The 52,649-nt window shown below is 40.6% G+C and carries 46 protein-coding genes and 1 tRNA gene (1 of these 47 only partly in view); 19 read left to right on the top strand and 28 right to left on the bottom strand.

What is annotated here, in order from left to right:
• Nucleotides 1–521: 521 nt before the first annotated feature.
• The gene (gene perR, locus CFS60_RS10980; RefSeq protein WP_088810928.1) at nt 522–965 is read right to left on the bottom strand and encodes a peroxide-responsive transcriptional repressor PerR; all 444 of its coding nucleotides are present in this window, start codon (nt 963–965) and stop codon (nt 522–524) included.
• Between the two features lie 71 nt (nt 966–1,036).
• Nucleotides 1,037–1,981 (bottom strand): NAD(P)-dependent oxidoreductase, encoded by a 945-nt coding sequence (locus CFS60_RS10975; protein WP_088810927.1) that lies wholly within the window; start codon nt 1,979–1,981, stop codon nt 1,037–1,039.
• Nucleotides 1,982–2,129: 148 nt separating this feature from the next.
• Here CFS60_RS10975 and CFS60_RS10970 point away from each other — a divergent pair, with 148 nt between their 5' ends.
• Together CFS60_RS10970 and CFS60_RS10965 are read left to right on the top strand one after the other, a co-directional pair.
• On the top strand, nt 2,130–3,428 hold the full coding sequence (locus CFS60_RS10970; RefSeq protein WP_088810926.1) for a glutamate-1-semialdehyde 2,1-aminomutase: 1,299 nt from the start codon (nt 2,130–2,132) through the stop codon (nt 3,426–3,428).
• 83 nt (nt 3,429–3,511) lie between these two features.
• Nucleotides 3,512–4,591: an aromatic acid exporter family protein gene (locus CFS60_RS10965; RefSeq protein WP_088839246.1), complete on the top strand. Its 1,080-nt coding sequence runs from the start codon at nt 3,512–3,514 to the stop codon at nt 4,589–4,591.
• A 194-nt stretch (nt 4,592–4,785) separates the two neighbouring features.
• On the opposite strand, the gene CFS60_RS10960 is transcribed toward CFS60_RS10965, so the two are convergent.
• The 3 genes from CFS60_RS10960 to mutY form a co-directional block, all read right to left on the bottom strand.
• Nucleotides 4,786–5,313, bottom strand: a complete 528-nt coding sequence (locus CFS60_RS10960; RefSeq protein ID WP_088810924.1) for a DUF402 domain-containing protein — start codon at nt 5,311–5,313, stop codon at nt 4,786–4,788.
• Between the two features lie 171 nt (nt 5,314–5,484).
• Nucleotides 5,485–6,231: an enoyl-[acyl-carrier-protein] reductase FabL gene (gene fabL, locus CFS60_RS10955; RefSeq protein ID WP_088810923.1), complete on the bottom strand. Its 747-nt coding sequence runs from the start codon at nt 6,229–6,231 to the stop codon at nt 5,485–5,487.
• On the bottom strand, nt 6,228–7,316 hold the full coding sequence (gene mutY, locus CFS60_RS10950; protein WP_088810937.1) for an A/G-specific adenine glycosylase: 1,089 nt from the start codon (nt 7,314–7,316) through the stop codon (nt 6,228–6,230). Before mutY ends, fabL begins: the two co-directional genes overlap by 4 nt.
• Before the next feature lie 249 nt (nt 7,317–7,565).
• On the opposite strand from mutY, the gene CFS60_RS10945 reads away from it, so the two are divergent.
• Nucleotides 7,566–8,546, top strand: a complete 981-nt coding sequence (locus CFS60_RS10945; RefSeq protein ID WP_088810922.1) for a metal-dependent hydrolase — start codon at nt 7,566–7,568, stop codon at nt 8,544–8,546.
• Between the two features lie 60 nt (nt 8,547–8,606).
• Here the strand turns inward: CFS60_RS10945 and CFS60_RS10940 are convergent, their stop codons facing one another.
• The 3 genes from CFS60_RS10940 to recX are packed head-to-tail and all read right to left on the bottom strand — an operon-like array spanning nt 8,607 to nt 10,117.
• Nucleotides 8,607–9,068, bottom strand: coding sequence for a dUTPase (locus tag CFS60_RS10940; RefSeq protein WP_088810921.1), 462 nt, complete (start codon nt 9,066–9,068; stop codon nt 8,607–8,609).
• A gap of 12 nt (nt 9,069–9,080) precedes the next feature.
• The gene (locus tag CFS60_RS10935; RefSeq protein WP_088810920.1) at nt 9,081–9,305 is read right to left on the bottom strand and encodes a YfhJ family protein; all 225 of its coding nucleotides are present in this window, start codon (nt 9,303–9,305) and stop codon (nt 9,081–9,083) included.
• On the bottom strand, nt 9,302–10,117 hold the full coding sequence (recX, locus tag CFS60_RS10930; protein WP_088810919.1) for a recombination regulator RecX: 816 nt from the start codon (nt 10,115–10,117) through the stop codon (nt 9,302–9,304). The genes CFS60_RS10935 and recX overlap by 4 nt, the downstream gene beginning before the upstream one ends.
• 81 nt (nt 10,118–10,198) lie before the next feature.
• Between recX and CFS60_RS10925 the strand changes: the two genes are divergently transcribed.
• Nucleotides 10,199–11,113 (top strand): TIGR01777 family oxidoreductase, encoded by a 915-nt coding sequence (locus tag CFS60_RS10925; protein WP_088810918.1) that lies wholly within the window; start codon nt 10,199–10,201, stop codon nt 11,111–11,113.
• A 20-nt stretch (nt 11,114–11,133) separates the two neighbouring features.
• On the opposite strand, the gene mprF is transcribed toward CFS60_RS10925, so the two are convergent.
• Complete coding sequence (gene mprF / locus CFS60_RS10920) at nt 11,134–13,716, bottom strand: bifunctional lysylphosphatidylglycerol flippase/synthetase MprF (protein WP_088810917.1); 2,583 nt, start codon at nt 13,714–13,716, stop codon at nt 11,134–11,136.
• Between the two features lie 27 nt (nt 13,717–13,743).
• Nucleotides 13,744–14,421, bottom strand: a complete 678-nt coding sequence (locus tag CFS60_RS10915; protein ID WP_088810916.1) for a VanZ family protein — start codon at nt 14,419–14,421, stop codon at nt 13,744–13,746.
• Nucleotides 14,422–14,603: 182 nt separating this feature from the next.
• Between CFS60_RS10915 and CFS60_RS10910 the strand changes: the two genes are divergently transcribed.
• The 3 genes from CFS60_RS10910 (at nt 14,604) to CFS60_RS10900 (ending at nt 17,207) form a co-directional block, all read left to right on the top strand.
• Nucleotides 14,604–15,347, top strand: coding sequence for a MerR family transcriptional regulator (locus CFS60_RS10910; protein WP_088810915.1), 744 nt, complete (start codon nt 14,604–14,606; stop codon nt 15,345–15,347).
• 220 nt (nt 15,348–15,567) lie between these two features.
• Nucleotides 15,568–15,759, top strand: coding sequence for a DUF3311 domain-containing protein (locus tag CFS60_RS10905; protein ID WP_088810914.1), 192 nt, complete (start codon nt 15,568–15,570; stop codon nt 15,757–15,759).
• Nucleotides 15,756–17,207, top strand: coding sequence for a sodium:solute symporter (locus CFS60_RS10900; RefSeq protein WP_088810913.1), 1,452 nt, complete (start codon nt 15,756–15,758; stop codon nt 17,205–17,207). Before CFS60_RS10905 ends, CFS60_RS10900 begins: the two co-directional genes overlap by 4 nt.
• A gap of 16 nt (nt 17,208–17,223) precedes the next feature.
• Here the strand turns inward: CFS60_RS10900 and CFS60_RS10895 are convergent, their stop codons facing one another.
• Both CFS60_RS10895 and rlmD read right to left on the bottom strand, forming a co-directional pair.
• A complete protein-coding gene (locus CFS60_RS10895; RefSeq protein ID WP_088810912.1) occupies nt 17,224–17,541 on the bottom strand; it encodes a phage repressor protein in 318 nt (105 codons plus the stop codon).
• An 80-nt stretch (nt 17,542–17,621) separates the two neighbouring features.
• The gene (rlmD, locus tag CFS60_RS10890) at nt 17,622–19,022 is read right to left on the bottom strand and encodes a 23S rRNA (uracil(1939)-C(5))-methyltransferase RlmD (protein WP_088816238.1); all 1,401 of its coding nucleotides are present in this window, start codon (nt 19,020–19,022) and stop codon (nt 17,622–17,624) included.
• A gap of 133 nt (nt 19,023–19,155) precedes the next feature.
• Here rlmD and CFS60_RS10885 point away from each other — a divergent pair, with 133 nt between their 5' ends.
• Nucleotides 19,156–19,800: a deoxynucleoside kinase gene (locus CFS60_RS10885; RefSeq protein ID WP_088825873.1), complete on the top strand. Its 645-nt coding sequence runs from the start codon at nt 19,156–19,158 to the stop codon at nt 19,798–19,800.
• A gap of 33 nt (nt 19,801–19,833) precedes the next feature.
• Here the strand turns inward: CFS60_RS10885 and CFS60_RS10880 are convergent, their stop codons facing one another.
• Entirely contained in the window at nt 19,834–20,691 is an 858-nt protein-coding gene (locus tag CFS60_RS10880; RefSeq protein WP_088810910.1) for a YihY/virulence factor BrkB family protein, read from the bottom strand.
• Between the two features lie 106 nt (nt 20,692–20,797).
• Between CFS60_RS10880 and CFS60_RS10875 the strand changes: the two genes are divergently transcribed.
• Nucleotides 20,798–21,019: a DUF1128 family protein gene (locus tag CFS60_RS10875; RefSeq protein WP_088810909.1), complete on the top strand. Its 222-nt coding sequence runs from the start codon at nt 20,798–20,800 to the stop codon at nt 21,017–21,019.
• Here CFS60_RS10875 and CFS60_RS10870 read toward each other — a convergent pair.
• Both CFS60_RS10870 and map read right to left on the bottom strand, forming a co-directional pair.
• Nucleotides 20,999–21,808 (bottom strand): aminoglycoside N(3)-acetyltransferase, encoded by an 810-nt coding sequence (locus CFS60_RS10870; RefSeq protein WP_088839245.1) that lies wholly within the window; start codon nt 21,806–21,808, stop codon nt 20,999–21,001. The two genes, CFS60_RS10875 and CFS60_RS10870, sit on opposite strands and share 21 nt — an antisense overlap.
• A gap of 53 nt (nt 21,809–21,861) precedes the next feature.
• Nucleotides 21,862–22,620, bottom strand: a complete 759-nt coding sequence (gene map, locus CFS60_RS10865; RefSeq protein ID WP_088810935.1) for a type I methionyl aminopeptidase — start codon at nt 22,618–22,620, stop codon at nt 21,862–21,864.
• A gap of 203 nt (nt 22,621–22,823) precedes the next feature.
• Here map and CFS60_RS10860 point away from each other — a divergent pair, with 203 nt between their 5' ends.
• A complete protein-coding gene (locus tag CFS60_RS10860) occupies nt 22,824–23,270 on the top strand; it encodes a flavodoxin (RefSeq protein WP_088810907.1) in 447 nt (148 codons plus the stop codon).
• Between the two features lie 61 nt (nt 23,271–23,331).
• Here the strand turns inward: CFS60_RS10860 and CFS60_RS10855 are convergent, their stop codons facing one another.
• Nucleotides 23,332–23,694: a hypothetical protein gene (locus CFS60_RS10855; RefSeq protein WP_088816225.1), complete on the bottom strand. Its 363-nt coding sequence runs from the start codon at nt 23,692–23,694 to the stop codon at nt 23,332–23,334.
• Nucleotides 23,695–23,848: 154 nt separating this feature from the next.
• Here CFS60_RS10855 and CFS60_RS10850 point away from each other — a divergent pair, with 154 nt between their 5' ends.
• The 5 genes from CFS60_RS10850 (at nt 23,849) to CFS60_RS10830 (ending at nt 28,179) form a co-directional block, all read left to right on the top strand.
• Nucleotides 23,849–24,088 (top strand): lipopolysaccharide assembly LapA domain-containing protein, encoded by a 240-nt coding sequence (locus CFS60_RS10850; protein WP_088810905.1) that lies wholly within the window; start codon nt 23,849–23,851, stop codon nt 24,086–24,088.
• 112 nt (nt 24,089–24,200) lie between these two features.
• The gene (locus CFS60_RS10845; RefSeq protein ID WP_088810904.1) at nt 24,201–25,433 is read left to right on the top strand and encodes an aminopeptidase; all 1,233 of its coding nucleotides are present in this window, start codon (nt 24,201–24,203) and stop codon (nt 25,431–25,433) included.
• Between the two features lie 97 nt (nt 25,434–25,530).
• The gene (locus CFS60_RS10840; protein ID WP_088810903.1) at nt 25,531–26,784 is read left to right on the top strand and encodes an MFS transporter; all 1,254 of its coding nucleotides are present in this window, start codon (nt 25,531–25,533) and stop codon (nt 26,782–26,784) included.
• A 217-nt stretch (nt 26,785–27,001) separates the two neighbouring features.
• Nucleotides 27,002–28,009: a rod-share determining protein MreBH gene (gene mreBH / locus CFS60_RS10835; RefSeq protein ID WP_088810902.1), complete on the top strand. Its 1,008-nt coding sequence runs from the start codon at nt 27,002–27,004 to the stop codon at nt 28,007–28,009.
• A gap of 96 nt (nt 28,010–28,105) precedes the next feature.
• Nucleotides 28,106–28,179, top strand: a tRNA-Arg gene (locus CFS60_RS10830).
• 173 nt (nt 28,180–28,352) lie between these two features.
• Here the strand turns inward: CFS60_RS10830 and CFS60_RS10825 are convergent.
• The 8 genes from CFS60_RS10825 to CFS60_RS10790 form a co-directional block, all read right to left on the bottom strand.
• On the bottom strand, nt 28,353–29,435 hold the full coding sequence (locus CFS60_RS10825) for a DUF871 domain-containing protein (protein WP_088816224.1): 1,083 nt from the start codon (nt 29,433–29,435) through the stop codon (nt 28,353–28,355).
• Nucleotides 29,436–29,456: 21 nt separating this feature from the next.
• On the bottom strand, nt 29,457–29,759 hold the full coding sequence (locus tag CFS60_RS10820) for a PTS lactose/cellobiose transporter subunit IIA (RefSeq protein WP_088810898.1): 303 nt from the start codon (nt 29,757–29,759) through the stop codon (nt 29,457–29,459).
• A gap of 19 nt (nt 29,760–29,778) precedes the next feature.
• On the bottom strand, nt 29,779–30,093 hold the full coding sequence (locus tag CFS60_RS10815; RefSeq protein WP_088816223.1) for a PTS sugar transporter subunit IIB: 315 nt from the start codon (nt 30,091–30,093) through the stop codon (nt 29,779–29,781).
• Nucleotides 30,094–30,242: 149 nt separating this feature from the next.
• Entirely contained in the window at nt 30,243–32,921 is a 2,679-nt protein-coding gene (locus CFS60_RS10810; protein WP_088810896.1) for a sigma 54-interacting transcriptional regulator, read from the bottom strand.
• 80 nt (nt 32,922–33,001) lie between these two features.
• On the bottom strand, nt 33,002–34,117 hold the full coding sequence (locus tag CFS60_RS10805) for a DEAD/DEAH box helicase (RefSeq protein WP_088810895.1): 1,116 nt from the start codon (nt 34,115–34,117) through the stop codon (nt 33,002–33,004).
• A gap of 138 nt (nt 34,118–34,255) precedes the next feature.
• Nucleotides 34,256–35,215, bottom strand: coding sequence for a LacI family DNA-binding transcriptional regulator (locus tag CFS60_RS10800; RefSeq protein WP_088810894.1), 960 nt, complete (start codon nt 35,213–35,215; stop codon nt 34,256–34,258).
• Nucleotides 35,216–35,261: 46 nt separating this feature from the next.
• Entirely contained in the window at nt 35,262–38,468 is a 3,207-nt protein-coding gene (locus CFS60_RS10795) for a GH36-type glycosyl hydrolase domain-containing protein (RefSeq protein ID WP_179946608.1), read from the bottom strand.
• Nucleotides 38,465–40,621: a glycoside hydrolase family 3 N-terminal domain-containing protein gene (locus CFS60_RS10790; RefSeq protein ID WP_088839244.1), complete on the bottom strand. Its 2,157-nt coding sequence runs from the start codon at nt 40,619–40,621 to the stop codon at nt 38,465–38,467. The genes CFS60_RS10795 and CFS60_RS10790 overlap by 4 nt, the downstream gene beginning before the upstream one ends.
• A 342-nt stretch (nt 40,622–40,963) precedes the next feature.
• Between CFS60_RS10790 and CFS60_RS10785 the strand changes: the two genes are divergently transcribed.
• The 3 genes from CFS60_RS10785 to CFS60_RS10775 are packed head-to-tail and all read left to right on the top strand — an operon-like array spanning nt 40,964 to nt 43,996.
• On the top strand, nt 40,964–42,211 hold the full coding sequence (locus tag CFS60_RS10785; RefSeq protein WP_088839243.1) for a sugar ABC transporter substrate-binding protein: 1,248 nt from the start codon (nt 40,964–40,966) through the stop codon (nt 42,209–42,211).
• 49 nt (nt 42,212–42,260) lie between these two features.
• Complete coding sequence (locus tag CFS60_RS10780) at nt 42,261–43,148, top strand: carbohydrate ABC transporter permease (protein WP_088810891.1); 888 nt, start codon at nt 42,261–42,263, stop codon at nt 43,146–43,148.
• A gap of 17 nt (nt 43,149–43,165) precedes the next feature.
• Entirely contained in the window at nt 43,166–43,996 is an 831-nt protein-coding gene (locus CFS60_RS10775) for a carbohydrate ABC transporter permease (protein WP_088810890.1), read from the top strand.
• 437 nt (nt 43,997–44,433) lie between these two features.
• On the opposite strand, the gene CFS60_RS10770 is transcribed toward CFS60_RS10775, so the two are convergent.
• From CFS60_RS10770 to CFS60_RS10755, 4 genes are all read right to left on the bottom strand, one after another.
• Nucleotides 44,434–45,564: a glycerate kinase gene (locus CFS60_RS10770; RefSeq protein ID WP_088816221.1), complete on the bottom strand. Its 1,131-nt coding sequence runs from the start codon at nt 45,562–45,564 to the stop codon at nt 44,434–44,436.
• Nucleotides 45,561–47,249, bottom strand: a complete 1,689-nt coding sequence (locus CFS60_RS10765; protein ID WP_369823194.1) for a sugar phosphorylase — start codon at nt 47,247–47,249, stop codon at nt 45,561–45,563. Before CFS60_RS10765 ends, CFS60_RS10770 begins: the two co-directional genes overlap by 4 nt.
• A complete protein-coding gene (locus CFS60_RS10760) occupies nt 47,242–49,839 on the bottom strand; it encodes a glycoside hydrolase family 38 C-terminal domain-containing protein (RefSeq protein ID WP_088839242.1) in 2,598 nt (865 codons plus the stop codon). Before CFS60_RS10760 ends, CFS60_RS10765 begins: the two co-directional genes overlap by 8 nt.
• Before the next feature lie 75 nt (nt 49,840–49,914).
• A complete protein-coding gene (locus CFS60_RS10755) occupies nt 49,915–51,900 on the bottom strand; it encodes a fructose-specific PTS transporter subunit EIIC (RefSeq protein WP_088810887.1) in 1,986 nt (661 codons plus the stop codon).
• A gap of 132 nt (nt 51,901–52,032) precedes the next feature.
• On the opposite strand from CFS60_RS10755, the gene CFS60_RS10750 reads away from it, so the two are divergent.
• On the top strand, nt 52,033–52,649 hold the 5' portion of the coding sequence (locus tag CFS60_RS10750; RefSeq protein ID WP_088810886.1) for a MurR/RpiR family transcriptional regulator. The gene runs 136 nt beyond the window's last position; only the first 617 of its 753 coding nucleotides appear in the window; it begins with the start codon at nt 52,033–52,035; its stop codon lies beyond the right edge, outside the window.

Below are 52,649 nucleotides of genomic sequence, written 5' to 3'. Positions count from 1 at the left end.
CAGCGTTCGTCCTGAGCCAGGATCAAACTCTCTTTAAAATAAATCGAATTTGAATACTTATTCAACACCGTGAATAAGTTTCCTTAGCGTCACAAATTGACTTTGCTAGCTTGTTTCTTACTTTTTTTGGAAACATCTTTTTGTTTCCTGTCCTATGAATTGATTGGTGAAACATCTGTTTCATCGCTTTTTCATCTTCGTTTTGTTCAGTTTTCAAAGGTCATAATTTGCCGCATTTTTGAAAAGCAACTGGCTTTTTGCGACTTTTAAATCATATCATCTAAACGCTTGCCTGTCAACATTTTTTTGAATTAATTTAATTTCAAAAACAATTGATTAGTAGCGCCGAAAACTAATATATCAATTTTAAATGAAGATGTCAACAAGTTTATGCATAAAAATGCGAGAAAATATTTTTTTCACCATTTCTAAGGCAAACTAGGCTTTAAAATCCCCTTTTCCGCATAAAAATTAATCATTTTATGCAAAACAAAAATCACCTATTTTTAAAATAGGTGATTTTATTTTTTATTTTTCGCTTTACATTCAGGACATAACCCATAAACTTCTAAACGATGTTTGTTAATTTCATACCCTGTAACATGGGAGGCAAAATGCTCGACTTCATCTAGACCTGGATAATGGAAATCAACAATCTTTCCACATTCATCGCATATAGCATGATAATGGTTAGAAGTAGAAAAATCAAATCGGCTTGAAGCGTCGCCATATGATAATTCCTTAATTAATCCTGCATCTCTAAATACGCGTAAGTTATTGTAGACTGTTGCAACACTCATATTTGGAAAATCACCTTCAAGTGCCTTGTATATTTCGTCGGCAGTTGGATGAATATGTGAATTAATTAAGAACTCAAGTATAGCATGACGTTGAGGAGTAATTCGTACTCCTGACTGTTTTAGAATATCTATTGACTCTTTTAAATGAGTGTTAGACACCGTCATGCACTCCTTCCTTTAAATGATAACTTTCTTATATTTTAACGGAAATGTTCATAAGCTGTCAATACAACGATTTAATATCCTCTATTTAAGTTGATTTCATTCTGCACGGTTTTGCCTGCTTTAAACTTCTCTAGACTATCAAGCCAGATTTCCATGCTGCGATTAATATATTGATCGGTATGTCCAGATACGTGTGGGGTCATTGTGACATTTGTAGCTGTCCAAATCGGGCTTTCAGTCGCCAGCGGTTCCTCGGGGTAGACGTCGAGATAGAAATGGCGAATGGTTTTTTCAGCGATGACTTTTTCTAAAATGGCGCTTTCTATAGCGTTTCCACGACCGATGTTGATGAATACGGCGCTCTTCGGCAAAATATGGAAGAAGTCTTCATCATAGACGCCTGTCGTTTCTTTTGTTTTTGGTAGCACAGAAACGAAATAGTCAGCGGCGCGAATTACTTGTTTTAAGTCACGCATGGCGAAAGTTTTGTCAAAACCTTCTACTGGGTGGCCGGTTGTATTTAGTCCTACCGTTTGCATGCCAAACATTTTGGCGAATTTTGCGATTTGTGAGCCGATTGCTCCTGCGCCAGCAACGACGATTTTCTTATTGCCGAGCTCAACGACAGGGTGGGAAAACGCCCACTCTTTCTTTTTTTGAGCTTCATAAAAGTGTTGTAATTGCTTCACGTCATGCAACAAATAGCTCAGCACAAATTCTGCCATCGGGACAGCGTGAATGCCGCGAACATTTGACACTAAAATATTTTTTTCTAGAATAGCTTGCTTAGGTAAGCCGTCAACGCCCGCAGAAAAGACCATAATCCACTTTAGTGCGCTAGCTGCTTCAATAATTTCTGCTGTGATGTCACCGCCATATGTCACGATGCAGTCCACTTCATTAAGTTCCTTAAAGTTCTTTATTTCTTTTTCGTAATAAAATATATCGTTTGGATATGCTTCTTGCTGTTTTACTTGCCAATCTTCCGGTATCGTTAGCGTATATAAGATTTTCAAACAGCCCAGCCCCCTTTCTACTCTTTTAGTTTATGCTTTTTTTGAAAAAACGGCAATTAAGTTGTTCTTTCATGTTGCTGTTTTAAATTATTTCGCATAAAATGGACTAGATAAGCGGGATTCCGCGAAATTCAAAGGAGATGTCTAGATGGATCATTCAAAATCAGATGCTATACATAAGGAAGCAAAAAAACATATTGTTGGCGGCGTTAATAGTCCAAGTCGTTCGTACAAGGGCGTTGGTGGCGGTGTGCCGATTACGATGGAGCGAGCAGAAGGGGCTTATTTTTATGATGTGGACGGGAATAAATATATTGATTACTTAGCGGCTTTTGGCCCCATTATTACCGGCCATGCACACCCACACATTACAAAGGCGATTACAAAGGCTGCAGAAACTGGGGTTTTATATGGTACGCCAACTGTGCATGAAATTACATTTGCGAAAATGTTAAAAGAAGCGATTCCTTCTATGGAAAAGGTGCGCTTTACCAATTCTGGTACGGAAGCTGTCATGACAACGGTTCGTGTTGCTCGCGCCTATACTGGCCGAGATAAGATTATTAAATTCGGCGGGTCTTATCACGGACACTTCGATCTCGTTTTGGTGGAAGCGGGTTCTGGACCTTCAACACTAGGCACGCCTGATTCTGCTGGTGTGACAGAAGCGACAGCCAAAGAAGTCATTACCGTTCCTTTTAACAACGTCGAAGCTTTTAAAGAAGCTCTTGATGTTTGGGGCGATCAGGTGGCAGCGGTGCTTGTGGAGCCGATTGTCGGGAATTTCGGGATTGTCGGGCCAGAACCAGGATTTTTGAAAAAAGTAAATGAGCTGACTCATGCGGCGGGTGCGCTCGTGATTTATGATGAAGTGATTACGGCATTTCGCTTTATGTACGGCGGGGCGCAAGATTTGCTCCAAGTGAAACCGGATTTGACAGCGCTTGGAAAAATTATTGGCGGCGGCTTGCCGATTGGGGCGTATGGCGGGCGCTTGGATATTATGGAAACTGTAGCACCGCTTGGTCCGGCTTATCAAGCTGGCACACACGCTGGAAATCCCGCTTCCATTCTATCTGGCATTGCCTGCCTAGAAGTTTTACAAGAAGAAGGACTTTATGATCGTTTTGAAAAATACGGATCTAAATTGAAAAATGGTATTTTAAATGCTGCTGCAAAACACGGCATTACAATTACGATTAACCAAATTGTTGGGGCGCTGACGGTATTTTTCACCGATAAAACTGTGCGGAACTATGCAGATGCTGAACAAACTGACGGCGAACAATTTAGTCGTTTCTTTAAACTTATGCGTGAGGAAGGTATCTTACTGGCGGCATCGAAATACGAGGCTTGGTTTATTACAACGGCCCATACTGAAGCAGATATCGACGACACAATTGCGGCAACAGAGCGTGTATTTGCCATTATGGCCTCCGAAAAATGATTTTTATGTTACAAAATGAAAAATATGGTTATAATAAAGGTATTAAAAGATAAAAATCGCCCATTAGAAAGGAATTACCTACCATGAAATTTGGAGCTAGAATATTAAAAACTGGTATTGCTATAAGTTTAGCTTTATTTATTGCCGAACTTTTCCAGTCCCCCTCTCCTTCGCTGGCAGGAATTTCCGCCATATTTGCGATTCAACCGTCCATTTACCGCTCGTACCGAACTATTTTAGAGCGCGCGCAAGGAAATGTGATTGGTGCCATCATTGCCATTGTTTTTGGTCTATACATTGGAAATGACTTCATTTTGATTGGCGTAGCTTCCGTTATTTGTGTGGCGCTACTTCTGCAATTAAAACTAGAAAATACGATTGGCCTTGCTCTTGTAACACTTGTTATTGTCATGGATTCACCCGGAAATGACTTCCTTGAAATCGCCTTAATTCGTTTTGGTACAATCATGCTAGGGCTTGTTGCAGCATTTATCGTCAACTTAATTTTCATTCCACCAAAATATGAAGTGGCTTTGTATCAGCAAATTTACAATACGAACAATGAGATTATTAAATGGATCCGCTTAAATTTACGCCATGCCGCTGATTTTCCTTTACTAAAAAAAGATATGAACTGGATGCAGAAACAAATTGGGCAAATTCGTAATCAATATGAGCTTTATAAAGAAGAAAGAACTTTTTTAAAGCGAAATTCTGTTTCTAAAGGGCGTAAAATTGCTATCTACCGGCAAATGATTCTCTGCTCACAAAAAGGCTATGAACTTTTAAAAATTCAAAATCGCTACGAAAATGATTATTTACAACTTAATCCTGAAAAACAAGAGGTCATCAGACAGCAAATTGACTTTTTAGTAGATAAACATGAACAACTTCTACTCACATACATTGACCGCGTTGCCGTTGATACAGATTACTTGGAAGACCATTTGGCGCAAGATCCGAAAGAATTAATGGATTTATTTTTAAATGAAATGAAATCGGATGACCTGGAAAACAACACAGATGAGTATCACTTAATGCGCATTATCGCTTGCGTTTTTGCCTATCAGGAAGCAATCGACTATTTAGAAAAACTCATTCATAGTTTTAAAATCCGCCATACGGATGAGAATAAAATTGATATTAGTGTGACGGAAGAGTAATGGATAAAAAGCATAAATCTAGTAACACTACCATTTAGGTAATGGACTTTACTAGATTTATGCTTATTTTTATCCGCTTTATTTTACTTGAAATCACATACTTATTAGCCATGTAAAGCGAACAAAAAGACGCCAAAAAAAAGACGTTGCCCAAACCTTATTAAACAAACAGGTTTAGGCAAATGCGTCTTTTTTCAACGGTATTCTTTGTACTTTTCATACCAAATATCAATATAGTCCTTCGAAAAAGGTCCTTTTTTATCCAAAATCCAGTGACTCAAAATATCTACGTTATTGCGTAAAATTCGGTCGATGGCATCAGGATATTTCATTTGGCGACGATGCTGCTCGTATTCACCTTCATCAAGTAAATGGAAACGTCCGTCAGGAAAAACTTTAATATCTAAGTCATAATCAATATACTTTAACGCTTCCTCATCGACCGCAAAAGGCGTTCCTAGATTACAATAATGGTACAGGCCATCTTCCCGTATCATTGAAATCACATTAAACCAATAATCGCTATGAAAATAGCAAATTGATGGCTCTCTCGTTACCCATTTTCGCCCGTCAGATTCCACGACAAGTGTATGATCATTTCCCCCGATAATAACATTTTCCGTTGCTTTTAGCACAACTGTTTTTTTCCAAGTACGATGAAGTTTACCGTTGTGTTTGTAGCTCTTAATCTGGATAATTTCTTTCTCTTTTGGCAAGTACATACACACTTTCCTACTTTCTTCATGTACTAGAAGCTGTTATTCACAAATCATTATAACATAACAAAACAACGCAAAAAACAATAAACTACGGAAAATCATCTTTTTTGATTAAAAAAGTAAAATCCGTGCAGAAAGTTCCATTTAAAGTGGGAAAATCATTTTTATTTGAGCTTATACGAGTAATGTCCGTCCACCATCAACCACAATCGTCTGCCCGCGAATCATATCTGCATGGCTGCTCGCAAGAAACATGACTGTGCTGACTAAATCTTGAAGCTCCACCATGCGCCCCGCCGGAGTCCTACTAATCGCATCTTCGATTAACTCCGCTTTATTCGGAAAATGTTCCAGCGCGTCCGTTTCAATCAAGCCACCTGAAACCGTGTTAACTGCTATTCCGTAAGGCGCAAGCTCAACCGCCAAGTAACGCGTGAGCGATTCAACCGCCGCCTTAGAAACGCCAACAGTCGTATAATTATCCAAATAACGAATCGAACCAATTGAGCTTAACCCAATGATTTTCCCGCCGCCAGTTTCCTGCATCATCTTAGCCGCTTCTTGACTAGCGAACAAAAAGGCACGCGCATTAATATTCATCGTCCAGTCCCAGTGCGTTTGTTCAAGCTCCATCAGCGGTTTCAAGACGCCGCTAGCCGCATTGCTCACAAAAAGATCAAGTCGTCCAAACGTCGCTTTAATTTCAGCAAACATCGCGCGCGTTTTTTCAACATCGCCAATATTCGCACGGAAAAGCTCACATTTTCTGCCAAGTTTTTCAATTTCCGCCTGCACCTCTTCGGCTTTTTTACGACTCCGCGCAAAATTTACCGCCACATCATATCCTTCTTTTGCAAGCTGAATCGCGATTTCACGACCAAGCCCGCGACTACTTCCAGTCACTAAAGCTACTTTATTCATTCCAAATCCCCTTTTCTCTCAATAAAACTTTGCCACATTTTTTGGTATGGCACAGGAAACGCAAGCCGCTGCATCTCCTCTTCTGAAACAAATTTCACCTTGTCTTCTGGCTTACCGCCAGTAAGTTTAGCCGTCAAAACGTCCACTTCCCACACCAAATGCGAAAAAATATGCTTCACATGCGGTAGCGATTCTTGAAGTTCAACTTCTAAACCATATTTTTTTAGGAAAGCAAGTTTTACCATTTCACTATTGGCATTTGCTTTTACTTCCACAGTTGGAAACTGCCATAAATTGGCTAGCAGTCCTTCTGACGGGCGCTGTTCAACTAAAATGCGGTCATTTTGCCGGACAACAATTGCCAGCAGATGAATTTTTTTCGACTTCACTTTTTTTATTTTAACTGGATAGTCCAGTTCCTTCCCATTTTTGTGCGCTGAACAAAACGGTTGCAGTGGGCAAAGTAGGCACATTGGCTTTTTCGGTGTGCAAACTAACGCGCCAATTTCCATTAAGCCTTGGTTGAAAGACGCAGGATCAATTGGGTCAATTAAATCATACAGCACCGTTTCAAAAATCTTTCGCGTACTTGGTTTCATAATGTCCGCATCAATTTCGCATACGCGCGACATGACACGCATAACATTCCCATCAATTGCGGGTTCCGCTTTCTGATAGGCGATACTTAAAATTGCGCCGGCAGTATATGGGCCAACCCCTTTTAGACTTAAAATGTCCTTTAACGTGTCTGGCACTATTCCCTCATGTTCTTCAACAACTTGACGCATCGCCGCCTGCAAATTGCGGACACGTGAATAATAACCGAGCCCCTCCCAAATTTTAAGAATCGCATTTTCATCTGCATAAGCAAAGTCTTCCATCGTTTCAAATTGCGTCATAAATCGCGTGAAATAAGGGATAACCGTGTCCACCCGCGTTTGTTGTAGCATGATTTCTGACACCCAAATCCGGTACGGGTCAGTGTTCTCACGCCAGGGAAGTATCCGTTTATTGGCTAAGTACCAATCGATTAGCGCTTGTCTGAAAGCTTCAGTTTGTTTTTTATCAAAGTATGTATTTGTCATTCGTTCACCTAAATTTCTCATAAAATTCTAATGCTCCGCACTTTCGATGTGTAGTATAATGAAAACATGGGAATAGATTAATGGTTAAGCTTTTTCTATTATACAGAAGCTAGCTTTTTTTGAACAGCACTCTGCTTGTAAAGGCTTAGCTGACAGAGTAGTAATTACTCACCCACACACTTTAGTCGCAGGAAGATGCCGCTTGGTTTGTTAAGTGACTCTTTCTAACTTCTTGGAGGAGGAAAGCATTTGGACACAGGCACACATGTTGTTATGGGGATTGCACTTGGGGCTCTCGCAACAATTGACCCTGTAGTTGCAAGTAGTACTCATGCTACAATGGGTATCATGGCAGCAACAATTATTGGTTCTCAAATTCCTGATATTGACACTGTATTAAAACTTAAAAACAATGCGGATTATATTCGTAATCACCGGGGGATTACACATTCCCTTCCGATGCTCGCGATTTGGCCGCTCTTAATTTCAACTGTACTTTACTTTATTTTTCCGGCAGCAACATTTTTACACTTGCTCTTATGGAGCTTTATAGCAGTCGGGTTACACATTTTCGTCGATATTTTTAATGCATACGGGACGCAAGCGGTTCGACCATTTAAAGACACTTGGGTCGCATTTGGTTTTATCAACACATTTGATTGGTTTATTTTTGGATCACATGTCGTTGCGATTATCATCTGGCTACTCGGTGCTCCTGCTGGTCCAACATTCTTTACGCTTTACGGAATCCTCGCGCTTTATTATGTCGCACGCGCAGTTACACAGCACATGATTAAACATGCCGTCAAGAATTTAATTCCTGATGCCGAAGAAATCATCATCGCTTCAACGATTCATTTCTTCCAGTGGCGTGTCGCTGTGACAACGAAAGAACATTATTATGTGGGACGTGCTTTCAAACGAAACATTTCAGTTTATGAAAAGTTTGATCGCTTACCCGTTCCAAATAATGAAATCATTCGTTCTGCGAAACAAGATAAAAACTTGGCCGCTTTTGTCTCCTTTTCAAAAGTGTATAACTGGAGAATTGAAGAAAAGTTAGATGCCACGTATGTCACGTTTACGGATTTGAGATACCGTAGCAACGGGCACTATCCGTTTGTTGCCGTTGTTCGTCTAGACGATGATATGAATATCTTATCATCTTACACGGGCTGGATTTTCTCTGATGAAAAACTTCAGAAGAAACTCACCCCAGTAGCTGTGTAACTTTAACCTCATAAACAAACCCCAGCTGTTACAATAACAGCTGGGATTTTTATTTAAAATTTATTTACCAGTACTCCCAACACCACCAGCGCGTGACTCATTTGTCACATCGTCCACGTCAGCAACGAGATATTTTGTGAAAATACCTTGGGCAATTCGCTCGCCTTGTTCAATTTTAACACTAGCTTCGCCAATGTTTCGCATCGCAATTCCAATGTTTCCGTCATTCGAAGGATTCCCGTAATAAGATGCATCAATGATTCCTGTGTTATTTGATAAATTAAGTCCGCGTTTAATTCCAATCGAGGAACGCACGTAAACACTTAACACCTCATCAGCTTGCATGTAGGTCTTCACGTCTGTCCAGAAAACGTGCTGGCTCCCCGGGTGTAGTGTCACTTCTTCATTGGAGAAAAAGTCATACCCAGCTGACCCTTTATCTGAGCGAACGGGCAGTGTAATCGTTTGATTCAAAAATACTCGATTAGCATCCTTTACAACTTCAAAACCTCTTATTTTCATTTAAACTCTCCTTTATTTTCTCGAACTCACATGATGAAGCACAGCTCCGTGGCGTTCAATTTGTTGTTTGACATATTCATAAGCATATTCAGGTCCGCGGTACGGATAACCTGCTTTCGCATAAGAACTTTCAAAATCCGACCAAAGCATTTCCACCCAAAAGAGCGCTTTTTCTTTGTCTAAACTCGGATTTTTCGCTTGAAGCAATTGTACGAGTTCTTCTACATATTCATTCAATCTTGCTCCACCTCTTCAAAATCAATTTCATTTTCGGCTAGATAAGTTTGTATTGTATCATATTGAAAGCCTTTTTGCATGAGTGACTGAATGGTTTTTTGTTTCGCCTTCTTCGGACCAAGTCGTTTATTTTTCCGCATCAGCTTTTCAAGCTCTGCACCGAGAATTGCTTCGTCACTATTTTCATCTAAATCCGCTGTTGCGATGGCTGCCGCTTCTTTTGCAAGCTCGACGGTATAGCCTTTTTGCATTAAATCGGTCACAATTTTTTGTGTTAAAATTTTACGTGATGTCCGCTTGCCGCGGCGCGCAATTTTTGCTGCTTCTTTATTTGCGTTTTCTAATTGCATATCACTTGTATAAAACGGAAGTGTTTCGGCAATGAGTTCGCGCGTGATGCCTTTTTCAATGAGTTCGCGTTCAATTTTACCTTTTCCTTTTGTTGTCGTTTTCATTTGCGTTCTAATATACAGTTTCGCGAACTCGGCGTCATCTAAATAGTTCATTTCCACCAATTTTTGAATGACACTCGAAATATGTGCTTCTGAAATTTCCTGTTTTTTCAAATAGTCACGCACTTCTTTTTCTGACCGAACGCGGTGCGCTAAAAATTGAATGGCTTTATTTAAGCCTTTACGGACTTCATCTTCCTCGACGATTTTATCTATTAATTCATTGGTTAGCGGCATTTCTTTTTTTAGTTGAAATTTCACTAATACGGCTTCGTCTACACTGAATAAATAGTTTTCATCTACAAAAATGTTGTAACGTTCTTTGTTTTTTTGTTGGGCTTGAATCGCAGTTATTTTCATCAAAAAACCTCCTCTTCCATTGTATCACAGTTTTTATTTGAAGAAAGTGGGAATAGAACTAAGTAAAGAGGTGAGCCGATTATGAAAATTTTAATTGCCGGCGGAACTGGTTTCGTCGGGCGCCATTTAACGCATGACTTTGAAAAGACGATGGATGATATTTATATTTTGACGCGCGGCAACCAAGCCGATTATGCGAATGTCCATTTTATTAACTGGCTAACAGATGAAACCCCGCTTCCTGATTTAAAAGAACACGTTTTTGATGCGGTTATCAATTTAGCTGGTGTTAGTTTAGCCGACGGGCGCTACACGGAAGAACGAAAACGCGCCATTGTTTCGAGTCGCGTGGAAGCAACAGCCGCACTCCTAGCAATTGTTCGCAAAATGAATGTCCGACCAAAAGTATGGATTAATGCGAGCGCAATTGGCGTCTATCCTTCTTCTAAAACTGCCATTTATAGCGATTCCGAAGAAACACCTATGAGCCGTACCTTTTTAGCACGCACTGTTCACGAGTGGGAAGAAACGGCGATAAAAGCCGAACAATACGGCATTCGTGTTGCATTCGCCCGCTTTGGCCTCATTTTAGGAACAGACGGCGGTGCGTTTCCGATTTTCGAAAAAGCCTTCCGAAATTTCTTCGGTGGACGCTTCGGCAGCGGAAAACAATGGTATTCTTGGATCCACATTGACGACGTTATCTCTGCTATCCGCTTCATCATTCAAAAGGAAGAACTAGATGGCGCCATCAATTTGGTCGCTCCGCACCCCGTCCAAGAGAAAAAATTCGCCGAGCTACTTGGGAAGAAATTACATCGTCCGTACAAAACTCCCGTTCCTAAAAGAGCCATTAGACTCGCACTTGCGGATAAAGCTGCGATGATTTTAGATAGTCAACGCGTGTATCCAGATAAACTACTCGCCCATCATTTCGAGTTCACATTTAACACGCTAGAAGAAGCTTTGGACGATTTAATAAATGAAGAGGCGTAGCGCTTTGCTACGCCTCTTTATTATTCTTCGAACTCAGAAAGCGGGACTTCTAAAATTATTTGATTGTGGGATAATTGGCGTTTTTTCCCTACTAGAAGCATGAGTTGTAACATTGTAAAGGCAATGGAACTCCGTTTTCGGTAGGCGACAAATTTTTGCACCCAGACGTTGACGTATTTTGCCTTGTAGTTTCTAAGCCCTTTAAATCCGTAGAAACCTTGACTGTAGCGGTAAACAAGTCCCGCCATACGTTCGCCGAGAAACGCGTATTTGGATTCGCCGACATTGGCGAGTGGCGCCATCCCCATATTGAAAACTTGATAGCCATTTTCTTTCGCATCTTCAAACAAATTGATGAAGAGGAAATCCATAATACCTGATGGTGCTTCTTTGCCGTAGCGCATTAAATCAATCGAGGAAAGTTCATCGTTATAAGCAGGCATCATGGACGCAAAGGCGATGATTTTTCCAGCTTCATTTCTAGCAACCGCAACCCCCGCTTGTTCTAAATAATAGGTGTCGAAAAAGCCTAGAGAAAAACCTTTTTCCGTACGACCGTCTAGCCATTCATTGGATATTTTACGCAGCGTATTCCAAACATCAGAGCTAAACGGCGCTTCGAGAATCTCAAATTGATAGCCTTCGCGTTCAAATTTGTTCATTAAAGCGCGCTCCCCCTTTTTCTTTTTCCCAGAAAGAGAGAAGTTGGTGACATCAACGTAACCTTCCTCGCCTAGTTTAATAAAGTCAAAACCAATTTCGTGTAAGTATGGCAACATGTCCCCGCGGACTTCATAAAATACGGGGCGATAGCCGAACAAATCCGCTTTCTCAAGCAGTTCTAAAATGGCCGCATCACGCCGATTTGGATCCCCCGTAGGTTCGCCCATAATCACCATTTTATCGGCGATAATTCGGAAGCCAAAAAGGACGTCGCCATCTTGTGCCCAAAATAGCAATTTGTCGCGCAGAAACATGGTGTGGCTTACTTCATTGCCGCCCCACTTCTCTAAATGGGCGCGCACTTTTTCGGCTTCAAAAGGGCTGCCAAATTTTTCCTCGGATTGCGAGAAATAAATGTAGATGGCTACTAGGCAGATGACCGCGATGAGCATGCCGATGAAGCCGGTTACCCACACGTGTTCAGACGCAATTTCCAAGTATTCCGGAATTTGCTTTTTATGTTGGATGTTCGGCGAATTGTAAATACCGATGATAACATATCCGGCTAGGCAGGCAATAAAGATGACCGCATCCATGATGATTTTACTCCACGTGTACACAAATTTTTCACGGTAAAATTCTTTTCTCGCTAAATACACGCACAGTAAAATGATGCCAAGGAAAATCGCTTGTTTGATGGAAAATACACGCGCCAAGGTGTTGAAAATCGCGCAGCCTAGTATGATAATCGTTGTGATGTAGGCTTTTTTCGTTTTGCTTTCAATAGCTCGACCTAGGCCAAGCAGCAGAAAACCAAACGCGACGTTTGTAACCTGGGAGATGAACAGAAAACCAAAAGGCATGAGTTTATACAAAAATGGGACGTGGTAGATCGCAAATGGTGCAACAGAAGAAATAACGAGCAGTAAACCGCTGAAATAAACGAAAATAATAAGGAAACGATGCGCTAGTTTTTGTAAAAATAGAAAGGGTAAATTTTCTAAATAATCGTTAAATCGTTTGCCGGCTTTTTGTACGAAGAAAAATAAGCCTGCGATAAATGGGACAATGTAGTAAAAGATTCGGTAAAACAACAACCACACGAGTGCCAGTTCTTCTGAAACGCCTAGCTGCCCGAGGCCGTAAAGCATGACTAAATCAAATGTGCCGACACCGCCTGGAACCATTGAAATAATCCCAATAACAGAAGCGATGACGAAAAGTGGAAATACTTTCATCAAATCGACTGGTTCATTCATTAAAAAGCCAATGATGACAAAACAACCAAATGCAAAGCCCCATTCTAAAAGCGATGCAGAAATTAATGTCAACTCACGTTTTAGCGGCAAGTCTTCAAACAGCGACTTGCTTTTCCATTTGGTGACTGTAAATAAAATCGGAAAATAAAGTCCGCCGCCAAGAAGCCACGGCCAGTAGCTGATAAAATGATTCGCAAAATTTGGAATGGCCAGTGTTGTAAGGCCAATTAAACAGTAAATGGATAGTCCAGAAACTAAAAATAATGCTATTTTTGAAATCGCAAGTAAAATTTCTTTGTGTGATGCATTTTTCCCGTAAAAACTAGCGCGTAAAGAAGCGCCCAAAACGCCGCCAAAACCACCAATATTGGTGAATGTATTTGTAATCCAGCCTGAGGAGACAACGTGCATCGCTGAAAATTTCCCCGGTAAAAGTTTGACGATGACAAAATCATAAATAAGCATCGGCGTTACGGCAACTAGCCCGACAATGACCATAATAAAAATACTCTCCGGGCTTTGTGAAGTTAAATTTTGCTTGAGTGAGCTATAATCGACGGTCGTTAAAATGTTGATGACCTCGTAAATGACGAATAACATAATAAGAGAAACAAAGACGATTTTGACAATCTTACTATTTCTCTGGAAAAAATCATAGGCTTGTAGTAATTTTTCTTTCATTTCCATTCTCCTTCGCTTGTCAAAGAATTAACGCTTTCTTTTCCCAATTCGTTTTCGAAGCGTTGGTACGCTATACATCACAATAACGCCCAAACAACCACTTAAGGTGTTTAAAATCACATCGTCTATATCCGTTGAACGACCAGTTGGTAGCATAATACCATCAAAACCGGTAATCAGTGTTGTTTGTGCAAATTGAACGAGCTCAACCGTACAAGATGTAAGAAATACAACTAAAATGGCCATGCTTGCCCTTTTACAAATTTTAAAATAAAGTAAAAAGAAAGAAAGTGGTGCAAGAAGCAAAGCATTTCCTACAATTTGAATGATTGTCGGCATTGTCGGTAAAGTTTGTCTAACCGTATTTTCGATTGTTGTAAAAGGCTTGAGGTTAATCATATCCGTTTGAATGTAAAAATTCCCTATGTAAGTACTGCTAACAAAATCCCCCAAAGCAATGTACATAACAAGATGGTGTAATACAAACACGTATAAAATAAAAACAATAAACCAAACAAAATCAATACTCGTCTTTAAAACAGCTTTTTTTGTTAAAATAAAAGTAATGATAAGTAAAAACAATCCATTTGCGGCTGAATTAATGAGCTCGGGTCTGCTCCCAAATTGGAGCGCTAGTGTAATCCCGTACCCGAGATATAAAATCGGAAGGCAAAGGACAAGATATTTTAAATTTCGTGCTTGCATTAAAAAGGTTCACGCCTTCCAAATTTTTTCTATACGTCTAGTGTAGCAGATAGGTCCCTTCTTGAAAAGCGTTCCCACGTATATTCTAGCTTACATTTTTGCAAGCCTAAAATTAATTAAAAAATCTAGTTGACCTTGACGTAACGTTAAGGTTTACAATATGAATACGGAGGTGGTTGGAATTGGAATACACAATTCAAAAGGTGGCGAAACTAGCTGGTGTAAGTGCACGTACACTACGCTATTATGACGAGATTGGGCTTTTAAAACCGGCAAGGCTCTCGACAAGTGGCTACCGAATATACGGGCAACGGGAGCTTGATTTGCTACAACAAATTTTGTTCTATCGTGAGATGGATCTGGCTCTTCCTGAAATTAAAGCGCTCGTCACGGACCCTACTTTTCAGCCAAAAGAGGCTCTAAAAAGTCACCGGCAGGAACTCCTTCGTAAAAAAGAACGACTTGATGCGTTGATTCGAAATGTCGAGAAAACGCTTGAAAACATGGAAGGAATGGTGAACATGTCTGACAAAGAAAAATTTGAAGGATTTAAGAAAGATTTAATTGAAAAAAATGAAGCAAAGTACGGCGATGAAATTCGTGAAAAATACGGCGACGAAACGGTCGATGCGAGCAATGCGAAAATGATGAACCTTTCGGAAGATGATTTTGCGAAGATGGAGGCGTTAAATGACAAGCTATTTGACTTGTTGGAACGCGTAAAAACGGATGCGACCTTGCAGGAAGACATCTATTTGGCTCATAAAGAATGGCTCTCCTTCTCTTGGCCAGATTATTCGGAAGAAGCACACATTGGTCTTGTGAACATGTATGTGGACGACGATCGCTTTAAAGCTTACTATGACAACCGCGGCGGAGCTGGAACTGCCGAACGACTTCGCGATGCTGTCATGGCTTCACTTTAGGAAAAAATCCCACTTTCAGTTTGAAAGTGGGATTTTTGGTGTCTTAACGCTTTTTATGGTATCTTTTGTATAGTAAACTTTATGGAGGATTTTATATGGCAAAAAAATCAACGGATAAAAAACTGCTCATTAAAATTTCGGTGGCAGTTGTGCTCGGACTTTTAGCTTTTGATGCGATTATTATTTGGGCATTAATGCAGTAAATTTTAGGAGGAAAAATATGAAAAAGTGGTTGCTTATTATCCCCTTTTTATTTATTTTAGGTGGGATTCCATTTGCAAATCGAATTTACCCACTTATCTTTGGAATTCCATTTGTTTTAGCTTATATTGCGGCGGGTGTTATTCTGTCCTCTATCATTTTGTTTCTTTTGTATAAATGGGAACAAAACGGGGAGGATAATTTATCATGACGGCGCTTTTTATTATTTCGGCCTTTTTTATTTTAACGATTATTTTAGCAATTCGCGCGAAGCAAAAACAAAAAATGACACTTGAAAATTGGGCGGTCGGGAACCGAAGCTTTAATACTGTATTTGTCTTTCTTTTAACGGCGGGTGAAGTGTATACGACGTTCTCGTTTTTAGGTGGGAGCGGCTGGACGTATTCGAAGGGGATTTCAGCGGTTTATGTGATGGTTTACATTGCGCTTTCTTATGTTTCGTCTTATTTCTTACTTCCGCTTATTTGGTCTTATGCGCATGAGCATCGCCTTGTTTCACAGTCTGACTTTTTTGCTAAAAAATATGATAGCAAATGGCTTGGCGTTATCGTGGCTATCGTGGGCGTTATCGCGATTATTCCCATTATCGTCATTCAGCTAAAAGGGCTTGGCATCATAGTTTCGCTCACATCATATGGAAAAATCCCAATGAATGCTGCGATAATAATTGGAACGCTCGGCATCATTTTATATTCCGTTCTTTCAGGAATTCGCGGCGTTGCTTGGATTTCCGTTTTAAAAGATTTTATGATTTTATTTGTCATTGTGTTTATGGGAATTTATTTGCCACTTCACTATTTTGGCAGTTACGGCGAACTTTTCACACAAGTAGCTGCAATTAAGCCAGAACTGCTAACATTTCCAGAAACCACTTACACGGTAACTTGGTTTATTAGTACTGTTCTCTTTTATGTGCTCGGTTTTTATATGTGGCCGCAAGTTTTCGCGTCTACGTTTACCGCAAAAAACGCAAATACTTTCCGTAAAAATGCGATAATCAGCCCAATTTACACGCTCATGCTATTATTTGTCATTTTCATCGGATTTACAGCCGTCATTAAAGTGCCCGGCTTGCAAGGTGACGAAAGCGATCTTGCACTCATTCAGCTCGCCATTCAAAGCTTTAACCCGTTTTTCGTGGGTATCATTGGGGCGGCGGGCATGCTCACCGCACTTGTGCCGGGTTCGATGCTCTTAATGACAGCGAGTACCTTATTTTCTAAAAACATTGTCTTTGGGTTAAAAGGAAGCTACAACGAGGCGCGTGTCGCAAGGTTGTCCAAACTTTTCGTGCCGCTTCTTGGCGCCCTTTCTTGCGTGTTCGTTTTCCAAGGTGGCAATGCGCTTGCAGCGATTCTTCAAGTGGGCTACAGTCTCATTGTGCAGCTTTGTCCGGCGCTCTTTGCAAGTTTGATGAAGCGTAATCCAGTGACAACGGCCGGCGCCATTTCAGGAATTGCAACGGGGATTTTAATTACCATTTTTGTCAGCAATTACAGCATGACGCTTGCAACGATTTTCCCTGACTTGCCGCGCACAATTAGCGATATTAACATTGGCTTCCTGCCACTACTGGCAAATATTCTCGTCACTTTTATAGTTAGCGCATTCACGAAAAAGGAGAATTTTCGGCATTAAAAAAAACTTGGCATGATTACCAAATTTTGACTACTTTTCCAAAAATATTTCTACGTTTGACCCAACCATTTACAAAGCCATGGTTATTCGAAATTTGAAATTCCATTTCATTATTGCGCGAACGCACGGCAGAAATCAGGTGCGTATAGTAGTTCCCTTTTACTTTACAAAAAACGATTGTTTTCGGTTCTAATAAAGTGTGTTCATTCACGGGTTCTAAACTAACTGGCTGATTTGACTTAATGATGGGCAACATAGAATTACCCGCTTCTTTGTACTTCTCGATGAACTGGCCATTTTGAAGTAAGGAAGCGATGTAGCTTGCCTTGGACATAAATTCTCCCTCCTTTTCATGTCTAAATGTAACATATAGCCTACAGTTTGTAAACAAAAAAAAGCTGATTCCGCGGGGGATCAGCTTTTTACTTTTTTCTTTTGATTTGATTTTAGCGACAGCTTCACGACACACTCCACGTGGCTTGTCATCGGGAACATGTCGACCGGTTGCAAATACCGAATACGATAGCGTTTTTCGAATAAAGCTAAGTCGCGGGCTAACGTAGAAGGATTGCATGACACATAGACAAGTTGCTTCGGACGAGCGCTTAAAATGGCTTGCGTTAAACTTGCATCAAGTCCAGTTCGCGGCGGGTCAACAATGATTGCGTCAGGCGCGTAGCCTTCACTTCGCCAATTTTGGAAGACTTCTTCTGCCGTTCCAGTCACATAATGTGCGTTTGTAATTCCGTTTTTCACCGCATTGTTTTGCGCATCTAAAACGGCTTCACGGACCACGTCCATGCCGCGCACTTCTTGTACTTTTTTAGCGAGCGAAAGCCCAATTGTGCCCACGCCGCAATACGCATCGACAATTTTTTCATCGCCAGTTAGCGTAAGCGCTTCTGAAACTTCCTCGTATAAACGATTCGTTTGCTTCGGATTGAGCTGGAAAAAGGCACGTGCCGATAAATCAAAATGAAGCTCTTTAAGCGCCTCTTCAATGCTTGCCTTTCCATCTAAAAGAAGCGTCTTATCTCCAAAAATTAGAGACGTCTTATCAGAATTGATGTTTTGCATGATTGATACAATTTCTGGGTGGCGCGCCTTAATTTCTGTTAGGATTTCTTGTTTTTTCGCAAATTTTTCGCTTGTCGTCACAAAAACAAGTTGCACCTCATCCGTTTCAACGCCCACGCGGACAACAATTGTGCGGATGAATCCTCGGCCGGTTGCTTCATCATACGCGGATATCCCGTATTTCGTAAGTAAATCGCGCACCGAATTCGTGATTTCAACCGTCCGCTCATCTTGTACGAGACAATCACTTGTTGGCACAAGTTCGTGTGAATCCGCACCAAAAAGACCTGTCACGATAGCGCCGTCTTGATTAGTTCGCGCTTGAAATTGGCTTTTATTGCGGTACCGGAACGGGTCTTCCATACCAATTGTATCGCGAATTTTCATTTTGTCGGTATTGAACGTTGTATGTTTCTTCAGCGCTTGAATTAAAATATCTTTTTTAAACTGTAGTTGCGCCGAATAGGATACGTGTTGCAACTGACAGCCCCCACATGCTTCGTATACGGGACAAGGCGCGACAACCCGATTGGTTGATGGTTTTCTGATTTTACGCACCACGGCTTCACTGTATTTTGGCGCTGTTTTAGTCACTTTTACGACGACCTCTTCATCCGTCAGTGCGCCTTTAACAAAAATAATAGTTCTTTTAAAATATCCGATTCCTTCGCCGTTAATTCCCATTTTTTTGATGGTGAGTGGGAATTCTTGTCCGACCTTGATTTGCGCTTCGCTCAACATGCTCTCCTCCATTCATTCTTTCTTATACTACCAAAAATTGCGAGTTTTGTCATGGCTGTTTTTAGCTAAAATTTGGTACAATAGCCATATCAGCCTTGGTTTTACTGAACGAAGGAGGCTTTTTGAAAGGATGGAAAAAAACGTGATTGTACTTGCTGGAATGATTGGCGCTGGTAAAAGCAGCTATACGGAGCTGATTGCAAAGGAACTTGGTTCAAAGGCATTTTATGAGAGTATTCAAGATAATCGCATTCTTGAAATGTTTTATAGCGACCCGAAACGCTGGGCTTTTGCGCTACAAATTTATTTTTTAAATACGCGTTTTCGTAGCATTAAACGCGCCCTTTTAGATCAAAATAATGTTTTAGATCGCAGCATTTATGAGGATGCGCTTTTCACGAAAATTAATTTTGAGGACGGGAATATTTCGGAGCCGGAAATGGATACGTATTTGGATTTACTGGACAACATGATGGAAGAGATTAGTACGCTTCCGAAAAAGTCGCCTGATCTGCTCATTTATTTGCGCGGAAGTTTAGAAACGGTTTTAAAACGCATTAAACTGCGCGGACGTCCTTATGAGCAAATTGAGCTTAATCCCGCCTTGCTGGACTATTACACCACCTTGAATGCGCGTTATGATGACTGGTTTGACGCTTACGATCATAGTGACACGCTTGTTGTCAACATTGACGAAATTGATATCCACAATGAAGCGGATGCGGTTTATTTTATGGACTTAATTCGCGCTAAGCTAAATGAAATTCGGTCATAAAAAAAGGACTGGCGATAAAATCGCCAGTCCTTTTTAATTGATTTCGCCGACTGCTCTTCTCTGTTTTAAAATGAGAAGTGTCGCATTGATTTCGCCGCCAATCATTAAAATAATGCCTGTCAGATAAAACCATAACATTAAAATAATGATGACACCGATACTGCCGTATGTCGCTGAATAGTTGCCAAAATTATTGACGTAAAATGCAAAACCCATTGATGTAAGCGACCATCCGACTGTTGAAAAAAGCGCACCTGGTAAGATTTTAAACAAATGATTGCGCTTCGCTGGTGCAACCCAATATAAAAATGTAAAAACAACAAAAATAACAATGACTGTTACTAACCAGCGAATATTATTCCAGAAATCTATGACCTCAGGTGAAACATGCAGATGGTCAAAAACGAATAAGCCAATTTGTTGACCGAATACAAGTAAAATTAACGTGATTGCAACCGTTGCTAACATCGCGAGTGTAAAAACCATCGATACAAAACGCTTGATGAAATAATTACGTCTGTCGCTTACACTGTATGCTTTGTTAAGTGCTTTTGTGACAGCATTCATACCATTTGAAGCTGACCAAAGTGTCCCAATAATCCCAATCGATAGCAACCCACCATTTCGGTTTGAGAGCAACGAATCTAAATTGCTTTCTAAAAAGTTAATAATTTCTTTTGGAGCGAACTCTTGAATTAAATTAAAAACAGCATCTTTATCTATATTTAAATAGGCGAGTAATGTCGCCGCAATTAAAAGCATCGGAAAGATTGAAAAAAGCATATAATAGGCTAGCTGTGCGGCACTTCCAGAAACATCATTCTTTCCAAAACGCTCGATAATAATGCGGATAAAACGATATAGCGGGTGCCTCGTTAGCATTTTTAGCATAAAAAATTCCTCCTTCCAACCATTTTTTCTAGTCCTTTAAAATTCGCGCACCATGTTATTTTATGATAAAATGCTTTTTATTACGAATAAAAAGGGGCCAAACCGTATGAATTTAGAAAATCCCTCTCAAGAAAATGTGGATTTTATGTTAAAAGAGATTACTTCCAAACTAAAAATGGTAAACAGCGGTGTATTTGAAAATTTAAAACTCGAAAACATTCATTATGATAGATTGCTCGATTTATATACGTTAATTCACCGCAAAAAATTGATTAGCCCTAGGGAAATGCAATTATTTGCTGAAGAATTAAGCTTCATTCGTATTTAAGTAGTTTTCCGCAAAATCAACAAATTCTTTTAAATCGAATATTTTAGACGGGGCGAGCGCAATTTCTTTTTTGTGGCTCCCCTTTTCTTTTTCAAAAACTTCGCCGATTTTTAAGAACGCTTCGCTGTTGTAATTCTTTTCTTCAAACATTTGGATAACCCGCGCATTGTTTTTAAGCAGTGTCGCTCTATTCATTTTATTTGCGACTTTGTTTGAGCGTTCTTCTGCCAAATGAAGCGATGTGTTTGAATCATTATCAACACCGAACAAAACGATTTTACTACCTGTTATTTGATACAGCTTCCCTAAAGGAGAATTTTCCCCAAAACCATGTTCTAAAGAGTGATTTTCGAGGATTTCTGCCGCGTGTTTCCCCCAAGCTGTGAAGGAATAAAAGGGGTGATTGCTCCTTGACACTTCTGGAAGTGCTCGGAAAGTTTCTGCGATAACACCCATTTTATAGCTCGGTGTTCGGTTTGGATCAAAGACTGGCATTGTTTCTCTGATTTCTTCCCACCATTCTTTTGGTACTGGAGGGTTTTCCCAATTTTCCGGGTCGGACAAGCCTCCTGTTTGAGCAGGCATGACAATCGTTCCACTTTTCGTTATAACCGTTTGCAGTGCATCAATAAGTGTAATAGCACCGCCACAAATCCAGCCAGCTTGTGACATGGAGGCGTGAAAAATAATCGTGTCCCCTTCTTTTAAGCCGGCTTCTCTAAATTCAGTGAGCAAACGTTCTTTAGTGAATGGGACTTTTGTTCTTTGTATTGTAAGCTTCTCCCCCATTTTATCCCTTCTTTCTTAAAAAACTGCAACATGTGTATGTTGCAGTTTTGTCTTTAGTCGTTTTCACCTTGATAAGTCAAAATTTCTGGACCATTTTTTGTAATCGCAATCGTATGTTCATATTGCGCAGAAAGTGAGCCATCAACAGTTCGAGCTGTCCAGCCATTATCGTCCATTTTAGCACGCCAATCACCAATATTTACCATTGGTTCAATTGTAATTACCATGCCTTCTTTTAAGCGAGGTCCTTTACCGGGTTGTCCGTAATGTGGGACTTCTGGTTTTTCATGTAATGTTGGGCCAACACCGTGACCGATGAAATCACGTACGACACTTAACTTTTCGTTTTCGACATACGTTTGAATGGCATGACCGATGTCGCCAATTCGATTTCCGACTTGAGCTTGTTCAATTCCAAGATAAAGTGATTTGCGCGTTACTTCCATTAAATGCTTCACTTCGTCGCTCACTTCACCGACAGCATAAGTCCAAGCTGAATCTGCAAGCGCTCCGTGATAATTCACGACCATATCAACCGTCACTATATCGCCTTCTTTTAAAGGGGTTTTGCGCGGAAAACCATGGCAAATTTCATCATTAATGCTTGCACATGTCGCATACTCATATCCTTCAAAGCCTTTTTGTTCCGGAGTAGCTCCTTGGCTTTTTAAAAACTTTTCTGTAAACACTTCAATATCCCAAGTTGTAATGCCTGGTTGAATTAATTTTGCGATTTCTTGGTGTGTTGCAACTAAAATATCGCCAGCACGTTTCATTTCGTCAATTTCGCGGCGTGATTTAAGTGTGATCATTTCGTTTTTCATCCTCCCTAAAAAATTCCACTATTCTTTATTATAACCTTCTACTAGCATAAAATAAAGTATTCTATAAAAAAGGTTGCACAATTTTTTCGAACATTTATAATAGAGTTATTGGTGAAGACTTTATCAAGCTATCCATTTTTTTACATTATGAATAGCTGTTCACAAAATTCTTAGAAAATGGTGGTTAGAAGATGGCAAAAGTGATGATTGTTTATGCAAGTATGACTGGAAACACTCAAGAAATTGCGGACATCTTAGGTGAAGAATTAGAGAAATACGATATTGAAGTTGAAATCGAAGAGTGTATCAATGTTGAACCGGAAGATTTACTTGACTACGACGGAGCGCTTATCGGTGGTTACACGTATGACGACGGTCAACTTCCAGATGAATTTGTTGATTTTTATGAGGATATGGCTGATGTAGACTTTTCTGGAAAAGTTTGTGCATCGTTCGGGTCGGGCGATACATTTTATGATGAGTTCTGCTTAACAGTAGACCTTGTTGAAACCCGCTTAAAAGAACAAGGTGCGACAGTCCCTGTTGCTGGGCTAAAAGTAGATTTAGACCCTGACGAAGAGGACGTTGAGCGTGCAGAAGCTTATGCTAAAACATATGTGGACGTGCTTTTAGGCTAAGAAAATTATAGTTTTCTACAAAATAAAAGAACTAAGCCAGTGACTGGCTTAGTTCTTTTATTTAATCTTGATTTTGATTTTTAAATGATGGAATGAATACGAATAATGCTAAAATGATGCATAGCGCGCATGTAATGGGACGGATAAATAAAATCGACTGATAACCTGGTTCAATAAAGAAACCAACTAATGCAAGCATTCCCCAAGTAGCCACAGCGGTTAAGCTTAAATAACGGTTATTTTTCCCCACTAAGTATAAAATACTTGCCGTAACCATTAGGCTTGAACATATGTAACCAAATCGTCCCATTTCTTCTGCAGAAACACTAAAAATATTGACCAACACAACGTTTTGAGTATTTATCTGAAAAATAAAACCCGTAACAGCAACTGTAAATGACAATAACGCAATAAAAATTCTCATAAATTCCCCATCTTCTTTTTTTTAAATACATTATATCAATTTTTATGCAAAAAAAAATACGTTTTATAAAAAGTTCGAAATATTGTCAAATTTATTCTTATCGTTTGTTTTTTCTCCGATTATTCCTTATGATAATTGAAAAGGAGGAATCGAGATGGCCAATGATCAAGCAACACCTAAAAAAAACAGTACGAAGAAACCAGTTCCTGTTAAACTAATCGTTAGTGCAATTTTAGTTGTTTTTATTATTATTTTTGCAGCTGTGAATGCCGAAAAGGTTCGTGTAAACTTCATTTTCATGCATGTTGAAATGCCTTTAGTTCTCGTGATTTTATTTTCCACATTAATTGGTGCTTTAATCATGTTTGGTTTTAGTTATTTTAGAAAAAAATAATGAATTGACCTGTACAATATAAAAATGTGCAGGTTTTTTCTTGCTCAATCGTTGCTTTCCCAGTAATTTTAAGCTACTATTATCTTATCGAAAAAGATAGGTGTGATATATTGTGACAAAATTTAATGAAAAGTTAAACAAATACGCTGAACTAATCGTTAAAGTTGGTGTGAATGTTCAGCCAAATCAAAAAGTTGTGATTGCTTCTAGCATCGAATCGGCGCCTCTTACGCGTTTAATTACCAAGTATGCATTTGAAGCAGGTGCTTTAGATGTGATTGTAAATTGGAATGATGAAGCGGTAACACTTGAGCGCTATCACAGCGCCCCGCTGTCCGTTTTTGAAACAGCTCCTGAACATCGCGTGAAAGAACGAACTGAACTCGCTAAAGAAGGTGCTTGTTTTATTTCCATCGTATCAGAAAATCCTGATTTACTTAAAGACGTAGCAAGTGAAAAAATTTCTGCTAACCAAAAAACTATGGGAGAAGCACTTAGTGAATTCCGTGAACTCTCAATGGCGAATGTTGTAAGCTGGACTGTTGTGGCAGCTGCTTCTGCTGGCTGGGCAGAGAAAGTATTTCCTGACTTACCACTCGAAAAACAAGTTCCAACACTTTGGGAAACCATTTTTGAAACAACGCGCGTCAATACGGATAATCCCGTTGAAACTTGGAAAAACCACGATACTACTTTAAATGCTAAAGCAAATGAATTAAACGAAAAACAATTTAAAACATTACATTACACAGCTCCGGGAACTGACCTTTATATTGGTTTACCGGAAGATCACGTTTGGGTGGGTGCTGGTAGTTATAATGCAAAAGGGCATGAATTTATGGCAAATATGCCGACGGAAGAAGTTTTCTGTTGCGCGGAAAAAACGAGCGTGAAAGGTTACGTTTCTAGTACAAAACCGTTAAGTTACTCTGGAAACGTTATCGATAACTTTAAACTTACTTTTGAAGATGGTCGTATTGTAGGCGTTGAAGCTGAAAAAGGACAGGATATTTTACAAGATTTAGTGAATACAGATGAAGGCTCTCACTATTTAGGCGAAGTGGCGCTCGTTCCAGATCCGTCCCCGATTTCACAAAGCGGTATTTTATTCTACAACACGCTATTTGATGAAAATGCTTCAAACCATTTAGCAATCGGAAGCGCTTATGCGTTTAACATTAAAAACGGTGAAAACATGAGTCGTGAGGAACTTGACGCGCGCGGTGTTAACACGAGTTTAACGCATGTTGACTTTATGATTGGTTCAGATAAGATGAACATTGATGGCATCACGAAATCAGGTGAAACGATTCCTGTATTCCGTAATGGCGACTGGGCATTTTAAAATCCTTTGCGTTTAACATATACCGCGTGAAAGCTCCCTCCTGCTTGCAATTTCGGGAGGGGCTTCTTTTATTTTAAACAGAGAAAGAAGGTATATGATGAGATTTTCTACATGGGATATTAATTTAAAAGTGCGCCTTTTTGGGGAGGCACTGCTTGATATTTCTTTTTGGACGGTGTTCCCTTTTTTGACTTTATATTTTTCAGAAGCGATTGGGCGGCAAACAACGAGCTTGCTCCTGATTGTTTCGCAACTTTTGGCCGTTATTACTGCGTTACTCGGTGGCTATTTCGCTGATGTTTACGGACGAAAACGGATGATGAGCATTTCCGTTGTTGGTGAAGGAATTGGTTTTTTAATCTTTGCCATTGGGGCGCTTTCGTTTGTTGACTCACCGTACCTGAGCTTTTTTGGATTCACGATTGCGAGTATTTTTATGGCGTTTTATCAGCCGGCGAGCCAGGCGATGATTGCTGACGTTGTGAAGCCAGAACATCGTAGCCATGTTTATTCGGTTTTCTACATGATGATTAACATCGCCGTTGTGATTGGCCCAATTATTGGGGCGGTCGTCTTTAACAGCTTCACCGTTCAGACGCTACTCGCGATTACATTTTTTGATATTGTTCTTCTTTTTCTTTTGCAAAAATTTGGTCATGAAACGGCGCCGCTCGCGCTAAACCCAGTCTTAAGAAAGGAACAAGCGAGCAAAAATATTTTAACCGTTTTAATGGAGCAAATTAAAAATTACCAATTAATTTTCAAAGATAAAATATTTTTCCTCTACATTTTAGCTGGCGTCATTATTTCGCAATCTTTCATGCAACTTGACCTTCTATTCCCGCTTTATATTAAAGAAGTCATTGGCGCATCAAGCTTGTTTGGTATCCCGCTTAGCGGCGAAAAACTATTTGGCGTCGTCGTTTCCATCAACGGCTTTTGTGTTGCGTTACTCACTGTGTTTATGACACGCTGGATGACACGTTACAAGGAAAAATTTGTCTTTATGAATTCCTCGTTCTTATACGGCATCGCTATTATGTGTTTTGCCATTTCAACAGGCGCACTTGGTGCCATTTTCGCTATCATTTTATTTAGTTTTGCTGAACTGATGACTGTAGGTATACAGCAAAATTTCGTTTCCAAACTAGCACCGGAAGATAAGCGGGCGATGTATTTCTCGGCGGCGGGCCTTCGGTATACGCTCGGGAAAGTCATTGCTCCACTTGCCATTACGCTTGCGACATTCATTGGGTATTTTTATACTTTTGCGATTATTGCCAGTTTGGCGGTCATTAGTGGACTGATTTATTACGTTATGTACATTCAATATGAAAAAGCACATCATTAAACGTGTCGCGGCAATCGCATTTTAAACGATGGTCGCGACATGTTTTTTTATTACAGAGATTACGGTGAATTTACTTTCTTCAAAAAAAGAAAAGGTTCTGATTAACATTTCTTATCATGAAGCTAAATCTGGTGCTTAACGCGCGAAAAAGCTTTATACTGTTCCATAAGGCCTTTTGTGCCGAGTATTTTATTGTTAAAGAAAGTTAGGTGTTAAAATGTTTGGGAGTTCAACAATTGGGATTGATTTAGGTACGGCGAACATCCTCGTCTACAGCAAATCAAAAGGTATCATTTTAAACGAACCTTCTGTAGTAGCTTTAGACACACACACGAAACAAGTTTTAGCGATTGGAACAGAAGCTAAAAATATGATTGGAAAAACACCTGCGTCTATCGTGGCGATACGGCCAATGCGAGATGGAGTTATTGCAGATTTTGATATTACTAGCGGCCTTCTTCAGGAAATTATGCGACGGATTAACGCAGCAGGCGGAGGTTTTAAGAAACCAAAAGTAATCGTTTGTACGCCTACGGGAGCAACTTCCGTTGAACGTCGCGCGATTACCGATGCGGTTAGCAGCATGGGGGCGCGCTCTGTCGTTCTAATTGAGGAACCTGTAGCCGCCGCAATTGGAGCCGATCTTCCGGTTGACGAGCCACTGGCGAACACCATTGTCGACATTGGTGGTGGAACGACTGAAATTGCGATTATTTCTTATGGAGGGGTTGTATCTAGTACCTCGATTCGAACTGGCGGCGATCATATCGATGAAGAAATCATCGCGTACATTCGGAAAAATTATAACGTTTTAATTGGCGAATCCACAGCTGAACGCGTCAAAATGGAACTCGGCTACGCGCCTATCCCGCATGCGGAAAAAACAATGGAAGTTCGCGGACGCGATTTACTCACTGGTCTTCCGAAAGTGGTAGAAATTTCCTCGAATGAAATCCAACATGCGATTTCTGAACTATTAAATCGTGTTTTGGAAGCAATCCGCCTGACGCTTGAAAAATGCCCTGCGGAATTAAGTGGCGATATTGTTGACCGCGGCATTGTTTTAACTGGTGGCGGTGCCCTCATTCAAGGCTTACAAGAATGGCTTGTAAAACAAATTGATGTGCCAGTACATATGGCGCCAAGTCCGATGGAATCGGTTGCGATTGGCACAGGAAAATCACTGGAGTATATCGAAAAATTAGATAAGCTAGCTGGAAAATAAAAAAAGCGTGTGAACCTTGTTAAAATAAGGATCACGCGCTTTTTATTTCCTTGAAAAGTCGCTCTTAGTTTGATAAAATTAATTCGTTAGGCTTTTGTCCTGGTAGCTCAGTAGGATAGAGCGACAGCCTCCTAAGCTGTAGGTCGTGGGTTCGATTCCCTCTCAGGACATCTATAAAAAGAAACATAGGTAAGCAAAAATCCAGTAATAATTCCATCTTTCGAAATGGATTTCACTGGATTTTTGTTTATTTATATCCTAAACTCTTTTATTTTAAACAATTAAAGTTGTATAAATCATTCTACTAAAAAATGGTCGCTTCCGCGACCACTTTTTCTTAATCTTATTTCTCCACCAATCTAAAATGTTGCCACGGAAGAATATTTTCAAGCAAATAGCGTTCTTCTGGAACGACACGGGCCACGATATTTGTGTTGCCAGAGTTTTCCATATCACGGAGAGCAATTTGCATTTCGCCTTTGTAACGCTCGTAGCCGTTGTTATCGATTGTCACATCACCTAAAGCAAGTTTTTCCGTATCATGAGCTGGGAAATCATGCGTTTTAAAGTTTACGCGCGTCATCGTTGAACGGATAACATAAGCGGAAACGTCGCCACGGTTGAAGTGTTTTTGCGTCAACACGATTTCTTTTTCAACAGCAGTTGTTCCTGGTAAAAATTCAACTGCGATTTGTAATTCGTTGCGGTTCAGTTCACCGAGTGCCTTTAGCTCCGCCTCAGATGCGAACATGTTCCCCACAATAACATCGTCAATTAAACCGGTATTCCACAAATCTTTCGCTTGAACAGTAATATCCACGCCGCGATGTTCCTCAAGCGTTGGAAGTCCCCCGTCTACAACGAACCACGGACCATATTCGCCGCTGTTTGAAGAAACAAAAGCAGCCGTTCTTAAGTTTAAATCTTTAAATTGCTTGCTCGTACGTAAGAAGTGCTCGCGTGAAAGCGCCGTGTAGCGTCTTGGATAAAAGTTATGGCAACCGATAATGTTTGCCACATTTGCTTTATAAGATAAAATATTTTCAACATAACGTGTACCGTTACTAATGTTTAATTCAATCATTAAATCGTTGTCATCAAAGCTCATTGCCGCTTCTTCCGCGCCCGAAAAACCTAAATCAAGGCGTAAACCAGATAAGCCGATTTCTTTAAAACGGTCAAGTTCTTGATAAGTAACATTAAGCGATTCAAAAACAGTCGGATCAACGTCGGCAATAACTTCATAACCGAGCTCATTCGCGCGTTTACAAATCGTTTCGAGTTTCGCGAATTCTTCTTTATCGTTTGCCGAAATTAAACATGTAAAAATACGACTGAAGCCATATTTTGCAGCAGTTTCAATATATTGTAGTGATTCTTCTAAGGCAACATGTTGCGGGAAAACCGAAATACCTAATTTTCTCATAGTCAAAAACCCTCTCTTCTCTTATTTCGTGCGATATAGTTCAACAATTTCTTTCGCTAAATCTTTAAACGTGATGGCATTCATCAAGTGGTCTTGTGCATGCACAAGTAAAAGCGACACTTCTGTTTTTTCACCACGAGCTTCTCCTTGGATTAAAGCCGTTTGCGAATGATGTGCTTCGAGTAAAGCTTCCTCCGCTAATTTGATTTGTTCGTCGGCTTTTTCAAAATCACCTTTTTTTGCTGCATCAATAGCGAGCATAGCATCGCTTTTTGCGTTGCCTCCAAAAACGATAAGTCCCATAATAGTTTGTTCTAATTCCATTTTATACACGTCCTTTTCTTTAATTATCCGCTTGCATCATTCGAAATGCTTGATCTAATACTTTGTTTCCATCCATGGTGCCAAAGTCTATGCTGTCAATAATCTCAACCGGTATTCCAAGTGGATCTAATTTTTTCTTTAAATTTTTAGCTAAAAAACGAACTTGCGGTGCGAGTAAAACGGCGTCCGTATTCTGGATATGTTTATGAACATCAGCCTCAGCAACAGCGAGTACTTCCGTTTCAATCCCGCGTTCAGAGCTTACCTCAGTCATTCTTTTTACAAGTAGGCTACTTGACATTCCTGCCGAACAAATGAGCATAATTTTTTTCATTTTGACCCTCCGAAATCGAAATTTAGCAACAAACTATTAGAATGCAAGTTTCATGCCAACTTCATTATTTTCAAATGCCTGCTGTATCCTCTTTTTCTTTTACACAAAATCAGTAGAAGTGTGTAGCTTTCTACACACTTCTGCATATTTTAGTCTGCCGCACCAATTCGATTCGCGAGCATCATTTGCGTGAGATAAGCAATTTCGGATTGCGGCACTGTAATATTATACTCGCGCTCCACATTTTCCATCATTTGCTGGGTGACTTGCATCTCAACTAAATGATTTTTCGCAAACTCATTAAAATCTGGGAACTCACGGTCAACAGCACCCAGGCGCATGCGTTCAATTAGGAATGCTAAATGTAAAATCATGCCGATGTCAACACCCGGTTCTAAAATTAAGTTAAGTTGAATTTGCAACTCGGAAATGATTTTCCGCAAGAAATAAACAAGCTCTTCCGCTGACTCGACAGCTGTTAAATTTCCGTTTAAAGAAGCAATTAATTTTTCATAAGGTACTTCGTCATTTAAAATTCGTTTGATAATGTCGATGCCGCCATCTGAAAAGACTTCAAGCGCACTGAAAAATGGAATATCACGATACTGGAATTCAACAGAACCCATAATTGCTAAAATATTGTATTCCTCCATCAACTGATCAATGCGCTCACGAAACGCCTCTTTGTGCAGAAATTGCAGAACAATAATTTCCACTTTCGTTTGGTCAATAAGCGGTTCCACACGAGCCCGAAGCTGTTCGGCAACGCCTTCTCCAGTGAAGCAAGTAAAAATAACAACATTTTTAGCAGGTTTCGCCCGTAAAATTTGTGCTTTATATTTGTTTTCAAACAATTGCTGACAACTTTGGTAGATGTCTTCAAGTCCCCTGCCAAGCGAAGCCTTTCGAATTGCCTCAAGCACAACCGGCGTGCTAGCCATAGTCACCGTTTTCGTCCGAATGCCGAGCTCTTCTGTCAGCATGTTCCCAAACGAAGCGAGCGAGCCCATATCTGAAAGAATTAGCACACCTTTTTGTGGATCTAACTTGACGACCAGTTTTTTAACTTTTTCATACATCGTCTTCACTTCCATCGAAAGCGGCATGTCGATTGCCGTACCACTTTCAATGCTTAAAAGTTCCTGCACCGTTTCCACCATGCTCGTTGCAGTCGAGCGGCCATGCATGAGGACTAAAACTTCCACTTGCGCTTCACTCACAAACATCGATTCAACCACTTCTGCTGTTAAAAACATCGTTAAGAAGCCAATTTCATCAAATGGGATTTCAATGCCTAGTTCCTGCTCAATTAAAGAAGAAATATCAATGGCAACTTGGAACTCCTTCGGATATTTTTTGCGAACATTGTTTAAATCGGGGTGAATAATATGTTTTTGTTCGCGAATCCGTTCAATTGTGCTTTGTAAATGAAGTGCAAAAGCAAAGCGCATCTTGTCATTATACTGCCGTTCTAGGCGGTTTGTCGCCACTTCATATACGCGCTCCGTAAGCCGCCAAATTTCTGGGACAATGATTTCCTTCGCCGTTTGTTGCGTCGGAAGTTGCACCATATAATCGTGGAAATATTGGTCCACGTCCACATAAAGTGCAGCTTCGAGCTCTGTCTGATTTTTCCCCTCTTTAATCAATTCGTCAGCACGATCTTGAATGGCTTGGTAGACATCATTTACGTTCGTATATTTGGCCGCACTTTCCTCGCTCGAATCGGCAAATTTAAAAATCGTTTTATTCACGTCAATAAGGCGATTAAGCTTTTCAGGCTCGTCTTTCATGTGCAGTAGACCTTTTTGAACATGGATGGGCAAATCGTCCTGTTCGATTAAAATGTAGTTTGTCGCCTTCGTTTTATAATGTAAGAACGCTTTCGCACACGCCAATTTTAAGTCACGTTGCAATTGTCCCACATTGGCGCTTGCATGATAAAGTAAAAAGGCGATTAGAGCTTGGCGATGTACGCGAATCGGCTGGTTTAACCGGCGCGCTTCCTGCTTCAAGAAAAATTCAATCAATTGATAGCGCTCTTCCAAATTGCGTTCTGAAAGTGCTGGTAGCGTAATCGTCATCGGAATCCGTCTAGTAAACGTTTCAAGGAGAAAATTATCTGGCGATTCCGTTGTCGCTCCAATAATTTGCACCTGTGCGGTATGCACTTTTGAACTTTCACCAAGCGGACGATACTCCCCCTTATCGATAAAAGTAAAGAGCATTTCCTGACCTTCTGGCGGCAAGCGATGAATTTCATCTAGGAAGAGAACACCTCCATCTGCTTTTGCTAACAAGCCCGAACGTGTTTCCTCTGCGCCTGTATATGCGCCTTTTATAACGCCAAAAATTTGACCAAATAAAAGCTGCGGATTTTGTGCGTAGTCGGCGCAGTTAAACGATACAAATGGAGCGGTTTTCGAAATCATGGTAGACTCTTTCGCAAAATGATACATACATTCCGCAAAAAGCGATTTCCCAGTACCCGTTTTCCCTAAAATAAGCGTATGAAGACCGTGCGGTGGATATAGAATCGCTGCTTTAGCTTGTTGAATACTAACCTTTAAACTGTCACTAGAACCAATTAAACGATCAAAAGCGCTTGTTTCATTCGAGGTAGCATCAACTTCACTTTCTATCTTTAAAGCTTGATAAAAAACTGGTTTCCCAGGTAGTTTTTCAATTTTGTTTTCTTTAAATAGGTCATTCAAGTACCTGCTGGCGTTAGCCCGGTCCATACCTAGCGCATTTGCTACATCTCCAGCTGAAACTTTTTGATTCATCGCATTTAAGTGTTGTAATACTTCATCTTTTCTACTCGACATGCCCTTCGCTCCTTTAAAAACTCATTCATCTTTATTATACTCGTTTTTGTAAGCGCCTTTCAAGTTGTTAAAAAAGACGTTTACTTTTTCTTCGGTGCTGCACCAGACATAAGTTTTCCTTTATAGAAACGAACAAGCTCTCCCGTTTGATTTATGCCTGTTAAATATTGCTTGAGCGTTCTTGTTTCTCTTTCATTGACGAAACTAATAACCGTTCCGGCTTTTCCCATTCGACCTGTTCGTCCCGAACGATGCACATATTCTTTTTCTGTTTTCGGAAGATCATAATGAATGACGTACGGGAGGTCTGGGATGTCTAGGCCGCGGGCTGCGACGTCGGTCACGATAAGGAAATTTAATTCCGCTTTTTTGAAGGCTTGCAATGTTTTTTTACGCACATCGCGGCGTATGTCGCCATGAATTCCAGCTGCCTTCACCCCGTCATACGCGAGTTTTTCTAACAGAATATCCATTCTCGGTTTATCGCGAACAAATACAAGCGCGCGCATGCCCGGAACGTGTTCGAGTCTGCGTATGAGCGTGGCCTTATCGCGATTTTCGACTTCCATGTAAAGGTGGGTCACATTCTCATTCGCACGCTCAACTGGTGTCGCTTCAATGAACAGTGGTTTTTTTTCGGTTTGTCTAAAAAATTGTTCGGAATCATCTAGTTTCGTTGCCGAAACGAGGACCAGTTGTCTGTCGCGCATACTACTAGCTAAAATCTCCATGGTCGCTTTAAAATTTTCTGCCAGCAGCAATTGGTCGGCCTCATCAAGCGTAATCGTCTTGACTTCATGCATCTTAATTTTCTTTAGCTTGATGAGTTCGAGTGCGCGCCCAGGCGATGCCACAATGATTTGCGGTTTCTTTTTTAGTTTTTCAATTTGACGTTTGACGTTCGCCCCGCCGATAATCGGGAGCACAGTGATACCGTCTTTCACCCACGTTTTAATGGTATCTGAAATTTGCATGACAAGTTCATGGCTTGGGGCCAAAACGAGCCACTGCGTATGTGGTTTTGCTTCTATTTTTTCGAGAATTGGTAGCGTGTAGGCAACCGTTTTTCCGGTCCCGGTCGGAGAAATCGCAATCACATCGTCCCCGTTTTGAAGCGGCTCATAAATTGCGTTTTGAATATCTGTCGGTTCACCGTATGCATGTTCCAACCATTTTTCCTGCCAAATTTTTTGCATATTAAATCTCCTCTTTTTTCATTCATTAAGTAAGCTCATCATATCATAAAAAAAAAGGTAAAACCATATGGCTTTACCCTAGAGTGATGACAAATTGCACTCTGATTTCGTGCTGTACGTTTTGCTTGTCACCTTAATTTACCCGACTGAGCCGCCTCGAATGAGCGACGTGTAAATGATTTCGTTTTCAGTTTCTTCTTGTTGCAGCAATTTCACGAGCTTTTCAGCGGCGACAGCGCCCCATTTGTACTTGGAATAGTCGATGGTCGCTAGGCGCGGGTTTAGATAGGCGCCGACATCGCGGTTATCGAAGCCGATAATGCGAACATCGCGGCCAATGACAAAATTTTGTTTCGCGAAATAGCGGTACATTCCTATCGCCATGTTGTCGTTAAGCGAAAGCACCGAAACGGGATGCTTCCATTCGCGAACAATTTGGGCGGCGGCAAGCTCACCAGAAGCTTCTTCAAAATCGCCTTCGATGACGTGGACTTTTTCGCTATCAAAACGCGCCAGTTCCGTGAGAGCGGTGTCAAAACGGACGTTGCCGTCGAACGAATCTTTTGGTCCTTTGATGACATAAAAGTCGCCGCTAAACCCTTCTTTTAGGAAATCGACAGCGAGAGTGGCGCCTCCTTTGTTATCTAGCAAGACTTGGCGGATGTTAGGGTGCGTCAGTTCGCGGTCAAGCACAACCATTTTGTGGCCGCGATCAGCGTATTTTAAAATATCTTCCGTTTTAAACGTAGCATCCAATATGATGGCACCGTCAATCATTTTTTCCGGTAAAAAACGCTGCGATTTTTCCCCGCTGAGGGCAATAAGTTCATAATCTAATTTGCGCAGCGTTTCCGTGAGTCCATCAAGAAGTGGTCCGTAAAAAGCTCCGCCGTAGTTCGCCAAATAGGCGCCGATAATTTTTGTTTCGCGTGTTTTCAAAGTGCGTGCGGCCATGTTTGGAACATAGTTTAGCTCATTCGCAATGGCTAGAATGCGTTTCCGTGTCTTCTCCGTCACCTTCGAACTTCCGTTAAGCGCATAGGAAACGGTGGATATGGAAACGCCAGCTTGTTTTGCAATATCTTTAATTCCTACCAAATAAATCGCTTCCTTTTCGCTATTTTATTATATTATACACATTTTCTTAAATGCTGGTAAACAAAATTTCAAGCGCATGCTCCCCTTTTTCAAGTTCCGCTTTTGGGATAAAAAGAGCGCCCTCTCTGTATGGATTACGCAAAAGCTCACGCCGCGTTTCCCCTGCGAAAGTAATCCCTTTTTCCGTGCTCAACTTGAAAGTTAGATTTAGCGTGCGTCCAGAAAGTTCCATCGTCACTTTAAGGCCGTCTAAATCCCGCGGTAAAACAGGATCAAACTCAAAATGATTTGCCGTTTCGCGAATTCCTAAAACGGAGCGAATCAATTGGTTTAAGTAAATGCCAGGTCCGCTTGAATAAATGCGCCAGCCGCCTTTCACGGGAATACTTCCTTTTTCGACAGCAGCGAAATCATCTTGCGCGGCGTAGCGGTCAAGGAAAGCCGCATCTGAACTACTAAAATACGTGTTGCTTTGACGCGTAGCTGCGTTTGGTACAACCTCACTAATTTGAATTGGGTTAATCACATCTAGCATGTGCACTGCGCGACCGTCCCCAATTTTCGCAAGCGATTCAATATAGCGAATGTGTGCGTGAACGTATTGCAAACCGACCTCACGACCAAAGTTTGCTGCTTGCTCCGCCCGTTTAAAGTGCTTGCTCACACCACCCGCGTAATGCGCCGGTGCGCTCATCAGACGGACGCCATCAGGGTGGAGCAAATGCTCTTCGATAATATCAAAATTTTTCTTGCGCTGCTCATCGCTCACAAGTTCGGCGATAACGCTTCTTGTTAACGGAATTAGACGGTAATCAATTTTCGTTTCTCTATCTTGCGGATGAATCATAAATTCCGCTGTTTTTTCATCTTTCATATACACAAACCCAGGAATGACATCTGTAGTGCCAAGCATATAGTTGTTAAAATCACGCTTAATTGCATCCGCAAGCTCCGCATAATGTTTGCCCTCTGGCATTTCGTCCCCCAAATGCTGCATCACTTGGTACGTCAGCGCGACCGTCCAACTGGAAACCATCCGTTTTTTAAGTTCACTGTTTGCCGGCTGCAAAGTGTCGTCCCAGTCGCCGTCACCATAATTGGAAAGCGAAGTCCCTTTCATAAAGCGACTTTCAATTGTCGCAACAGCTTTTTCGATGTGTGCCTTTAAAGTTTCTTTCGAGTCGGTGTATCCTTTTGTTCTCGCCGAAATAAACGGAATGCTTTCTTCCAAAATCGTTTTATCTCCTGAAAGCGCCAGATAATCGCCGACCATTTTGAGCGGCCAAACGATGACGTCTCCGTGGCTTTCTTCTTGCTGAATGTCGACGTATTCATCGAACATAAACCACTGCGGCCAGTCACCCGTTTCGGCGTATTGATGCGAAAACACTTTCAAAATAAGTTTGCGAAGCACTTCTTTTTGTCCCGTTGCAAGGAAAAATTCAAATGGCCCTTGCGACACATCACGCGTCCCCCAAGCGGCGCCACTACCTTGTTCAAGACCGTGCGGCGAAGCATAGTGAATCAACATTTGGTGCGCATACCAGTAAGCCGTCAAATTGTACTTTTCAGCAAAAGTGGAGTCATGCGAAAGCTTGAACTGTCCAAGTAGCTTATCATAAAACTGCTCAAAATCCGCTTCTTTTTCGGCAAAAAAACGACCGTCTAACGTAGCTTGAACTTCAAAATGCGCGCTTTCTTTCTTCGAGTAGATAAAGCAATCTAAATCAGCCGTGTTAACCGCTGCATGCGCAATAAAACGCTCATCTGTTACTTCGTCAAAATTGCCGGAAATATGGTACGCCAAATTGGGATAGCGCACGTTGTTTTTTGGCTTGTAAATAAGCGTGCCGTCCGTTTCCGTCCGTGAAAACTCATTTTCGTATTCATTTGGCCCCATGCTAACTTGATTCGTCATGATAAAATCATACGTTTTGTTTTGCTCAGAACGAATCGTAACAAGCACTTTTTTGCTCCCACTGGAAAGCTTTGTTTCCACTGTAAGTGTGTCATCAGCCAACAGATAAATCCATTTCGCGCGGTTCGTCTGCATCTCGAATACACTCGGCATCGTGAGCAGATGAAGCCCGTCAGTTTTGCGCAAATAAATTCGGAGGCCACTCGTTTGAAGCAAATTAAGCGCGTTTCGCTGATGCGAACTAAATTTATTCATGTTCGTGTTCCCAAGCGTCACATGCGTTTGGAATACGCCCGCCATATAAACCGTTGTCGCCAGTGTGTTTTCCGGCGAGAGCAAATCAACTTGATCAAGCAAAATCGTGCCATGCGCACGCTCCACCAGGCGTTCTTTTTCCTTTAAAACAACATGCGCTTTTTCTGGGGTGAAAAAACTCAGCGTCTTGTTTGCCGACTGCTCTTCAAACAGGCGTGCTGGATAGTGCGCCTGAAGCCATTTTGCAGATGCCGTTTCGCCCCTAATTTCTGCCGCATGCCCGTGTTGTCGCACCATTTTTTCGCCCAATTGAAAATCGCTTTCTTCCAAACTATCAAAAAGCGCGTTTAGTTTCGCGGTAGAAGTTACAGATGTAGTCGCTTCCATTTGATTTCGCGTGAGCAGCCCATAAAAACACGTTTTTTCCTTCCCTTGCAAAAGTTCCGTTTGTAAACCGACCAGCGCCATTTCATATTGCCATTTGCGATTTTTAAGTCCGTCGCCTAGAAGTCCTTCCGGCGCTTCACCAAGTTTAACGCCCGTCCCGTAAAAATCGAATCCGTCCGTCACAAACCGTGTAATTTTACTTAAAGCACCAAATTCAGCGCCCGGAAATTGATTCCCCGCTTGCGGCTGGTTTTGCCGCGTCAAAATAACCTTCCCACGCTCCGTATCAAGCACATTATAATCAAGGTACTGCGCCATGTATGCCTCGTTCGTTCTAACAGCCGAAACATCAGCAAGCCCTAAATCCTGAATATAAATTAAATCATAACTTCCTTGAATATCCGCTGCCACCTCATAAAACCAACCATCTGCATGGATATGAAAAGTTACCAAATAGCTTCCAACAGGTAAAGTACCCGCATAGCTAACCGCACTCGCATGATAGGAAAACGTCGCGTCTTCATTTAATAGCGGATAACTTTTCCCGTCCGCCCGTAAGAAAATTTGTCCTAACCGCGTTTCAAGCGGGTTTTGCAATACTTGATTCACAAGCACCCCGTCATACAAAAGCGCATGCAAGTGCCCCGTTTCAAAAAATTTCGCCTCAAATTGACCTTTTCCAATTGTAATCATCTAACCACCCTAACCTCAAAACTTTTCACATCCACACTACTCGTTCCAATAAACACCCAGTGAAGCCCAGCTTCCTGCACCACAGTCAAATCCGGTAAATAAAACGAAAAATCTTCTTTTGTTAAAGCGAAAGAAAGTGTCGTTTTCTCACCCGGTTCTAGGCGCACTTTTTGAAACGCCTTAAGCTCTTTTAGCGGCCTGGAAACACTCGCTGTAATATCTTGCAGATATACTTGAATGACTTCGCTGCCGGCGCATTCGCCCGTATTTTGAACCGTCACTTTTACATGAAGCGTATCCGCTAGCGCGATTTCGTCCGCCACTTCCATTTCGCTGAGCACAAAATTCGTATAGCTTAACCCAAAACCAAACGGAAACAGCGGTTCATTTGGAATATCCAAATACTGCGACAAATATTTCTCACCCGCGTTTTGCGCCGTTTTTGGGCGCCCCGTGCGCAGCTCATTATAGAAAATTGGAATTTGTCCAGTTGTTTGCGGAATGGTCATCGATAGCTTCCCAGAAGGATTTACTTCTCCCGTCAGCAAATCAAAAATGGCATTTCCAGCTTCTGTTCCTGGGAAAAAGACATCTAAAACCGCTTCAGAATGGTCAACTAAATCGTGGATATCAAGCGGGCGACCGTTGAATAGAACCGTCACGACTGCCGAATTTGCCTTTGCAACACGTTTAGCGAGCTCATATTGCGCCTCCGGTAAGCGAATTGTCGCAAGACTTGCCGCCTCACCACTCCACTCGCTTTTTTCGCCAACACATAAAACGACGACGTCCGCATTTTTGGCTGCCTCTTCCGCTTCCTGCAACACGTTTTCCGAGATTTGCTCGTAGTCAGTGGACACAATTTCTGTGGCGCTGAATTTGCCCGAGAAGGCGTCCGCCATCGACACCGCATCTTTCTGTTCGCCGTACACAACCCAACCGCCCAAAACATCTTGACTATCCGCAAGCGGTCCAATCAACGCGATTTTTTGGTTGAAAGCAAGGGGTAAAATGTTTGCATTGTTTTTCAACAGCACGGCTGATTCATGCGCGACATTTCTTGCTACTTGGCGGTTCTCATCAGACAAAATATCTCCGCTACGCGAATCCCGTTTTAATCCCCGATAAGGATCTTTAAAGAGCCCTAGCTCCTCTTTTAATACGAGCATACGCATCACCGCTTCGTCTAATAACCCCTCCGAGACCTCGCCCGTTTCAACGAGCTCTTTTAGATTTGTAATAAAGCATTCCGTCATCATTTCAAGGTCAACACCCGCTAGGAGCGCGCCTTTTGCGGCTTCTTTCGTATCAGCTGCCGTCCCGTGATTAATAACTTCTTTCACTGCGCCCCAATCTGAAATCAGCACGCCTGAGAAACCAAGTTCTTGCCGTAAAACGTCTCGATTTAGCCATTTATTCATAGTCGCCGGAACGCCTTCTAGTACATTGAAAGACGTCATCACCATTTTCGCACCCGCTTCAAGTGCCGCCTGATAAGCTGGTAAATAATTTTGATAAAACTCGCGTTTACTCATATCAACTGTATGATATTCACGTCCTCCTTGCGGGGCTCCGTATGCCGCGAAATGTTTCACACAAGCAGCTAAGCGCGTGTAATCTTCCTGCAAATTTCCGCCTTGGTACCCGCGAACCATCGCCGCACCTAAGCGACTATTCAAATGTGGATCTTCGCCTGTAGATTCCATGACACGTCCCCAGCGCGGGTCCCGAACTAAATCCACCATCGGAGAAAATGTCACATGATGCCCACTTGCTGTCGCTTCAAGTGCCGAAACTCGAGCCATTTCACTTGCCACCTCTTCACTAAAAGATGCGCCTAGTGCTAGCGGAATAGGAAAAATCGTTTTATGCCCATGAATGATGTCCGCCATAAAAACAAGCGGAATTCCTAAGCGATTTGTTTTCATATGTTCTTCCTGAATTTGTAACATATCTTTTTTCGAGCTCGACCCTAAAACCGAACCCGCATTTTGAATAATGCTTTCTGTCAAATTGAGCTCTTCCATCGGTCCAGTAATTTCGCCCTGCATTTCGGTTCCTTTGAAGAATATCGGTGAAAGTTGCATCATCTGACTAATTTTTTCATCAAGTGTCATTTTTCCAAGTAAATCTTCCAACTGATTCTTATCCATAACGGCCTCCTAAATTTCTTTTGAAATCGAAACGTTTCTATCTAAATATAACAACAGTATAAGCGCTTTCTTTTTTATAGTCAATCATTTTTATTGTTTCACAAGATTTTATCGTCGATTATCACTTTTCTTACTATTAAATGGGCGAAAACCGAATTTGATTAGCATGGCAAACGCAATATCAAAAAAACGTTATATAGAGCCATTTAAATACCTTTTTTGATTTTTTTAGAAAAAAATAGTTGAAACCGATTACATTTCATATTATAATAACCCTATCGAAACGTTTCTATAAAATTTCAAGTTTGTGAAAATGCGTCATAAAAAACGGAGGTAAAAATAATGAAGAAGAAAATGAGTATTGTTTTGTCTGTTTTAGTTTTATCCTTAAGTTTAGTGTTAGCAGCTTGTGGTTCAGGAAGTGGGAGTGAGTCTAGCGATAAAGATACTTTAACAGTATGGGCAATGGGTGATGAAGCAAAATCCCTGAAAGACTTAGCCAAAGACTTTACGAAAGAAAGTGGCATTGATGTCAAAGTACAAGTTATTCCTTGGGCAAATGCACATGACAAATTACTAACTGCTGTCGCATCAAAAGAAGGTCCAGATGTTCTGCAAATGGGAACGACTTGGATGCCTGAATTTGTAGAAGCTGGCGCTATTCAAGATATTTCGAAGGAAGTTAAAGCGAGTGAAAACATGAATCCCGACAAATTTTTCCCGGGTTCAGTAAAAACAACCGAATTTGACGGCAAATACTACGGTGTTCCGTGGTACGCAGAAACGCGCGTCTTATTCTACCGTACCGACTTACTTAAAAAAGTAGGCTACAACGAAGCCCCTAAAACATGGGATGAGCTTTCCGACGCTGCTTTAAAACTTTCTAAACGTGGCAAAGACATGTATGGCCTTAACGTTGACGCGAACGAACAAACACTAGGCTTTATGTTCGGTCGTCAAAACGGCTCTGAGCTTCTTACAGATGACAGTACAAAACCCGTTTTTAATCAAAAAGAATTTGTAGATGCAGTGAAATATTTAGATTCCTTCGTAAAAAATGGTTCTGCTCCTGACACTGATTTAGGCATGGATGCTGCCCAAACATTTGGTGGAGACGGAATTGTACCTATGTTCATCAGTGGACCGTGGATGGTTAACACCATTAAAACAACGATTCCTGATATCGAAGGAAAATGGGCAACTGCTGTTCTTCCTAAAAAGGAAAATAACATCTCCAGCCTAGGTGGCGCGAACTTGACTGTCTTCAAATATTCTAAGAAACAAAAAGAAGCACTTAAATTTATGGAATTTATGAGCCAACCAGATATTCAGTTGAAATGGCTCAAAGACACAAACTCAATGCCAGCAAGTAAAGCAGCATGGGAAGATAAGACACTAAAAGAAGACCAATTCTATCAAGTGTTTGGTGAACAAATGAAAGACGCTGAACCAATGCCACTTATTCCAGAATTTGAAGAAATTGCGCAAACGTACCTCAAAAACTGGGAACAAATTTATCGCGGCGGTGCTGATCCACAAGAACAAATGGACTCATATAATCAGCAAGTCATCGATATACTCAAGAAATAAAATACCGCGGGGCGCAATTTGCCCCGTTTTTTCATAAGAAAGGAGCGCCATGAAACAGTTTTTAAATCGTCATACACCCTATTTCTTTATTTCGCCAGCGCTAATTTTACTTATTCTTTTTTCCCTTATACCGATTGTCGTCGCTTTTGTTATTAGCTTCACCGACATCAACTTAACGGGACTGGCGGACTTTTCGAAAATTAATTTTATCGGATTTGAAAACTATATCAATATTTTACAGGATCCGGTTTTCTTGAAATCCATTGGAAACACACTATTTTATGTTATTGTCGGTGTTCCACTTGTCATCGTTTGTTCGCTTGCTATTGCGATTATGATTAACTTTTCGCAAGCGAAGATTTTCCAATTTTTCCGCTTAATCTTTTACACACCTTCCATCACAAACGTTGTCGCGGTGGCCGTTGTTTGGAGCTATTTATACAACCCGCAATTTGGGCTTTTTAACTACTTGCTGTCGCTCATTGACTTGCCGCCAGTTCCGTGGTTACAAGATCCTACGATTGCTAAAATCTCTTTAATTATTCTTGCTGTATGGCGGGCCATTGGTGTCAATATGATCATTTTTTTAGCGGCCCTGCAAGGTATTCCAAAAGAATACTACGAAGCAGCGCAACTAGATGGTGCCGGCAATTTCCAACAGCTCTTTAAAATTACCGTACCGCTTCTTAGTTTTGCGATTTTCTTTGTCAGTGTAACAACATTAATTGGCTGGTTGCAATTCTTCGAAGAGCCGTTTGTTATGACAAAAGGCGGGCCGCTAGACAGTACAAATTCAGTTGCCCTTTTCATCTACCAAAACGGTTTCCAATTTAGTAAATTCGGTTACGCGGCGGCTGGGTCATTTATTCTGTTTATCGCGATTATTATCGTGACTCTGATTCAATTCCGTTTACAAAGAAAAAATAATACGATGTAATTTGAGAGGAGAAAAAAATGAATCCATATACAGAGAAATCTCGCATGTCAAAACTAATTGTTATTCTTATTTTAACGATTGGCGGATTTTTTATGATTTTGCCGTTCATTTGGATGGTTCTCTCCTCCTTTAAAACGGATGCAGAAATTTTAAAAATTCCTCCAACCATTTGGCCTGAAACATTCACTTGGGAAAATTTCAAAATGTTGTTTGTTGAAATGAACTTCAGTGTGTATTTAAAAAATACACTTATTATCGTGCTATTCTCTTTCATTGGCCTATTTTTCAACGCAATGGCCGGCTATGGTTTTGCTAAATTTAAATTTAAAGGGAAAAACAAACTATTTTATTTAGTGTTAGCTACAATGATGATTCCCGGACAAGTAACTATGATTCCGGTCTACTTAATTTTAAATGCGATGGGACTCACCAATACAATGACAGGTATTATCCTCCCCGGCCTAGTTGGCGCCTTTGGGATTTTCCTATTCCGGCAATTTATGTCCACCATTTCCGATGACTTGCTTGAAGCGGCACGACTAGACGGAGCAAGTGAATTTTATATCTTTTGGCGAATTATCATCCCGATCTCGCGTCCAGTATTAGCTGTTCAAGGGATTTTGACATTTATCGCAGGCTGGAACTCATTCCTATGGCCACTCATTATTGCCAACGACGAGAAGTACTATACACTTTCCGTTGGCTTGCAACTACTAAAAGGGCAATATAGCAGTAATTACGCTTTGCAAATGGCAGGTTCTACCTTCATGGTTATCCCCGTTATCTTGATTTTCATGATGTTCCAGAAATATATTTTAAAAGGCTTCAATGTTTCAGGAATGAAATGATGAATTAAAAAGACAAAAAACGGTGCTACAATCCAAAAGTTAGAGCACATTTAATTAAATTTTTTGGCTGGTCTGAAGACAGTATTCTATCTGACTTCGGCCAGCCAATTTTAATTTGATATATTGATGATGATACAATCTTATTACTATAGAAACTTATTATGTTTTGGGATTAGCTTTCGTAAAATATAAATGTTGCAACCTCTAAAAAGATTTTCTACCCATTTTTTTGATTAAGTTAGAATTTACACCTTACATCGGCCTATAAAAAAAGCCGAGAGATAAGTTGTCTCTTCAGCTTTCCGTCCGTTTAGAACTCAAACAATTGCTAGGGATGGTCTTATAAATACTGCCACCCCTACTTCAGTTATATTATTTTTATCTTCGTAGCAAATGTTCACTACACAAAACTTTCCAATGAGCGCTTCAGGCTTCTTTTAATTTTTAGGAATGTATTTAAATAGCTGATAACTTTCTCTAGCTGTCAAAGCGAGATTCTTAGCTGCCACTTCTTTTTTCAAGGCCGAGTCTAAAGAAATCGGCTCTTGTTGAATTGAAAAAACGCCCAGAAGGAGTGCTTCCAAATCACCTAAGTTTGCGCTTCTCCTACCAGCAAGCCCAATCACTGGAATTGCATATTTCCGAGCAATTTCAGCAATTTTCATTGGTAATTTTCCTTGTGCGGATTGTTGATCTATACTGCCTTCTCCCGTATAGATTAAATCTGCTGTTTTTAGAGCAGCTTCTAAGTTGGTCATTGCTGCAATTAGATCAAATCCAGATTCGATTTTCCCACCAATACAGACCAGACTTCCTGCTATCCCCCCAGCCGCTCCTGTTCCTGCTAGCTCATTTAAATCTGTTCCTACTTGTTCAAAAATAAAGTTTGCCCAGTCTTTTGCCCGTGCATCTAGTCGCTTCACTTGCTCCAAACTTGCTCCTTTTTGTGGTGCAAACACATGTGCAAAACCAAGCTCACCTGAGAAAGGATTACTCACATCACTTCCAATGAAGATTTCAAGTTCTGCGAAGGTTTCTTTTAGCGCGTGTAAATCAATATCAAATTTCGCCTCTTGCAAAAGTAAGTTTCCTTCATGTTTATTTCCTTTTGTAAGAGCAGTAAGCAAGCCTAATCCGCCGTCTGATGTTGCTGTTCCGCCTAAAAAGATAACGATTTGCTTACAATTCCGTGCTTTGGCATCTAGAATCATTTCGCCAACACCAAAACTACTCCCTTGTTTTGTCGTTTCTCCGCTTGGTTTGATGGCTTCAATTCCGATAATCGATGCACTTTCGATGATAGCTGTTTTTTTATTTTTCCAAGTTGTGATGAGGTAGCTGACTTCTCTTGCCCGGTTCAGTGTATCTGTCGCTATCATCGTCACACTTTCCACGTGCTCTAGGCCATGTTTTAAGGCACTCATGCTCCCTTCACCGCCGTCTGAAACTTCATAAACTTGGATGTCTGTTGAAGCATCGATTTGATGAATTCCTTTTTGAATGGCTTCTCCAGCTTCTAAACTTGTTAGACTTCCTTTAAAGGAATCCACCGCGATTGCGATTTTCATTTTTCTTCAACCTCAATCCATGCAAATCCGTAAGCGTTAAGAGAGAGCGTATTTGTAACGAGAGCTTCGTTAATAATGTCAAATCCACTTACGCCTTCGATTGATACAGTTTCATTACTTACGTTTGTAAAAGCCAGAATACTCTTTTGTCCATCTCCAAGATTTCGTTTTAACGCAAAGATTTTTGCTCCATAATCTAACACACTTTGGCTCGCATAAGGGCTAAATTGCTCGTAGTTTTTTCGAGTTTTGATTAACTTAGAAATGCCGTTAAAAATCGTCTTGCGATAATGATTCGTTTCTAACTCGTTAAGCAAAACTTCTTTATCCAATTTTTCACGGTTGATACGCCGATTAATACCAGATTCATTCACACCTTTAAAATCATTTTTAGAACCAAAAAGAGAATGGTAGTAAATGGCTGGGACACCGACCATCGAGAGTAAAATATGATGTGCCGCTATCATTTTCTGAGTTGTCTGTTCATCATCTTCTCCCTCATTCCGTAATGCTTCTGAATAATTAATGTTTAGCTCATAAACTGTCTCACTACCATCTAGATTCGATTTATAAGATACCTTTCCGCCATTTGCCAGCACTTTTTCGACTAAAAATCCACGTTCTTCTTCAGGTAAAATGCCTTCTGTTGGGCGCATTCCAATTCCGTCATGAGAGGCTAGAAAATTAAAATAGGTCGATGTACTTGAAACACGATCAATATTTTTAGCCCAACCGCTTAGAATTTCGCTGCTGTTTTTTGTAAAAGCATGTAAGACAAGCGGCGGAAGCGGAAACTGGTAAACCATCTGTGCTTCATTCCGTTTGTTGCCAAAGTAGCTGATATTTTCTTCATGCGGTACATTCGTTTCAGTGATGATTTGGGTGTTGGGTGCGAAATATTCCAACAAAATTCGCCAAAGCTGAATTAATTCGTGCGTTTCCGTTAAATGAATCGAGCTTGTTCCCGATTTTTTCCACAAAAAACCAATTGCATCCAGTCGAATGGAAGAAGCCCCTTCTCGTGCATAGGTTAAAATAACATCTGTCAGCCGCGCGAGCATTTTTCCGTCTTGAATGTTCACATCGACTTGGTCTTCGCTAAAGGTTGACCATGCTGAAACAGAACCATTTTTCCCTTCATAGGTATGGAAGAGTGGTGATGTCCGAGGCCTTACAACGTTTGAAACATCAAAATTAGGATTTTCTTTTATAAAGGCTTCTCGAAATTCTGGATCTTCTACTAAAAATCTTTTGAACCAGTCGCTTGATTTTGACATGTGATTTGCAACAAAATCAAACATTAACCGATAATCTTGTCCGAGATGATGAATATCCGACCAGTCTCCAAGTGAAGGATTGATTTGATAATAGTCGGTCACGGAAAATCCATCATCTGACGTATAAGGAAACATGGGGAGTAAATGTACATCCGAAATAGTTTCTCGCGCCACTTCATCAAGCGTTTCTTTAAGCGCAAGTAAAGGTGCCTTGCCTGCAGACTGAATACTATCACCGTAAGTAATCAAATAGACATTGTTTTCCCCGATAACTTCATGTTTAGGAAAGGAAAGTTGTTCAAATTTTTGAATGACGGGTTCAAGCTCCGCCATCACTGCATCTGCTTTATCACGATATATTTGGTTTATTTTTTCTGAAATTGCTTGTTTGATTTCCAATTTATTCACCTACTTGATTCAAGACTAGACTTGCAAAATCTTTTCCGCCAATTTCTATTACGCTTTTATCCGCTTTTTCATCTAATGTACAAATCTTGCGAAGTGTTTCTGGTAATATAATTGGTTTTTCTTGTGGATTAAATACCCGCAAAATGATTTGGTTGCTTTTTTCTGCTTTTTTCATACTACTTACAAAAATATCATTCGGCACGGTAAGCATGGTTTTTTCTACTGGTAAACCTTGTAAGTTTTCAGGTTGCGGTAATTCAAAACGATCTAGACGCTCTTCAAAGCTATTCAAATTTTGTAATTGATAGCTCAGTACATTACGAGAAACTTCTTCTGCGCTCCCATATAAATGAACGGGTTCTGGCTCTCCTGCCGTAAAACGGCAACTCAGTTCAAATATCCATTCACCTTGCATCTGAGCATCAGGCGTTTCCACCACTTTATTATTAATTCCAGACGCTCGCCCCGGCCGCCAAGCAAGGTCATCGCGTCCAAGTAGGCCAACACTTCTAAATAGAGTGATAAAAAGGTGTTGATTCGTTGCCTCATATTCTTTTAATCCTTTTGGATAAACCGCCAAGTGTCCTGCCTCATCTGGCGTTACAACCAAACGTTCAAGCGGATAAATTGCTTGCGGGGATTCCGCAAACCCAAGTTCTTTCCAATTTGATAAATAAGGATTATTGTTTTGACGTTCTAGCAAACTATAGCCTTGATCTGCGAAACTCGTACCCGCTTTATTTTCACTGGCAAACCGCATTCGAATTCGGTGATCTTTAGTTTGATTATCAAGCTTGTGCGCTAAATGAATTAAATCAGAGTTCTTCGTGAGACGAATCGTTGTCTGGATTTTCATCTGTTCGGTTAATGCATTCGCCTGCTCAAGATTTTTTGCCACTGCCACTTCCGTTTCTACAACCATCTGACTTTCTTCTGCTGACTCTTTCACTTCGAGAATATGAAATCCGTTTGAAAAATTGGCTTCGTTTCCTTCGATAGGTGAAAAATCATAAGAATCCCCACCATCCGCGCAATTTTCAAAATCAAAAAAGTTTTTTCGAACCGTTCCATCTGCTCTTCTTAATTCAATTTGTCCGCCAGCAACACAAATCTCATAAAATTCATTACGGATACTTGTTGCTTCCGTTAACGCTAACACTTCAGCAGAGGTTTCATCAAGCTGCAGCTTACGATAGCCAAATCCTTCAAAATGGACTCTTGCTGTAATTTCCGTACGGTAATACCCCGGAAGTTCAACTTGCACTTCGCCGTCCGCCGTCACCTTCACCTGGGTTCCGCCAGAAATATATTCTTGTTTGCGAATCACTTGGTTTAAAATATTTCCTACAATATCTGTTAGTCGAACTTGCTTTGAGTGAGTAAACACAACGAAGTCCACTTGCTTTTCTACACTTTTAGGACTTAAATGGAATGCAAGTACACCCGATTCTTCTCCCAAGACAGCCCTGCTAATTTGCTTTTTCAAAATATTAATCTGATCGTCAATAATTCGTTCTACTTTAAATAAACGATTCATAATTTCCCGATTAGTTTCATCTGAGTTACACCCGCCAATCGAATCATGCGCATGCACGTCAAAAAGAAGTTTTAGACAATGATTAATCCAGTTTTGCGGATAATTTCCACCAAGATCCTTGCTAAGCACTGCCAAAGGTTCCAACTGTTGATACAGTTTTTCTTCTACTTTTGCGTTTAAAATTTTAATATCCATTCGTTGCGAACGTATTGTATTATGAATACGTGATTTTTGACAAGCAATTAGTTCCCCAGAAATTTCAGTAGCGTGCGGGCACTCCCATGCTTTTTCCATAAAACTTTCATAATCTGACAAAATAAATTCATAATGCCAATCCCGTTTATTGAGTTCTTCAACCACTTGTGGGAAGTGTTTTCGAACAAAAACCTGATCTCCCCCAGCTGGTAGTAACAAAGGCACGTGCGCTGGATTCTTAGCTTCTAGCGCCTCTAAAATCGGAAGCAATGTTTTTTCTACATAGTCCTCTTCACTTGATAAGAATTTTCCCGGACCATATCCAAAAAAGAGATTATTGGTTTTAATCCCCTCTCCATTTGGTGCAATCCAGTTGAAATTTAAATCTTCGCTAACTTGTTCGTTATACACACCTCTTTGAAACACGCTATAGGACAGGCCAAATCGTCTAAATATGCTTGGTAAATAAGCATTTTGCCCAAAAACATCTGGCAAATAACCAATATCCATCGAATGTCCCAGCGCTTCAGCTCCTAATTTTCCAATTAATAAATTACGAATGGTCGATTCGGTTTGAACAAGTAAAGTATCCCCTTGTGTGTACCAAGGGCCTACATGTAGCCTATTTTCTTGAACAAGTTTTTTGATACGCTGGCCATCTTCAGGCGTATATTTAAGATAATCCTCAACAACAGACATCTGTCCATCAAAGGTATATGTTTTAAATTCAGGTTGCCTCTCCAAAAAGTGCAACAACTGGGAAAGATTTTCACTTAATAATGTATTGGAATCTTCTATTGAAAAGTACCACTCACGATCCCAATGACTATGTGGTACAACAAAAACTTGCCTTTTCACGGATCAATCACCTATTCTAAATTTTTTATTTCTAAAGAGAATGGGACAAACAAATATTTGCCCCATTTCTGATTTTTACATATCAACTTTCTTACCTTTAGCTTCTTTGCGTTTAATAATCGCGTATCTTACAAAGATGTTTCCAAATGCTATTACAAGAACCCCTGCAAGCAAGCCAATTAAATAAGCTGGTAAATGCTCAACAAGTGGCCAGCCCCAAACTGCTGGGAGTGGTAGCCACTGCACTGCGCCTAAGGCAACTGCTGTACAGGAACCTACGATAGCCCCAATCACATTGATAGGAATCGTAATCAGCGGATTTCTTAGCATAAACGGAATTGCACCTTCTGAAATGGCTAGAAATCCTAGTAGGAATGAAGTGCCTCCAACAACACGTAGCTCTTGTGAATACACACGTCGTCCAACAACAAATCGATCGATCATCGTAGATAAGCCAAGTCCAAGTGGCGGAATGACAATTGCAAGTACACGGGCAGTTAGTGGAAAAATGCCATCTGCTGCTAAACCGATTGCAATTGCACCGGCTGCTTTATTGACTGGTCCACCTAAGTCGAATGCTGTTGCAGCTGCAATAACTGCTGATAGACCAATCTCTCCTGCCCCACTCATATTTGTAATCACATCGGCAATCCATTTATTTAAAGCTCCAAATACTGGATCCACGAAATACATATTGAGTACAAAGATGAAAAGTACCGATAAGCCTGGAACCAAGAACATTGGCTTCATAGCGCTTAAATTTTTACTTAATTTAATCTTGTTGTTTAAGAAACGAGAAAAGTAACCTGCCGCAATACCTAAGACTAATGCTCCTAAGAACCCACTTGGAATTCCGCCATCAATTCCCCAGAATGTGTAATGTAACCCGCCTGCAAAAAGTCCACCTGCAAAACCTGCTACTAAACCAAGGCGGTCTGCAATGGAATAAGCCGCAAACATTGCAAATACTGGATAAATAAATTTGAAGAGTAAGTTTCCGAATGCATCTAGATAATGCAAGAAGGTGACTAGACCACCCGTATCACGGTAAGCGGCTTCACCAATAACGGCTGGATCCATTCCAAGCGCTAAGCTCCAAACAAGTTTCGCAATTCCTAGCATTAACCCTGCGGCAACGAGAAGTGGAATCATGTATGAAATCCCTGTCATTACAGCCGTAATGATTTCATTTTTAATTCCTTTCTTTTCCGTGCCAGAATTAGTTGATATTTCTTCAACTGTCCCCTCTACAATTCCTTGGGGAGAATTCAAGGCTTGATTAATAATTTCTTCACTTCGTTTTAAAGGTTCCGCTACTTTCACTTGTACATAAGGCAGACCTGCAAAGCGTTCACGTTCTTTAACTTTTGTATCGACTGCAAAAATAATGCCTGAAGCTTTTTTCACCATTTCAGGCGTAATTTTATCTTCTAGACCGTTAGCACCTTGTTTTTCAACATGGATTTTAATGCCCATTTCAGTTGCTTTCTTCTCTAAAGTTTCAGCTGCCATATACGTATGCGCGATTCCTGTTGCACAAGAAGTAATGGCTAAAAGAAACTTATCCGAATTCACCTTTTCGGAAGTCTTTTCTTCTTTTTCTTCAGATAATAAAGCTACAATTTCTTCTGACGAGTTTGCTGCCTTGATTGCATTTAGATAATTTTCATCTACTAATCGACTGCTTAGCTCAGCCAACAATTTTAAATGTGTCGTTCCTGCTTCGCTCTCTGGAATGGCTAAAAGAAAGATTACATCTACTTTATTTTCAGGATTTAAAGATGGCCAAGCTCCCTTTTTCATTGGTTCATCAAGAGTCATGACTGCAAATCCAGCTTTGTTAACAGCTTTACTTTTTCCATGTGGAATAGCTAAACCATTTTCCATTCCAGTTTCGGAATGTTCTTCTCGTTTATATACATCGGCTAAAAATTCGTCAATGCTTGCGATGTATTCGTTTTCAAAAAGTAGCCGAGCGAGTTTCGACAACGCTTCTTCTCTTGTGGAAACGTGTTGCTTCGCAAGAACTAAATTCGGTGCTATTAGCGCTCCAATATTCATTTAACTTTCTCCTTTGCTCTTTTGATAAAAATAATATATCACTAAAATGCAAACATTTTCATTCAGAATTTGGATAATTATCCAGAATAGGTTACAATAGGGCTGTGAAACGAATCAGGAAGGGGAAGACAAATGGGTGTTTTAATGGCTTACTACGGAAATCATCTCGATGAATTGAGTGAATCTGAAAAGTCGGTTTTTTTTAACCTTGATAACCATCCAGAGCTTGTGAATCAGATGAATTTGACGGATTTAGCAAAACGAATTGCTTCTTCTAATTCTACAGTTATTCGATTAGCTCAGCGACTTGGCTTTCAAGGATATTCGCAGTTTAAATACGAAATTAATCAGCTGCTTGCGCAAATGGTACAAATTCAAGAGAAGGATTTAGTGGCGCAATATCATCGCTTTTTTGAGCAATCTTTGCAAACTTTAACTTTAGAATCGATTGACTATTTTGCAAAGCACATTTATGAAGCAGAAAGTCTGTTTATAGTCGGAGTAGGCTTAACCAAACCTCTTGCTGAATATATGAGTAAATACTTGTACCAACTGAATCGTCCTTCCATGTATATATATGAATCGCATATGCTTGATTTACTTCCACAACTTTGTAAGCGAAACGATTTGGTTATTTTTATCAGTATGAGTGGTGAAACGAGTAGTTTACTTGCCTCGGCTAAAAAAGTAAAACAAACTGGCTGTCCGATTCTTTCAATGACAAATGCAAAGAATAATTCACTAAATAA

This window comes from Listeria sp. ILCC792, assembly GCF_900186135.1.
In the GTDB taxonomy this organism is placed as follows: Bacteria; Bacillota; Bacilli; order Lactobacillales; family Listeriaceae; genus Listeria; species Listeria goaensis.
This window is presented reverse-complemented; position numbering and strand designations above follow the sequence as displayed.

Coding starts and splice junctions, on each gene's coding strand:
- CFS60_RS10795 (WP_179946608.1), bottom strand. CDS start 38,468: ATGATTACAATTGGAAAAGGTCAATTTGAGGCGAAATTTTTTGAAACG.
- recX (WP_088810919.1), bottom strand. CDS start 10,117: ATGAAAATAACTGCGATTCAAGCCCAACAAAAAAACAAAGAACGTTAC.
- CFS60_RS10885 (WP_088825873.1), top strand. CDS start 19,156: ATGGAAAAAAACGTGATTGTACTTGCTGGAATGATTGGCGCTGGTAAA.
- CFS60_RS10820 (WP_088810898.1), bottom strand. CDS start 29,759: ATGGAATTAGAACAAACTATTATGGGACTTATCGTTTTTGGAGGCAAC.
- CFS60_RS10965 (WP_088839246.1), top strand. CDS start 3,512: ATGAAATTTGGAGCTAGAATATTAAAAACTGGTATTGCTATAAGTTTA.
- CFS60_RS10775 (WP_088810890.1), top strand. CDS start 43,166: ATGAATCCATATACAGAGAAATCTCGCATGTCAAAACTAATTGTTATT.
- CFS60_RS10815 (WP_088816223.1), bottom strand. CDS start 30,093: ATGAAAAAAATTATGCTCATTTGTTCGGCAGGAATGTCAAGTAGCCTA.
- CFS60_RS10915 (WP_088810916.1), bottom strand. CDS start 14,421: ATGCAAGCACGAAATTTAAAATATCTTGTCCTTTGCCTTCCGATTTTA.
- map (WP_088810935.1), bottom strand. CDS start 22,620: ATGATCACACTTAAATCACGCCGCGAAATTGACGAAATGAAACGTGCT.
- CFS60_RS10870 (WP_088839245.1), bottom strand. CDS start 21,808: ATGGGGGAGAAGCTTACAATACAAAGAACAAAAGTCCCATTCACTAAA.
- CFS60_RS10940 (WP_088810921.1), bottom strand. CDS start 9,068: ATGAAAATAAGAGGTTTTGAAGTTGTAAAGGATGCTAATCGAGTATTT.
- CFS60_RS10860 (WP_088810907.1), top strand. CDS start 22,824: ATGGCAAAAGTGATGATTGTTTATGCAAGTATGACTGGAAACACTCAA.
- CFS60_RS10825 (WP_088816224.1), bottom strand. CDS start 29,435: ATGAGAAAATTAGGTATTTCGGTTTTCCCGCAACATGTTGCCTTAGAA.
- CFS60_RS10900 (WP_088810913.1), top strand. CDS start 15,756: ATGACGGCGCTTTTTATTATTTCGGCCTTTTTTATTTTAACGATTATT.
- CFS60_RS10810 (WP_088810896.1), bottom strand. CDS start 32,921: ATGTCGAGTAGAAAAGATGAAGTATTACAACACTTAAATGCGATGAAT.
- CFS60_RS10780 (WP_088810891.1), top strand. CDS start 42,261: ATGAAACAGTTTTTAAATCGTCATACACCCTATTTCTTTATTTCGCCA.
- CFS60_RS10875 (WP_088810909.1), top strand. CDS start 20,798: ATGAATTTAGAAAATCCCTCTCAAGAAAATGTGGATTTTATGTTAAAA.
- CFS60_RS10840 (WP_088810903.1), top strand. CDS start 25,531: ATGAGATTTTCTACATGGGATATTAATTTAAAAGTGCGCCTTTTTGGG.
- mprF (WP_088810917.1), bottom strand. CDS start 13,716: ATGAAAGAAAAATTACTACAAGCCTATGATTTTTTCCAGAGAAATAGT.
- CFS60_RS10970 (WP_088810926.1), top strand. CDS start 2,130: ATGGATCATTCAAAATCAGATGCTATACATAAGGAAGCAAAAAAACAT.
- CFS60_RS10850 (WP_088810905.1), top strand. CDS start 23,849: ATGGCCAATGATCAAGCAACACCTAAAAAAAACAGTACGAAGAAACCA.
- CFS60_RS10855 (WP_088816225.1), bottom strand. CDS start 23,694: ATGAGAATTTTTATTGCGTTATTGTCATTTACAGTTGCTGTTACGGGT.
- mutY (WP_088810937.1), bottom strand. CDS start 7,316: ATGACAAATACATACTTTGATAAAAAACAAACTGAAGCTTTCAGACAA.
- CFS60_RS10960 (WP_088810924.1), bottom strand. CDS start 5,313: ATGTACTTGCCAAAAGAGAAAGAAATTATCCAGATTAAGAGCTACAAA.
- CFS60_RS10805 (WP_088810895.1), bottom strand. CDS start 34,117: ATGCAAAAAATTTGGCAGGAAAAATGGTTGGAACATGCATACGGTGAA.
- CFS60_RS10755 (WP_088810887.1), bottom strand. CDS start 51,900: ATGAATATTGGAGCGCTAATAGCACCGAATTTAGTTCTTGCGAAGCAA.
- mreBH (WP_088810902.1), top strand. CDS start 27,002: ATGTTTGGGAGTTCAACAATTGGGATTGATTTAGGTACGGCGAACATC.
- CFS60_RS10880 (WP_088810910.1), bottom strand. CDS start 20,691: ATGCTAAAAATGCTAACGAGGCACCCGCTATATCGTTTTATCCGCATT.
- CFS60_RS10770 (WP_088816221.1), bottom strand. CDS start 45,564: ATGAAAATCGCAATCGCGGTGGATTCCTTTAAAGGAAGTCTAACAAGT.
- CFS60_RS10925 (WP_088810918.1), top strand. CDS start 10,199: ATGAAAATTTTAATTGCCGGCGGAACTGGTTTCGTCGGGCGCCATTTA.
- CFS60_RS10905 (WP_088810914.1), top strand. CDS start 15,568: ATGAAAAAGTGGTTGCTTATTATCCCCTTTTTATTTATTTTAGGTGGG.
- CFS60_RS10785 (WP_088839243.1), top strand. CDS start 40,964: ATGAAGAAGAAAATGAGTATTGTTTTGTCTGTTTTAGTTTTATCCTTA.
- fabL (WP_088810923.1), bottom strand. CDS start 6,231: ATGAATAAAGTAGCTTTAGTGACTGGAAGTAGTCGCGGGCTTGGTCGT.
- CFS60_RS10895 (WP_088810912.1), bottom strand. CDS start 17,541: ATGTCCAAGGCAAGCTACATCGCTTCCTTACTTCAAAATGGCCAGTTC.
- CFS60_RS10790 (WP_088839244.1), bottom strand. CDS start 40,621: ATGGATAAGAATCAGTTGGAAGATTTACTTGGAAAAATGACACTTGAT.
- perR (WP_088810928.1), bottom strand. CDS start 965: ATGACGGTGTCTAACACTCATTTAAAAGAGTCAATAGATATTCTAAAA.